This window comes from Paraburkholderia sartisoli (genome assembly GCF_900107685.1).
GTDB lineage: Bacteria > Pseudomonadota > Gammaproteobacteria > Burkholderiales > Burkholderiaceae > Paraburkholderia > Paraburkholderia sartisoli.
In genome coordinates this window covers 1,433,868-1,491,538 of record NZ_FNRQ01000001.1, presented here as the reverse complement: position 1 = coordinate 1,491,538, position 57,671 = coordinate 1,433,868, and the positions used below count along the sequence as shown (strand labels likewise).

Annotated in this window: 49 protein-coding genes and 6 tRNA genes (2 of these 55 cut by a window edge); 22 read left to right on the top strand and 33 right to left on the bottom strand. The window is 64.2% G+C overall.

Going from position 1 to position 57,671, the window contains the following annotated elements; all coding sequences use genetic code 11:
* From BLV45_RS06765 to BLV45_RS28135, 3 genes are all read left to right on the top strand, one after another.
* A protein-coding gene (locus BLV45_RS06765; protein WP_090530657.1) for a [protein-PII] uridylyltransferase crosses the window boundary here: on the top strand, positions 1–351 show its final stretch. The gene continues 2,226 nt to the left of window position 1, outside the view; the window shows 351 of its 2,577 coding nt (coding positions 2,227–2,577); the start codon falls outside the window, past its left edge; its stop codon occupies positions 349–351.
* Between the two features lie 355 nt (positions 352–706).
* Complete coding sequence (locus BLV45_RS28140; protein ID WP_322788602.1) at positions 707–1,348, top strand: hypothetical protein; 642 nt, start codon at positions 707–709, stop codon at positions 1,346–1,348.
* Positions 1,345–2,244 carry a pseudouridine synthase gene (locus tag BLV45_RS28135; protein ID WP_322788601.1) on the top strand — a complete coding sequence of 300 codons (900 nt, stop codon included), beginning with the start codon at positions 1,345–1,347 and terminating at the stop codon, positions 2,242–2,244. Before BLV45_RS28140 ends, BLV45_RS28135 begins: the two co-directional genes overlap by 4 nt.
* Positions 2,245–2,377: 133 nt before the next feature.
* Here the strand turns inward: BLV45_RS28135 and def are convergent, their stop codons facing one another.
* Positions 2,378–2,911: a peptide deformylase gene (gene def, locus BLV45_RS06755; protein ID WP_090530651.1), complete on the bottom strand. Its 534-nt coding sequence runs from the start codon at positions 2,909–2,911 to the stop codon at positions 2,378–2,380.
* Positions 2,908–4,959 (bottom strand): NAD-dependent DNA ligase LigA, encoded by a 2,052-nt coding sequence (gene ligA, locus BLV45_RS06750; protein WP_090530648.1) that lies wholly within the window; start codon positions 4,957–4,959, stop codon positions 2,908–2,910. The genes def and ligA overlap by 4 nt, the downstream gene beginning before the upstream one ends.
* Positions 4,960–5,193: 234 nt before the next feature.
* Between ligA and BLV45_RS06745 the strand changes: the two genes are divergently transcribed.
* The gene (locus tag BLV45_RS06745) at positions 5,194–6,036 is read left to right on the top strand and encodes a hypothetical protein (protein WP_245753128.1); all 843 of its coding nucleotides are present in this window, start codon (positions 5,194–5,196) and stop codon (positions 6,034–6,036) included.
* A 91-nt stretch (positions 6,037–6,127) separates the two neighbouring features.
* Here BLV45_RS06745 and BLV45_RS06740 read toward each other — a convergent pair whose 3' ends face one another.
* The 3 genes from BLV45_RS06740 to BLV45_RS06730 all read right to left on the bottom strand — a co-directional run bounded on the left by BLV45_RS06740 (position 6,128) and on the right by BLV45_RS06730 (position 12,137).
* Positions 6,128–7,384, bottom strand: a complete 1,257-nt coding sequence (locus BLV45_RS06740; protein WP_090530643.1) for a cell division protein ZipA C-terminal FtsZ-binding domain-containing protein — start codon at positions 7,382–7,384, stop codon at positions 6,128–6,130.
* A gap of 117 nt (positions 7,385–7,501) precedes the next feature.
* A complete protein-coding gene (smc, locus tag BLV45_RS06735; protein WP_090531240.1) occupies positions 7,502–11,023 on the bottom strand; it encodes a chromosome segregation protein SMC in 3,522 nt (1,173 codons plus the stop codon).
* A gap of 148 nt (positions 11,024–11,171) precedes the next feature.
* Positions 11,172–12,137: a DMT family transporter gene (locus tag BLV45_RS06730; protein ID WP_090530640.1), complete on the bottom strand. Its 966-nt coding sequence runs from the start codon at positions 12,135–12,137 to the stop codon at positions 11,172–11,174.
* Positions 12,138–12,460: 323 nt separating this feature from the next.
* Between BLV45_RS06730 and dapC the strand changes: the two genes are divergently transcribed.
* From dapC to cls, 6 genes are all read left to right on the top strand, one after another.
* Positions 12,461–13,678: a succinyldiaminopimelate transaminase gene (gene dapC, locus BLV45_RS06725; RefSeq protein WP_090530636.1), complete on the top strand. Its 1,218-nt coding sequence runs from the start codon at positions 12,461–12,463 to the stop codon at positions 13,676–13,678.
* A 70-nt stretch (positions 13,679–13,748) separates the two neighbouring features.
* Positions 13,749–14,576 (top strand): 2,3,4,5-tetrahydropyridine-2,6-dicarboxylate N-succinyltransferase, encoded by an 828-nt coding sequence (gene dapD, locus BLV45_RS06720; RefSeq protein ID WP_090530633.1) that lies wholly within the window; start codon positions 13,749–13,751, stop codon positions 14,574–14,576.
* Positions 14,576–14,941: an ArsC family reductase gene (locus tag BLV45_RS06715; RefSeq protein WP_090530630.1), complete on the top strand. Its 366-nt coding sequence runs from the start codon at positions 14,576–14,578 to the stop codon at positions 14,939–14,941. Before dapD ends, BLV45_RS06715 begins: the two co-directional genes overlap by 1 nt.
* 98 nt (positions 14,942–15,039) lie before the next feature.
* Positions 15,040–16,179 carry a succinyl-diaminopimelate desuccinylase gene (gene dapE, locus BLV45_RS06710; RefSeq protein ID WP_090530627.1) on the top strand — a complete coding sequence of 380 codons (1,140 nt, stop codon included), beginning with the start codon at positions 15,040–15,042 and terminating at the stop codon, positions 16,177–16,179.
* A gap of 12 nt (positions 16,180–16,191) precedes the next feature.
* A complete protein-coding gene (gene prmB / locus BLV45_RS06705; RefSeq protein ID WP_090530623.1) occupies positions 16,192–17,076 on the top strand; it encodes a 50S ribosomal protein L3 N(5)-glutamine methyltransferase in 885 nt (294 codons plus the stop codon).
* A gap of 168 nt (positions 17,077–17,244) precedes the next feature.
* Positions 17,245–18,693 (top strand): cardiolipin synthase, encoded by a 1,449-nt coding sequence (gene cls, locus BLV45_RS06700; RefSeq protein ID WP_090530620.1) that lies wholly within the window; start codon positions 17,245–17,247, stop codon positions 18,691–18,693.
* A gap of 78 nt (positions 18,694–18,771) precedes the next feature.
* Here the strand turns inward: cls and BLV45_RS06695 are convergent, their stop codons facing one another.
* Positions 18,772–19,251: a glutathione peroxidase gene (locus tag BLV45_RS06695; RefSeq protein ID WP_090530617.1), complete on the bottom strand. Its 480-nt coding sequence runs from the start codon at positions 19,249–19,251 to the stop codon at positions 18,772–18,774.
* Positions 19,252–19,373: 122 nt separating this feature from the next.
* On the opposite strand from BLV45_RS06695, the gene BLV45_RS06690 reads away from it, so the two are divergent.
* Both BLV45_RS06690 and BLV45_RS06685 read left to right on the top strand, forming a co-directional pair.
* Entirely contained in the window at positions 19,374–21,314 is a 1,941-nt protein-coding gene (locus BLV45_RS06690) for an ATP-binding cassette domain-containing protein (protein WP_090530614.1), read from the top strand.
* 62 nt (positions 21,315–21,376) lie between these two features.
* Positions 21,377–22,414, top strand: coding sequence for a CaiB/BaiF CoA transferase family protein (locus BLV45_RS06685; RefSeq protein ID WP_090530610.1), 1,038 nt, complete (start codon positions 21,377–21,379; stop codon positions 22,412–22,414).
* A 45-nt stretch (positions 22,415–22,459) separates the two neighbouring features.
* Here BLV45_RS06685 and BLV45_RS06680 read toward each other — a convergent pair whose 3' ends face one another.
* From BLV45_RS06680 to alr, 3 genes are all read right to left on the bottom strand, one after another.
* Positions 22,460–22,726 carry a DUF2866 domain-containing protein gene (locus BLV45_RS06680; RefSeq protein WP_090530607.1) on the bottom strand — a complete coding sequence of 89 codons (267 nt, stop codon included), beginning with the start codon at positions 22,724–22,726 and terminating at the stop codon, positions 22,460–22,462.
* Between the two features lie 152 nt (positions 22,727–22,878).
* Positions 22,879–24,255 carry a DNA repair protein RadA gene (gene radA, locus BLV45_RS06675; protein WP_090530605.1) on the bottom strand — a complete coding sequence of 459 codons (1,377 nt, stop codon included), beginning with the start codon at positions 24,253–24,255 and terminating at the stop codon, positions 22,879–22,881.
* A gap of 45 nt (positions 24,256–24,300) precedes the next feature.
* On the bottom strand, positions 24,301–25,371 hold the full coding sequence (gene alr, locus BLV45_RS06670; RefSeq protein WP_090530602.1) for an alanine racemase: 1,071 nt from the start codon (positions 25,369–25,371) through the stop codon (positions 24,301–24,303).
* Between the two features lie 218 nt (positions 25,372–25,589).
* Between alr and lplT the strand changes: the two genes are divergently transcribed.
* Both lplT and thiD read left to right on the top strand, forming a co-directional pair.
* A complete protein-coding gene (lplT, locus tag BLV45_RS06665) occupies positions 25,590–26,897 on the top strand; it encodes a lysophospholipid transporter LplT (protein WP_090530599.1) in 1,308 nt (435 codons plus the stop codon).
* A 70-nt stretch (positions 26,898–26,967) separates the two neighbouring features.
* The gene (gene thiD / locus BLV45_RS06660) at positions 26,968–27,774 is read left to right on the top strand and encodes a bifunctional hydroxymethylpyrimidine kinase/phosphomethylpyrimidine kinase (RefSeq protein ID WP_090530596.1); all 807 of its coding nucleotides are present in this window, start codon (positions 26,968–26,970) and stop codon (positions 27,772–27,774) included.
* Positions 27,775–27,856: 82 nt separating this feature from the next.
* Here thiD and BLV45_RS06655 read toward each other — a convergent pair whose 3' ends face one another.
* The 4 genes from BLV45_RS06655 to tsaB are packed head-to-tail and all read right to left on the bottom strand — an operon-like array spanning position 27,857 to position 31,062.
* A complete protein-coding gene (locus BLV45_RS06655; protein WP_090531237.1) occupies positions 27,857–28,852 on the bottom strand; it encodes a DUF1853 family protein in 996 nt (331 codons plus the stop codon).
* Positions 28,852–29,769 (bottom strand): uracil-DNA glycosylase, encoded by a 918-nt coding sequence (locus BLV45_RS06650; RefSeq protein ID WP_090530594.1) that lies wholly within the window; start codon positions 29,767–29,769, stop codon positions 28,852–28,854. The genes BLV45_RS06655 and BLV45_RS06650 overlap by 1 nt, the downstream gene beginning before the upstream one ends.
* Positions 29,756–30,250 carry a ribosomal protein S18-alanine N-acetyltransferase gene (rimI, locus tag BLV45_RS06645; protein ID WP_090530591.1) on the bottom strand — a complete coding sequence of 165 codons (495 nt, stop codon included), beginning with the start codon at positions 30,248–30,250 and terminating at the stop codon, positions 29,756–29,758. Before rimI ends, BLV45_RS06650 begins: the two co-directional genes overlap by 14 nt.
* Positions 30,247–31,062: a tRNA (adenosine(37)-N6)-threonylcarbamoyltransferase complex dimerization subunit type 1 TsaB gene (gene tsaB / locus BLV45_RS06640; protein WP_090530588.1), complete on the bottom strand. Its 816-nt coding sequence runs from the start codon at positions 31,060–31,062 to the stop codon at positions 30,247–30,249. Before tsaB ends, rimI begins: the two co-directional genes overlap by 4 nt.
* A 188-nt stretch (positions 31,063–31,250) precedes the next feature.
* On the opposite strand from tsaB, the gene BLV45_RS06635 reads away from it, so the two are divergent.
* The 3 genes from BLV45_RS06635 (at position 31,251) to aceA (ending at position 35,273) form a co-directional block, all read left to right on the top strand.
* A complete protein-coding gene (locus tag BLV45_RS06635; protein ID WP_090530585.1) occupies positions 31,251–31,529 on the top strand; it encodes an acyl-CoA-binding protein in 279 nt (92 codons plus the stop codon).
* A 425-nt stretch (positions 31,530–31,954) separates the two neighbouring features.
* Entirely contained in the window at positions 31,955–33,523 is a 1,569-nt protein-coding gene (locus tag BLV45_RS06630; RefSeq protein ID WP_090530583.1) for a DEAD/DEAH box helicase, read from the top strand.
* 445 nt (positions 33,524–33,968) lie between these two features.
* Positions 33,969–35,273, top strand: coding sequence for an isocitrate lyase (aceA, locus tag BLV45_RS06625; protein WP_090530580.1), 1,305 nt, complete (start codon positions 33,969–33,971; stop codon positions 35,271–35,273).
* Positions 35,274–35,514: 241 nt separating this feature from the next.
* Here the strand turns inward: aceA and BLV45_RS06620 are convergent, their stop codons facing one another.
* Together BLV45_RS06620 and BLV45_RS06615 are read right to left on the bottom strand one after the other, a co-directional pair.
* Positions 35,515–35,949, bottom strand: coding sequence for a universal stress protein (locus BLV45_RS06620; protein ID WP_090530577.1), 435 nt, complete (start codon positions 35,947–35,949; stop codon positions 35,515–35,517).
* Between the two features lie 175 nt (positions 35,950–36,124).
* The gene (locus BLV45_RS06615; RefSeq protein WP_090530574.1) at positions 36,125–37,027 is read right to left on the bottom strand and encodes a LysR family transcriptional regulator; all 903 of its coding nucleotides are present in this window, start codon (positions 37,025–37,027) and stop codon (positions 36,125–36,127) included.
* A 151-nt stretch (positions 37,028–37,178) separates the two neighbouring features.
* On the opposite strand from BLV45_RS06615, the gene BLV45_RS06610 reads away from it, so the two are divergent.
* Entirely contained in the window at positions 37,179–37,964 is a 786-nt protein-coding gene (locus BLV45_RS06610; RefSeq protein ID WP_090530570.1) for a haloacid dehalogenase type II, read from the top strand.
* A 70-nt stretch (positions 37,965–38,034) separates the two neighbouring features.
* Positions 38,035–39,639 (top strand): malate synthase A, encoded by a 1,605-nt coding sequence (aceB, locus tag BLV45_RS06605; RefSeq protein ID WP_090530567.1) that lies wholly within the window; start codon positions 38,035–38,037, stop codon positions 39,637–39,639.
* 271 nt (positions 39,640–39,910) lie between these two features.
* Here aceB and BLV45_RS06600 read toward each other — a convergent pair whose 3' ends face one another.
* Positions 39,911–40,312: a gamma-glutamylcyclotransferase family protein gene (locus tag BLV45_RS06600; protein WP_090530563.1), complete on the bottom strand. Its 402-nt coding sequence runs from the start codon at positions 40,310–40,312 to the stop codon at positions 39,911–39,913.
* Positions 40,313–40,328: 16 nt separating this feature from the next.
* Positions 40,329–40,823, bottom strand: a complete 495-nt coding sequence (rraA, locus tag BLV45_RS06595) for a ribonuclease E activity regulator RraA (RefSeq protein WP_090530561.1) — start codon at positions 40,821–40,823, stop codon at positions 40,329–40,331.
* Between the two features lie 164 nt (positions 40,824–40,987).
* Between rraA and BLV45_RS06590 the strand changes: the two genes are divergently transcribed.
* Positions 40,988–41,881 carry an AraC family transcriptional regulator gene (locus tag BLV45_RS06590; RefSeq protein ID WP_176954078.1) on the top strand — a complete coding sequence of 298 codons (894 nt, stop codon included), beginning with the start codon at positions 40,988–40,990 and terminating at the stop codon, positions 41,879–41,881.
* Positions 41,882–41,908: 27 nt separating this feature from the next.
* On the opposite strand, the gene BLV45_RS06585 is transcribed toward BLV45_RS06590, so the two are convergent.
* The 7 genes from BLV45_RS06585 to gltX form a co-directional block, all read right to left on the bottom strand.
* Positions 41,909–42,376 (bottom strand): GNAT family N-acetyltransferase, encoded by a 468-nt coding sequence (locus BLV45_RS06585; RefSeq protein WP_090530555.1) that lies wholly within the window; start codon positions 42,374–42,376, stop codon positions 41,909–41,911.
* Positions 42,377–42,628: 252 nt separating this feature from the next.
* Positions 42,629–42,705: transfer RNA gene (locus BLV45_RS06580), tRNA-Asp, on the bottom strand.
* Between the two features lie 81 nt (positions 42,706–42,786).
* Positions 42,787–42,862 (bottom strand) — tRNA-Glu (locus BLV45_RS06575).
* Positions 42,863–42,922: 60 nt separating this feature from the next.
* Positions 42,923–42,999, bottom strand: a tRNA-Asp gene (locus BLV45_RS06570).
* A gap of 77 nt (positions 43,000–43,076) precedes the next feature.
* Positions 43,077–43,152 (bottom strand) — tRNA-Glu (locus tag BLV45_RS06565).
* 141 nt (positions 43,153–43,293) lie between these two features.
* Positions 43,294–43,369: transfer RNA gene (locus tag BLV45_RS06560), tRNA-Ala, on the bottom strand.
* Between the two features lie 127 nt (positions 43,370–43,496).
* Positions 43,497–44,906, bottom strand: a complete 1,410-nt coding sequence (gltX, locus tag BLV45_RS06555; RefSeq protein WP_090530551.1) for a glutamate--tRNA ligase — start codon at positions 44,904–44,906, stop codon at positions 43,497–43,499.
* Positions 44,907–45,385: 479 nt separating this feature from the next.
* Here gltX and BLV45_RS06550 point away from each other — a divergent pair, with 479 nt between their 5' ends.
* Positions 45,386–46,417, top strand: coding sequence for a patatin-like phospholipase family protein (locus BLV45_RS06550; RefSeq protein ID WP_407670976.1), 1,032 nt, complete (start codon positions 45,386–45,388; stop codon positions 46,415–46,417).
* 141 nt (positions 46,418–46,558) lie between these two features.
* Here the strand turns inward: BLV45_RS06550 and BLV45_RS06545 are convergent, their stop codons facing one another.
* The 5 genes from BLV45_RS06545 to BLV45_RS06525 form a co-directional block, all read right to left on the bottom strand.
* A complete protein-coding gene (locus BLV45_RS06545) occupies positions 46,559–47,227 on the bottom strand; it encodes a C40 family peptidase (RefSeq protein ID WP_090530545.1) in 669 nt (222 codons plus the stop codon).
* Positions 47,228–47,352: 125 nt separating this feature from the next.
* Positions 47,353–48,984, bottom strand: coding sequence for an ABC transporter ATP-binding protein (locus BLV45_RS06540; protein ID WP_090530543.1), 1,632 nt, complete (start codon positions 48,982–48,984; stop codon positions 47,353–47,355).
* Entirely contained in the window at positions 48,981–50,075 is a 1,095-nt protein-coding gene (locus BLV45_RS06535; RefSeq protein ID WP_090530540.1) for an ABC transporter permease, read from the bottom strand. Before BLV45_RS06535 ends, BLV45_RS06540 begins: the two co-directional genes overlap by 4 nt.
* Before the next feature lies 1 nt (position 50,076).
* Complete coding sequence (locus BLV45_RS06530; RefSeq protein ID WP_090530538.1) at positions 50,077–51,114, bottom strand: microcin C ABC transporter permease YejB; 1,038 nt, start codon at positions 51,112–51,114, stop codon at positions 50,077–50,079.
* A gap of 85 nt (positions 51,115–51,199) precedes the next feature.
* The gene (locus BLV45_RS06525; RefSeq protein ID WP_407670963.1) at positions 51,200–53,137 is read right to left on the bottom strand and encodes an extracellular solute-binding protein; all 1,938 of its coding nucleotides are present in this window, start codon (positions 53,135–53,137) and stop codon (positions 51,200–51,202) included.
* 202 nt (positions 53,138–53,339) lie between these two features.
* On the opposite strand from BLV45_RS06525, the gene fabI reads away from it, so the two are divergent.
* On the top strand, positions 53,340–54,131 hold the full coding sequence (gene fabI, locus BLV45_RS06520) for an enoyl-ACP reductase FabI (protein WP_090530536.1): 792 nt from the start codon (positions 53,340–53,342) through the stop codon (positions 54,129–54,131).
* A gap of 127 nt (positions 54,132–54,258) precedes the next feature.
* Here the strand turns inward: fabI and BLV45_RS06515 are convergent, their stop codons facing one another.
* From BLV45_RS06515 to tilS, 4 genes are all read right to left on the bottom strand, one after another.
* A complete protein-coding gene (locus BLV45_RS06515; RefSeq protein WP_090531230.1) occupies positions 54,259–54,612 on the bottom strand; it encodes a hypothetical protein in 354 nt (117 codons plus the stop codon).
* A gap of 294 nt (positions 54,613–54,906) precedes the next feature.
* Positions 54,907–55,000 (bottom strand) — tRNA-Ser (locus BLV45_RS06510).
* A 208-nt stretch (positions 55,001–55,208) separates the two neighbouring features.
* A complete protein-coding gene (locus BLV45_RS06505; RefSeq protein ID WP_090530532.1) occupies positions 55,209–56,459 on the bottom strand; it encodes an aspartate kinase in 1,251 nt (416 codons plus the stop codon).
* Between the two features lie 381 nt (positions 56,460–56,840).
* Positions 56,841–57,671: the 3' portion of a tRNA lysidine(34) synthetase TilS gene (tilS, locus tag BLV45_RS06500; protein WP_090530529.1), read on the bottom strand. The gene runs 597 nt beyond the window's last position; 831 of the gene's 1,428 nt are visible here — the last part of the coding sequence; the start codon falls outside the window, past its right edge; it ends in the stop codon at positions 56,841–56,843.

Sequence of the window (57,671 nt, the reverse complement as noted above, 5' to 3'; positions counted from 1 at the left end):
GAGCAGCAACTGTGCGCCCGTCTGTCGGGCGAGGGTCCGTTGCTGCCAGAACCGTCGAAGGGACGCCTTTCGCGTCTGTCGCGGACTTTCCCTGTTACGCCGCGTGTCGATCTTCGGGCCGACGAGCGCGGCCAGTACTACATCCTGTCCGTGTCGGCGAACGACCGGCCAGGCCTTCTTTATTCGATCGCGCGCGTGCTGGCGGAACATCGGGTTGGCGTCCATGCGGCGCGGATCAATACCCTTGGCGAACGTGTCGAGGACGTGTTCCTGCTGGACGGCCACGGCCTCTCGGACAACCGCCTGCAAATTCAGGTCGAGACCGAACTGCTGCGCGCGATCGCAGTGTGAGATTTCATGCGAGTCAAACTGACAGCCAGGCACCCGCGGCCGGCAAGTGCCGACCGGGCTCCCGTTCGTTCGGGAAGCACCGCGGCGCGTAGTAAACCCAGGCCGGCCGGACCCAGGCCGACGTCGATGCCGGGCAACAAACGCAATAGCGACGACGCGGGGGCAGGCGCGCGCCGCGACGGCGCGTCTTCCGGGGGCGCGGCAAAGCGCTCTTTTGCCGGCGCGGGCCCTGCCGGCGGCAAACGCGGGCCGGGCACCGGCGGGCGTCCGTCGACGGGACCGCGGCCAGCACGGCCGGAAGGCGCGTCGACGCGCGAACGGTCGGGCGGCGGTGAGCGGAATGAGCGCCGCGTTAGTGGCGACCGGCCGCCGCGTCGCGATGGTCCGGGTAGCGTGGCGCCGCGTCGGGCTGAAGGTGACCGTCCGGCTCGTTCGTTCGAAGGCAACCGCGATCGTAGCGACCGTCCGCCGCGTCGCGCGGAAGGTGAGCGTGCGCCGAGGCGTTTCGAAGGCGAACGCGATCGCAGCGATCGTCCGCCACGTCGTGCGGAAGGTGAACGTACTGGCGGCGAGCGCGCACCGCGACGTCTCGACAGTGAACGCGAACCGCGTCGCGCCGAAGGTGAACGCGACAGAACCGATCGACCACCACGCCGTGCGAAAGGCGAACGCACCGGCGGCGAACGCGCACCGCGTCGTTTCGACGGCGAGCGCGCACCTCGTGCGCCGCGCGAAGAAGGCGCACGCCGGCCGTACGGTGCAGCGGCACGCCCCGCGGACACAGGCGCCCGTGGCGACCGCCCACCGCGACGGGAGCGTGACGATACACGCGAACGCACCAACACCGCCCGTCCCCGCTTCGGGGCCGACCGGAGTGCGCCCGGCGCGCGACGTGACGCCGAACGTCCTGCCCGTACCGGCAGCACCGGGCGTCCTGCATTCACGAAGGATCGCAGCGCGGGCGAACGCGGCGAGCGGACGTTTGCGAAACCTGTGAAGAGCACCCATGCGGACCAAACCGGGCGCCCCGCGCGTAAGGAACAACCCGCGCGGCGCCCGGCAACCGGCGAGGCCAAACCTGCACGTACAGCCGAAGCTCGCGAGCCCACGTCCGACCATCACCACAACGATCAACCTGGCTCGCTGCGGCTGTCGAAACGGATGTCGGAACTCGGCCTGTGTTCGCGGCGCGAAGCGGACGAATGGATCGAAAAGGGCTGGGTGATCGTGGATGGCGTGCGGATCGACACGCTCGGCACGAAGGTGCGTCCGGAGCAACAGATCGAAATCGACCCGGCGGCCCGGGCCGAGCAGGCCAAACAGGTCACGATCCTGCTGCACAAGCCAGTTGGCTTTGTGTCCGGCCAGGCCGAGGACGGCTATCTGCCGGCCGTCACGCTCATCACGCCCGAGAATCACTGGGAAGGCGACCGCTCGGGAATCCGCTTCTCGGGTATGCAACTGCGTGCGCTGGCACCGGCGGGGCGTCTCGACATCGATTCCACCGGCCTGCTGGTCCTGACGCAGGATGGTCGCGTCGCGCGGCAACTGATCGGCGAAAACTCGGATATCGACAAGGAATACCTGGTCCGCGTGACTTACGGCGACGAGACAACCGACATCGACCAGCGTTTCCCGCCGGAGAGCCTCGCGAAATTGCGACACGGCCTGTCACTTGACGACGTGCCGCTCAAACCCGCCATGGTGAGCTGGCAGAACGGCGAGCAACTGCGCTTTGTGTTGCGCGAAGGCAAGAAACGCCAGATCCGTCGCATGTGCGAACTGGTCGGACTGAACGTCGTCGGACTGAAGCGCGTTCGAATGGGCCGCGTTCAGCTCGGCGCGTTGCCCCAGGGACAATGGCGTTATCTGGACGTCGAAGAATCGTTCTGAGGTACGAGCGCCACAAAAAGACGTAACGGTGTCAGCCTGGACCGGAACGCAAAAACGCCCGCATCCGCGGGCGTTTCCATTGCGGCGCACGAACGGTCGCGCATGACACGGCGAACGGCTAACGCTTAACGGCTCAATCGTCGCTGCCCGGATCGAGCCCAGGAAACAGCACTTCGGTGAAGCCGAACTTCGAGAAGTCGTTGATCCGCATCGGATAGAGCTTGCCGATCAGGTGATCACACTCATGTTGAACCACGCGGGCATGAAACCCTTCCGCCACACGATCAATCGGTTTGCCAAACTGGTCGAAACCCTGATACCGGATCATCGAAAACCGGCTCACGGCACCGCGCAATCCCGGCACTGACAGACAACCTTCCCAGCCCTCCTCCATATCCTGCGACACCGGCGCGATGGTCGGGTTGATGAGCACCGTCTCCGGCACGGAGGGTGCATCCGGATAACGTTCGTTATGCCCGAATCCGAAGATCACGACCTGCAGGTCGACGCCGATCTGCGGCGCGGCCAGCCCCGCGCCGTTCGCGTCGTGCATCGTGTCGAACATATCCTTCACGAGATCATGCAGATCGGGCGTATCGAAACGATCGACCGATGCGGCGATGCGTAGAAGACGCGGATCGCCCATCTTCAGGATTTCACGAATCATGTCGGGTGCCCCTCCAGAAGCTTGCGCATACCTTCTTCGTCGAGTACGGGAATGCCGAGTTCCTCGGCCTTCGCGAGCTTGCTGCCCGCTTCCGCGCCAGCGACCACGTAGTCAGTTTTTTTCGACACTGAACCGGCCACTTTAGCGCCGGCCGCTTCCAGCATTTCCTTCGCGTCGTCACGCGCCAGCGTCGGCAGCGTGCCTGTGAGTACGACGGTCTTGCCCGCCAGCACACCCTGCGGCGCTTTCGGCGCGGGTGGCCCTTCCGGCCACGTCACGCGGCCCGGGGCCCGTAACTGCTCGATCACCGTGCGATTGTGCTCTTCAGCGAAGAACTGATGAAGCGCTTCGGCGACAACCGGCCCGACGTCGTTGACTTCAAGCAGTTCGTCGACCGACGCGTTCATGATCGGATCAAGCGAGCCAAAATGCTTTGCCAGATCCTTTGCAGTCGATTCGCCGACGTGCCGGATACCCAGCGCATAGATGAAGCGGGCGAGCGTGGTGTGCCTGGCTTTTTCCAGCGAATCCAGCAGGTTTTGTGCGGACTTGTCCGCGAAACGGTCTAGCGCGGCAAGCGTCGAGAATCCGAGGTTGAACAGATCGGCAGGCGTGCGAACCAGATTCTGTTCGACCAGCTGATCGATGATCTTTTCCCCCAGGCCGTCGATATCGAGCGCACGGCGTTGCGCGAAGTGCCACAGCGCCTGCTTGCGCTGCGCGGGACAAAAAAGCCCACCGCTACACCGTGCGATCACTTCGTCCGGCAGACGCTCGATCGCGGAGCCGCAGACCGGACACTGCGTCGGCATCACGAACTCGCGCGCGTCGGCGGGACGCCGGTCGAGCAACGCGCTCACCACTTCGGGAATGACGTCGCCCGCGCGGCGCACGATGACCGTATCGCCGATCCGGATGTCCTTGCGACGCACTTCGTCTTCGTTATGCAGCGTCGCATTCGTCACGGTCGCGCCGCCGACGAACACGGGCTCCAGCCGGGCGACCGGCGTGATCGCGCCCGTGCGCCCGACCTGAACATCGATCGCGAGAAGCTTCGTAAGCGCTTCCTGCGCCGGGAACTTGTGCGCAAGCGCGAAGCGCGGCGCGCGCGACACGAAACCGAGCCGGTCCTGCTCGTCGCGATTGTTGACCTTGTACACGACGCCATCGATGTCGTACGGCAGGGCATCCCGCTTTTCGCCGACAGTATGGAAGAATGCCAGCAGCCCGTCCACGCCCTTCACCACGGCCCGCTCCGGGTTCACCGGCAGACCCAGTTCGCCATACCAGTCGAGCAGCGCGCTGTGCGTTACCGGCATCTCCGCACCCTCGAGCACGCCGATGCCATATGCGAAGAACGACAGCGGACGTTGCGCGGTGATTTTCGGATCGAGCTGGCGCAGGCTGCCGGCCGCGGCGTTGCGCGGATTCGCGAACTCGCGCTGTTCCGCTTCGCGCTGCCGTGAGTTCAGGCGTTCGAAGTCGCGGCGAAACATCAGCACTTCGCCGCGAACGTCCAGCACCCCGGGTACGCGCTTGCCCTTTAGCGTGAGTGGAATCGAGCGGACCGTCCGGATGTTTTCGGTCACGTCCTCGCCCGTTTCGCCGTCGCCGCGCGTGGACGCCTGCACGAAGCGGCCGTCGACATAGCGCAGCGAAATGGCGAGCCCATCGAACTTGAGTTCGCACGCGTAGTCGACCGGTGCCACGCCCAGCGTATCGGACACACGTTTGTCGAACGCGGCAATGTCTTCGTCAGCGAAACCGTTGTTCAGCGAGAGCATCGGCATCGAATGCACGACCGGCTCAAAGCCACGTGCGACCTCGCCACCGACACGCTGTGTCGGCGAATCGGGCGTGACCAGGTCCGGATGTTCGGACTCGACCTGCTGCAACGCCTTGAAAAGCCGGTCGTATTCGGCGTCCGGCAGGTCCGGCTGGTCGAGCACGTAGTACGCATGGTTCGCGCGTTCAAGTTCGGCGCGCAGCCATGCGGCCCGCTCGGCCGGCGACGTGACTGCAGGATCAGGGACGGAAGTTCGGGCCATGCTATGGACGGGTTCTCAGAAGAATCTCAGACGCCAGATTATCGCAGGAAGAGCCGGTCGTGGCATCGTCCGAACGGCCAGCTTTGTGCATCTGCAGCAGTCACCCCCTCTTCTTCCTGGCCGGCTGGCTAACGTGCATCGCAGCACGTTGACAGGGGCACGACCGGATGCGAACCTGGCGGCTGCAGCAATATCTCGCGCCACACGTCTGGCGCATCGGTTGCAGGAGAATTCATGCCATTTTTTCACTTGCGCGCCAGCCACGTGCCGTACATGGCGAGGCTGTTGCGGATGCTCTGTGCGATGCTCGTGGCGGTACATACGTTACCGGCCCTTGCTCGCGAGCAGGTCGTGAGCGTACCCCTTCCGGGCGGACAATCGATCGTCTATCTGCTCACCCAGAAAGAGGACAGCAAACCCGCGTGGGTACTCGTCATGATACCTGGCGGCGACGGCAGGCTGAACCTCAGACAGAAGGCAGACGGCGAGATCACAATGCGCGAGAAGAACAACTTTCTGGTTCGCGCACGTGGCTTGATCGTCGATGACCGCTTCGCGACGGCAATCGTGGACTCGCCCTCCGATCTGCCCGACGGCTATACCGACCGTTTCCGCGCATCGTCACGTCACACGCAGGACATCGCGCAGATCGCCGCCGACCTGAAGCGTCGCTTTCCCGCTGCGAACCTCGTCCTCGTCGGCACGAGCCGGGGTACGATTTCGACGGCATTCGCCGGGCGAGACCTTGCCAGCACATGGCAAGCGGTCGTCCATACATCGACGCTCAGCAGCCCTTCGCGCGGTCAGGCGCTGCCGCTCGCCGGTTTCGACTACAACGCGATCCATGCACGCCAGCTATTCGTGCATCACGTCGACGACGCGTGCTTTCTCTGCTCGTTCGACGCGGCAAAACGCATTGCCAGCGGCCACGACTTCATCGCCGTGAGCGGCGGCAACGCGAGCGGCAACCCCTGCAAGGCGATGGCGCATCACGGCTTTAATGACCAGGACGCATCCGTCGTCGCAGCAATCAAGGCGTGGATCGAAGGCGCGAAATGGCCGAAGGAGGTGAACTGAAACGGATCGACTGTCGGGCCGCTGCCGCGCAACCCGTCGAGGGTGTTGCGCGGCAGGGTGATGAAACGCGGGCGAGGCGGAAGTGACAGGCTTACTGGCTGAAGAGACGGCGCGTCGCCGGCGAACCCGCCGGGATGCCGGCCTGTTCGAGGCGCGCATACAGCGTCATCAACTGCTTCTCGATGGCGAGGAGCGCGCTTTCCGGCAACGGCCGGCGTTGATCGTCGACGACCCGCGCACCAATGCGCTCGGACAACGACTTCGCGTAATCGCACATCAGACGGAACGGCAGGATGTCCTCGTCGGCCACCGGCACGTCGAGCACCAGCGTGATCATCTGGCCGCCCTTGTACGTGAGGTCGTCGCGCAGGAAATTCGTGTCACCGAACTGGAGCATGAACACCGGACTCTGCTTCGAATCGAGCTTGACGAAACGCGTGCCGTCGCGCGAGAGCAGCAGACCGTCCTGCGAAGCCACGGCCTGCACGTAGTTCGCGGACCACGGTGCGCCGTCGGACATCACGTTGATCGACAGCTGGGCGTCGCATTGCGCGGCGAAACCGTCGAGTTCACGCGCCATCGCGACCGTTTCGAGCATGTCGGGGAATTCGGGAGAGGCGTCGATCGCGTCCGCGAACTGCTGCACGCCCGTCACGAACTCGGAAAACTCCAGTTCGTTCAACGGGCCGCTGCGATTCGCGAGTTGCGCCGCCGCGCGCAGTTCTTCGTAACGTGTACCGTTCTGCAGCAACTCCCACGCGCCGCCGCCTTCAGGCTTACCTTCGATGTGAACCGGCTTGCTGCCCGCGCGCCGCAGGCGCTGGGCCAGCGGAATGACCTTGTCGCCGGCAACGGGGCCGGCCGGCCGGATCGGCACGATGCAGTCGATGCGACGATCCACGATAGCCGGCGGCGCCGAGGAAATCGTCGTGGCCGCAGGCAGAATCGGCTCGACCGGTTCCTGGTCAACCGCGCCGCCCCGGGTCGCGGAAGCACGGGTTTCATCCTGCTCGGGAAAACCGTTCGGTGTCGTCGTTTCGGCCTGGATGTCGACAGGCGTGTCGAGTGGCGCGACGCCCGCTCCGCCGAAACTCGGCTCGACGCGCGATGCCGAAGCGGCATCCGCCGGATCACCGAGCGAGGGCTCGCGGCGTGTGGCCGGCCGCGCGGGTTCGATGAACGGGCTCTGTTCTTCTTCGTGGTCGCGTACGGACGTCTCGGCGGTTTCAGTGGGCATGGGGCGCGGCATACGGCGGCGCACCTTCGCGCCCTGCCACGCGTTGTAGACCACCACTCCCCCGACCACCACGGCGCCGGCGCCGATCAAACCGAGTGTCAACTCGTCCATGCATGCTCCATCAGCAATTCTTTTGTCTGCGATGCAGCCAGCCGCGCCTGCCTCGCGCGGCCAGGCGCCGCTGCGTGGCATGCAGGCGCGCGCCGTCTGCTCGATTCATTCTTCGGGTCAAGCGATATTCTGTGCGAAGCCCGCGGCCGTTTCCATATCGACCGCGACGATCCGCGACACGCCCTGCTCCTGCATGGTCACGCCAATCAGTTGCTGCGCCATTTCCATCGCAATCTTGTTGTGCGAGATAAAGAGGAACTGCGTCTTGGTGGACATCGCGCGCACGAGGTTCGCGAAACGTTCGGTGTTCGCATCGTCGAGCGGCGCATCCACTTCGTCCAGCAGACAGAACGGAGCCGGGTTCAGCTGGAACATCGCGAACACGAGCGCCGTCGCCGTCAGTGCCTTTTCACCGCCCGAGAGCAGATGGATGGTCGAATTCTTCTTGCCCGGCGGTTGCGCCATCACCTGCACGCCGGCGTCGAGAATTTCGTCGCCGGTCATGATGAGCTTTGCCTGACCGCCGCCGAAAAGACGCGGGAACAGTTCGCCGAAATGCCGGTTGACCTCGTCGAACGTGCCCTGCAGCAACGTGCGGGTTTCCTGGTCGATCTTGCGGATCGCGTCTTCGAGCGTTTCGATGGCGTTGTTCAGGTCCGCCGACTGCGCGTCGAGGAACGTCTTGCGCTCGCTGGCGGCCTTCAGTTCGTCGAGCGCCGCCATGTTCACCGGCCCAAGCGCCGCGATGGCGTTGTTCAGGCGCGTGACTTCGCCCTGCAGATACGACGGCTTCATGTCCGGCGTGAGCTTTGCCTGCAACTCGGCCTCGTCCACGCCCGCGGCGGCGAGCTGTTCGACGAACTGTTCGCCGTTCAGGCGCGCCGCCTGTTCCTTCAACTGCAGTTCGGTGATGCGGTCGCGCAGCGGTTGCAGCGCGCGTTCGGCGGTGAGACGGGTTTCGTCGGCCGCACGCAGCTTCGCGGTCAGGTCGTCGAGTTCGAGACGGGCGGCGTGCAGCAGCTCTTCTTTCGCCGCGCGCAATTCAAGCGCGTCCTGCAGGCCGGTGTGCGCGGTCTGCTCGTTGATCGTTTCGAGTTCGGCACGCGCGTCTTCCAGCGAAGCGGCGACGCGTTCGCTCTGTTCGTGCGCCACCTGGATGCTGCGCTTGAGTTCGTCGATCCGGTTCGCCATGTTGCGCGCGGCGAAGCGCGCGTCGGTGGCGGCGCGGTCGAGATCGCGCGACTGCGCACGTGCCGCGGTCAGTTCTTCATCGAGCGCCTCGAACGCGAGCTGGTTATCTTCGAATCGTGCCTGCAGTTCGGCGAGCTGCGCGTCGTGACGTTCGAAATTCGCTTCCGATTCGCCACGCAACGCGCGCTGTTCCTCGATCTGCGCGGTGATCTCTTCCAGTTCCTCGCGGATCTGCGTGCTGCGCTGCGTGTAGCGCTCGTGCGCCTGCGTGAGCTTGAGCACGTCCATCTGCAGCGCATGCACGCGCTGTGTCGCGCGCTCGGCCTGCGAGCGCACGTCCGAGAGCGTCTGCGATGCCTGCGTGTGCGCGGCTTCGGCGCGGATCGCGGCAGCCTTCGCCTCGTCGGCGAGAAGCGCCTGGGCGCGCACCTGGCGCGTCAGGTTCTCGATTTCCTGCTGACGGGCCAGCATGCCGGCCTGTTCGGAATCGGCCGCGTACAGCTGCACGCCGACACGCGTCACGACGTGCCCGGCCTTCACGACAAACGCACCGCCAGCCGGCAGTTGCGAACGCATGGCGAGCGCCTGCGCGAGATCGTCGGCGACGAACGCCTGGCCGAGCCAGTCGGTGAGGACCGCGCGCAACCCGGCGTCGTCGATGCGCACGAGCGAGAGCAGCGGGCGCAGCGTCGACGGCGGCGTGTCGCCCGGCTGTCCGGCGGCCGGCGGTGCGTAGAACGCGAGCTTCGCGGGCGGCGCGTCCGTGGCGAATGCCTTGACCCAGTCGAGATTCGAGACTTCGAGTGCGGCAAGGCGTTCGCGCAGCACCGATTCGAGCGCGGTTTCCCAGCCTGCCTCGACGTGCAGCTTCTTCCACAGACGCGGCAGCGCGCCCAGTTCGTGCCTGTCGAGCCACGGCTGGATCTTGCCTTCGGTCTGTACGTTTTCCTGCAACTGCTTGAGCGCGGCAAGCCGTGCTTCGAGCTGGTGGATCTGCGCGCTCTCCGCCTGCACGCGTTCCTGCGCGACGCGACGTTCGCCATCCAGACGCGGCAGCGTTTCCTGCGCATCGGCGTGACGCGCCTGGGCTTCGCTCAGGATTTCCTCGTGCTCGGCGAGCTGCATGCGCTGCTCTTCGAGCTGCGCTTCGTCCGGCGCGTCGAGACCGCCCGATTCCTGCTTCAGCCGCTCGTGACGCTGCTGCAACTGCTGCAACTGCTGGTCGGCGTTGCGTTGATGCGCCGCTTCGAGCTTGAGCGCCTGTTCGGTCTGCGCGATGCCGCCGCGCTCTTCGTTCAGCTGCGTCTGCGCATCGCGCCAGCGGGCTTCGAGCGCCGGCATGGCGTCGTGTTTCGCAGCCGCTTCGTCTTCGACCATGGCGGCCTTTTCTTCCGCGACGGCCAGTTGTTCTTCCGCGTCCTCGAGGTCGCCCTGCGCCTTTTGCGCCTGCGACTGCCACTGCTCACGCTGCGCGGTCAGCGCGGCGATCTGCGCCTGCACGCGGTTGCGCGACTCGACGATGAAGCGGATTTCCGCTTCGAGGCGGCTCACCTCGGCGTTCGCTTCGTAGAGCGCGCCCTGGGCGCCCTGCATCGCGTCGCTCGCCGAATAGTGCGCGACCCGCAGCGTTTCCAGCTGTGCCTCGACTTCACGCAGCTTCGCGGTGTGCGCTTCCAGATCGATCTGGGCCTGTTCGATCGCGCGCTGCTGGCGTTCCTGCTCGCCGCCAGCCTCGTTCTTGCGCAACAGCCACAGCAGACGCTGCTTCTCTTCGCCGTCGGCCTGCAGTTCCTTGAACTTCGTCGCGACCACCGCCTGCGCCTCGAGCTTTTCGAGGTTCGCGCCGAGTTCGCGCACGATGTCCTCGACGCGCGTCAGGTTCTCGCGCGTGTCGTGCAGACGGCTCTCCGTCTCGCGGCGGCGCTCCTTGTACTTCGACACGCCCGCGGCTTCCTCGAGGAACACGCGCAGCTCTTCCGGCTTCGCCTCGATGATCCGCGCGATCATGCCCTGCCCGATGATCGCATACGCGCGCGGACCGAGGCCGGTACCGAGGAAGATGTCCTGGATATCGCGCCGGCGGGCCGGCAGGTTGTTGATGTAGTAGCTCGACGTGCCGTCGCGCGTCAGCACGCGCTTGACGGCGATCTCGGCATACTGGCCCCACTGGCCGGCCGCACGGCCGTCGGCATTGTCGAAGATCAGTTCGACGCTCGCGCGGCTGCCCGGCTTGCGCGCCGTCGAGCCGTTGAAGATGACGTCCTGCATCGATTCGCCGCGCAGCTCGGAAGCGCGCGATTCGCCGAGCACCCAGCGCACGGCATCGATGATGTTGGATTTGCCGCAACCATTCGGACCCACCACGCCGACGAGCTGGCCTGGAACCTGGAAATGCGTGGGGTCGACGAAAGACTTGAAGCCAGCGAGTTTGATCGAGGTCAGACGCACGGCGATATCGCTGATTGAAAAGGGAAAATTGAATCGGACCGCGCTGCTCCCGGGCACCATCGGCAAACTTCGCCGGAAGGCGCGCGGCACCACCGCGGTACTCGGGCCGGCGGCACGCGGTCAAGCGCGCCCCGACAGGCAGGGGCAATCATACCATCGCGCGTTCCCGATCCTTACGGTCAGGATCGGTGTGCGTGCCGACGGGCGGTCTGGCCTTCGTGCGATGCACCCAGCTCGACAACGCGGACGCCAGCACGATGCACGCGCCGCCCGCCCATTCGCGCGGCCCGGGCGTCTCGCCGGCGAAGAGCCATGCGGACAGCGCCGTGATCACGATCTCGAACAGCATGATGATCGACGCACGGTTGGCCGGCACGCGCGAGAGCCCGTATTGCACGAGCATGTTGTTGGTGCCGAGCACGAACCCGAGGCCCGCCACGAGCAACGCAGCGGTCGCAAGATGCGAGCCTGCCGGCGGCGCCGGCATTGCCTCGAAAAACGACGCGAACGAACTGAAGATCGCCGCGCCGCCGAAGATCGTCGCCGTGCGCATTTCGGGCTTCATGTCGGGCAGCACGCGGCTTGCCTTCAGAATCAGCACGTTGCTCATCGCGAAGCCCATGCCGCCCGCCAGCCCCGCCCATTCGGCCAGGTTGCCCGGCACCGGAATGCCGAGCTGCGGCGACCACAGCATCATCATCGCGCCCGCGAGCGACAGCGCGGCAAGCGCCGCGCCCGACCACGTCAGCCGCTCGTGCAGGATGAAGTGCGCGAAGAGCGCGGTCCACGCAGGCGTGAGGTAGAAGAGCAGCAGCACGCGCATCACTTCGCCGTGAATGGAACCCCACACGAAGCCGAGGTTTGTCACGCCGGCGGCCAGTGCCAGCGCCGGCAGCAGCCAGTGCCACTGGACAGTCGCGATCGCGCGACGACGCAGCAGCAACACGAAGAGACACCCGGCGCCGCTCGTCAGCGCGCTCGCCGCCGTGCCGGTCACGCCCAGCGCGGCGAGCATGCGCAGCGGATACCAGATCAGGCCCCAGACCGACGCGCCCAGCATGATCGCGAGCGTCGGCCAGCCGGTCGACCAGCTATTGCGCAGCCCGTTATTCATCGCGCGGCACCTTCCATTGCGCCACCCGCGGCCCTGAAACGGCCGGCTGCGTTGCGTCGCACCGCCGTTCGCCCTGCCGCCACGGGTTTCGCCCTTCGTCTTTGTCTGTGTCTGTGTCTGTTACTGCCTGCATCCCGCCTCCTGTCTGGCGTGTCCAACGGGGCGCGCGCCTTCCGCTGGTCGCCGCGCGTGCCGGGCCCCAAGGCCCTTCTGCACGCTATAATCCAATGCTCGCCGCCGGTCGTCCGATCCCGTATTCAGGGTGTCGCCGCGCGCCGCCTTCATCTGTGTTTGTCCGTCTTCGACCAGGCTCGATCCGCCCAGTGAACCCGCTACTCGACTCCCTCCAGCCCTATCCATTCGAAAAGCTGCGCGCGCTTTTCCAGGACATCACGCCGCCCGCCGGTCTCGCGCACATCAGCTTTGGCATCGGCGAGCCGAAACATCCGACGCCCGCGCTGATCCGCGACGCCGTCGTCGCATCGCTCGGCGGCCTCGCTTCGTATCCGGCGACGCTCGGCGCGCCGGCGCTGCGCGAGTCGATCGCCCGCTGGGTCACCCGGCGCTACAACCTGCCCGCGCTCGACCCGCTGACGCAGGTGCTGCCCGTCGCGGGCTCGCGCGAGGCACTTTTCGCGCTCGCGCAGACGGTGATCGATCCGTCGAAAAAGACCGGTGGCGAGCCTGCGATCGTACTCTGTCCCAACCCGTTCTATCAAATCTACGAAGGCGCGGCGTTGCTGGCCGGCGCCCAGCCGTACTTCGCCAACAGCGACCCGGCGCGCAACTTTGCCTGCGACTACGCGGCCATTCCCGAAGCGGTCTGGGCGCGCACGCAACTGTTGTACGTGTGCTCGCCGGGCAATCCGACGGGCGCCGTGCTCACGCTCGACGACTGGCGCGAACTGTTCGCGCTGTCGGACCAGTATGGTTTCGTGATCGCGTCCGACGAATGCTATTCCGAGATCTATTTCGACGAAGCGAAGCCGCCGCTCGGCGGCCTCGAAGCGGCGCACCGGCTCGGTCGCGGCTTCGAGCGGCTCGTCATGCTCTCGAGCCTGTCCAAGCGTTCGAACGTGCCCGGCATGCGCTCGGGTTTCGTCGCGGGCGACGCGGCCATCCTGAAGCAGTTCCTGCTGTACCGCACGTACCACGGCGCCGCGCTCTCGACCGTCTACCAGAGCGCCAGCATCGCCGCGTGGAACGACGAGGCGCACGTGCGCGAGAACCGCGCGAAGTACGTGCAGAAGTTCTCCACCGTGACGCCGATGCTCGCCGACGTGCTCGATGTACGCCTGCCGGACGCCGCGTTCTACCTGTGGGCCGACGTGTCGCGCACTGGCCTTTCGGATACCGGTTTCGCCCAGCGCCTGTACGCCGACTATAATGTGACGGTTCTGCCCGGATCGTTCCTCGCCCGCACCGCGCAAGGCACGAACCCCGGCCGCGATTTCGTGCGCCTCGCGCTCGTCGCCGGTGTCGACGAATGCACAGAAGGCACGCAGCGGATCGTCGACTTTTGCCGTGTACTGGCGCGCTGACGCGCCGTGAACCGCTTCCAGCCGGCTACCGCCCTCTTCACCCGCTTTCCACTCTTCAGAAACCACGAACATGTCGCAACAACTTCAGCAGATCATCGATAACGCCTGGGAAAACCGCGCCGGGCTGTCGCCGAAGGCCGCGCCCGCCGAAGTGCGTGACGCCGTCACGCATGCCATCGAGCAGCTCGACAAGGGCGTGCTGCGCGTCGCCGAAAAGAAGGATGGCGACTGGACCGTCAACCAGTGGCTGAAGAAAGCCGTGCTGCTGTCGTTCCGTCTGGAAGACAACGTGCCGCAACCGGCCGGCGGATACTCGCAGTTCTACGACAAGGTGCCGTCGAAGTTCGCGAACTACACCGCCGAGGATTTCGCGGCGGGCGGCTTTCGTGTCGTGCCGCCCGCCATCGCGCGCCGCGGCTCGTTCATCGCGAAGAACGTGGTGCTGATGCCGTCGTACGTGAACATCGGCGCATACGTCGATGAAGGCACGATGGTCGACACGTGGGCAACCGTCGGCTCGTGCGCGCAGATCGGCAAGAACGTCCACCTTTCGGGTGGCGTCGGCATCGGCGGCGTGCTGGAGCCGCTGCAGGCCAACCCGGTCGTCATCGAGGACAACTGCTTCATCGGCGCGCGCTCGGAAGTCGTCGAAGGCGTGATCGTCGAGGAAAACTCGGTGATCTCGATGGGCGTGTATCTCGGCCAGAGCACGAAGATTTACGACCGCGAAACCGGTGAAGTCACATATGGCCGCATTCCGGCGGGCTCGGTGGTCGTCGCGGGCAACCTGCCCTCGAAGGACGGTTCGCACAGCCTGTATTGCGCGGTCATCGTCAAGAAGGTCGACGCGAAAACGCGCGCGAAGGTCGGCCTCAACGAGCTGCTGCGAGGCGATTGATGGCTCGCGCCAACAAGACCGTCGTCTACGGCATCCCGAACTGCGACACCGTGAAGAAGGCCCGCGTGTGGCTCGAGGAACACGGCGTCGAGTTCGAGTTTCACGACTTCAAGAAGGCGGGCGTCACCGCGCCGCTCGTGCAGGACTGGCTGAAGGACGTGTCGCTCGACGCACTCCTGAACCGTCGCGGCACGACGTGGCGCGCGCTGTCCGACAGCATGAAGGCCGCCGCGGATACCGAAGCGGGTGCGATTGCGTTGATGATTCACAAGCCGTCGGTGATCAAGCGGCCCGTGGTGGTCGTGAACGGCCGGGTCAAGACGCTCGGTTTTTCCGCGGAGCAGTACGAATCGCTCTTTGCCTGAACGTTCGCGCGGTGGCGCACTTGGCGTCGTCGCATTGAAAACAGGCTGTTGCCGGCGTGTACGCCGGCATTTTTTCATCCCAGGTGGTTAGTTCCAACATGTCCGGCACGCTTGCCCTTACTGAACAACTGATCGCGCGCGCATCCGTCACGCCCGATGACCAGCATTGCCAGAACCTGCTCATCGAGCGTCTCTCGGCCATCGGCTTTGAATGCGAGACGATCGAATCGCACGGCGTCACGAACCTGTGGGCCGTGAAACGCGGTGTCGACGGCACCGCGGGCAAGCTGCTCGCGTTCGCCGGCCACACGGACGTCGTGCCGACCGGCCCGCTGGAACACTGGACGTCGCTGCCATTCGAGCCGACGCATCGCGACGGCAAGCTGTACGGCCGCGGCGCCGCCGACATGAAAACGTCGATCGCCGGCTTCGTGGTGGCGAGCGAGGAATTCGTCGCGGCGCATCCCGAACATCGCGGCTCGATCGCCTTCCTCATCACGAGCGACGAGGAAGGCCCGGCCACCGACGGCACGATCAAGGTCGTCGAAGCGTTGCAGGCGCGCGGCGAGCGGCTCGACTACTGCATCGTCGGCGAGCCGACGTCGAGCGAAACGCTCGGCGACATGGTCAAGAACGGCCGGCGCGGCTCGATGTCCGGCAATCTCGTCGTGAAGGGCGTGCAGGGTCACATCGCATATCCGCATCTCGCGAAAAACCCGGTTCATCTGCTGGCGCCCGCGCTCGCGGAACTGGTCGCCGAACGCTGGGACGACGGCAACGAGTACTTCCCGCCCACCACGTGGCAGGTGTCGAACATTCATGGCGGCACGGGCGCGAGCAACGTGATTCCGGGCCACGCCGACGTGCTGTTCAACTTCCGTTTCTCGACGGCGAGCACGGTGGAAGGATTGCAGGCCCGCGTGCATGCCATTCTCGACAGGCACGGGCTCGAATACGACCTGAAGTGGAGCGTGAGCGGGCTGCCGTTTCTCACGCCGCGCGGCGATCTGTCGAACGCGCTCGGCCGCGCCATCAAGGACGAAACCGGCGTCACCGCCGAGCTCTCGACGACCGGGGGCACGTCGGATGGCCGGTTCATCGCGCGCATCTGCAATCAGGTGGTCGAATTCGGGCCGCCGAACGGCAGCATCCACAAGATCGACGAACACATCGAAGTCGCCTTCGTCGAGCCGCTCAAGAACGTGTATCGCCGCGTGCTCGAACAACTGATCGCCTGACCCGAGACCCCCATGACCCTCCCGTTCTCCACCGTGCGCGACCTGCTGCGTTTCGCGGTCAGCCGTTTCAACCAGGCCGGGCTGTCGTTCGGACACGGCTCGGCAAACGCCTACGACGAAGCCGCGTATCTGATCCTGCACTCGCTGCATCTGCCGCTCGATCTGCTCGACCCGTTCCTCGACGCGAAGCTGACCTCGCCGGAGATCGAAACGATCCTGCGCGTGATCGAACGGCGTGCCGTCGAGCGCGTGCCCGCCGCGTACATCACGCAGGAAGCGTGGATGCACGGCTTTCGCTTTCACGTCGACGAACGGGTCATCGTGCCGCGCTCGTTTATCGGCGAGCTGCTGCAGGATGGCCTGCAACCGTACGTCAACGACCCCGAGCAGGTCGGCGCGGTTCTCGAACTGTGTACCGGGTCGGCGAGCCTCGCGATTCTGGCCGCTTACGCGTTCCCGAACGCGGACATCGACGCAGTCGACCTGTCTGCTCCGGCGCTCGAAGTCGCGACGAAGAACGTGCAGGAATACGAACTCGACGACCGCATCGCACTGTTCGAGGGTGACCTCTTCGCACCGCTGCCCGAGCGCCGCTACGACGTGATCATCACGAATCCGCCGTACGTGAACGCGGAATCGATGGCGTCGCTGCCGGCCGAGTACAAACATGAACCGGAAATGGCGCTTGCGGGCGGCGCCGACGGCATGGACATCGTGCGTCGCATCATCACCGGGGCGCGCAACTGGCTCACCGAGGAAGGCGTGCTCGTCGTCGAAATCGGCAACGAGCGGGCGAACGTCGAAGCGGCGTTTGGCGGCCTCGACCTCGTCTGGCTGTCGACGAGCGCCGGCGACGACAACGTGTTCCTGATCCAGGCTTCCGACCTTCCGTCCTGAGGTTTTTCAGCAGATCCGCAGCAACGTCACGCGCCACGTATCGCGCGCGGCAGACCTGAATCAATGCGGATGCAACGAACCCGACCGGCCGCCAGCCGGGTTCGGTAAGATGGCGGAATTGCCCTCGACGCCCCACCCGGGGCGCCCCTGGGAATATTCCGGACGCTTATGCAATTCGACGTGCTTCAAGTCGGCAGTCTGATCGCGCTCGCCCACCTGCTGGGCGTGATCGCCGCCTGCCACGCCATCCTCTATACCCGTACCTCGCAAGGCGCGATCGCCTGGGCCGTGTCGCTCGTGGCGATGCCGTATTTCACGCTCGTGCCGTACCTGTTTCTCGGGCGCAGCAAGTTTCGCGGCTACGCGGATGCGCGCCGGCTGGAAAACGAATCGCTGCGCACGCTCGCGCATCCGCAGCAATGGGACGCACTGGATTCATCCGGTGGACGCCCAACCGACGAACTCGGCCAGCGCGTCATCCGTTCGCTCACGCGTCTTGGCAGCATGCCGTTCCTGCCAGGCAACCAGGTGCGCACGCTCGTGAACGGCGAAGCGACGTTCGCGGCGATTTTCGAAGCCATCGAGGCGGCGCAAAAATACGTGATCGTCCAGTTCTTCATCGTGCGCGCGGACGCGCTGGGTGAAATGCTGAAAGACGCCCTGCTCGCGAAAGCGGCGCAAGGCGTGCGCATCTACTTTCTCTATGACAGCATCGGCAGTTTCGACCTGCCGCACCGGTATACGTCGGCGCTGCGCGCCGGTGGCGTCGAGGTGCATCCTTTCGCCACGAACCGCAAGTTCGTCAACCGCTTCCAGGTCAATTTCCGCAATCACCGGAAGATCGTCGTGGTCGACGGCGAGTGCGCGTTTGTCGGCGGCCACAACGTGGGCGTGGAGTATCTCGGCAGCCATCCGCCGCTGTCGCCCTGGCGCGACACGCATATCGAAGTGCGCGGGCCCGCTGTTGCAAGCATCCAGTTCGTGTTTGTCGAAGACTGGTACTGGGCGACGCAGCAGGTCCCCGAATTCGACACACCCGCCGTCGATACCGCCGCCCCCGCCAGTGAAGGCATGCATTGCATTGTCATCCCAAGCGGGCCGGCCGACAGACAGGAAACCTGTTCGCTCTTTTTCGTGGAAGCGATCAACGCCGCGCACGAGCGCATCTGGATCACCACGCCATATCTGATCCCTGACGAAGCCGTGTTCGCCGCGCTGCGGCTCGCGGTCATGCGCGGCGTGGATGTGCGGATCCTGATTCCGTGCCGGCGCGACCATATCGTGGTCTTCGAAGCTTCGAAGCTGTACGCCTACGACGCCGTGCGGGCCGGCGTGCGCATCTTCCGCTACCGTCCGGGCTTTCTGCACCAGAAGGTCGTGCTGATCGACAGCGTCGCGGCGGCAGTGGGCAGCGCGAACCTGGATAACCGCTCGTTCAGGTTGAACTTCGAGATCATGGTGCTGACCGTCGACCGCGGCTTCGCCGCTGAAGTCGAAGCGATGCTGAAGCGCGACTTCGAGGAGGCGTTCGAGATCAATCGGGACGAATTCTGGAAGGCTCCTGCATGGCGGCGAGTCGCGATGCACGTGGCGAGACTGTTCTCGCCGGTTCTGTAGCGTTGCGCGGTTTCCCGCCGGTGTGTCGTCGGAATTCAACGCTCAACACCTCGTGCGGCAGCGAAACCGCCGGTGAAACTAAAGCGCCTTCTCGATATCGTCGGTGATCGATTCGGGTTTCGTCAGCGGCGCGTAGCGTTTCAGCACTGTACCGTCGCGCCCGATCAGGAATTTGGTGAAATTCCACTTGATGGCCTCGAGCCCGAGGACGCCCGGTGCTTCACCGGTCAGATGTTTGTAAAGCGGATGCGCATCCGCGCCGTTCACGTCGATCTTGTCGAACATCTGGAACGACACGCCGTAGTTCTTTTCACAAAAGCTGCCGATCTGCGCGGCGTCGCCCGGCTCCTGTTTGCCGAACTGGTTGCACGGAAAGCCGAGCACCTCGAACCCACGCGACGCGTAGTCGTCCTGCAGTTTCTGCAGCCCCGCGTATTGCGGCGTGAACCCGCACTGGCTGGCCGTATTGACGATCAGCAGCACCTTGCCCTGATAGCGATCCAGCCCGATTGTGTCGCCACCCAGCGTGCGCGCGGAAAACGTGTAGATCGAAGTCATGTACTTTCCCCGGAAAACATTCAGTCTAAGCTAAATGGCCTCGCGCGACATCTGGCCGGATGGCCGATGCCTTCATTTTCTCGCGCAGTCTAGAATAGCGGTTTTTCCCCGCCGGCCATCCTGTGATTCGCTTCAACCAGTTCACCCTCGCGCGCGGCACCAAGCCGCTTTTCGAACAGACCTCGTTCACGCTCAATCCCGGCGAGAAAGCCGGGCTCGTGGGTGCGAACGGCGCGGGCAAATCCACGCTCTTTGCCGTGCTGCGCGGCGAACTGCATGCGGACGGCGGCGATTTCGCGATGCCGCCCTCGTGGCAGATCGCGCACGTCGCCCAGGAAACGCCCGCCGCGGACAAAACCGCCCTCGCCTGGACGCTCGATGGCGACGCGGCGCTGCGGGCAATCGAAGCACGCATCGCGGCGGCTTCGGCTGCCCATGACGGCGCCGCCGAAGGCGAAGCGCACGCGGCGTTCGCCGACGCCGACGGTTACACCGCGCCCGCCCGTGCGGAAGCGCTGCTGCTGGGTCTCGGCTTCACGCTCGAACAGACGCGCGAGCAGGTCGGCAGCTTCTCGGGCGGCTGGCGCATGCGGCTGAACCTCGCGCAGGCGTTGATGTGCCGCTCCGACCTGCTGCTCCTCGACGAACCCACGAACCACCTGGACCTCGACGCGATCGTCTGGCTCGAAGACTGGCTGCACCGTTACCCGGGCACGCTGATCGTGATTTCGCACGATCGCGAGTTTCTGGATTCCGTGTGCAACGTCACGCTGCATCTGGAGCAGCAGCAGATCAAGCGTTACGGCGGCAATTACTCGCAGTTCGAAGTCCTGCGGGCACAGCAGCTCGCGCTGCAGCAAAGCGCGTATGAAAAGCAGCAGAAAACGGTCGAGCATCTGCAAAGCTACATCGACCGTTTCAAGGCGCAGGCCACCAAGGCCCGCCAGGCGCAAAGCCGGGTGAAGGCGCTCGAACGCATGGAGCTGATCGCGCCCGCGCATGCGTCGTCGCCGTTCACGTTCGAGTTTCGCACGCCCGATTCGGCGCCGAATCCGATGATGGTGATGGAGGATGTTCGTTGCGGTTACCGCACCGAAGAGCACATCGAGATTCCGATCGTCCAGCACGTGACGCTGTCGATCCAGAACGGGCAGCGCATTGGCCTGCTGGGCGCGAACGGCCAGGGCAAGTCGACGCTGATCAAGACGCTCGCCGGCACGCTCGAGGCGCTCGGCGGACATGTGCGCGAGGGCAAGGGGCTGCGTATCGGCTACTTCGCGCAGCACCAGCTGGAAACGCTGCGGCCCGACGATTCGCCGCTGCAACATCTGGCCCGGCTCGCGCCCGATACGCGCGAACAGGAACTGCGCGATTTTCTGGGTGGTTTCAACTTTTCCGGCGACATGGCCACCGCCGCCATCACGCCGTTTTCGGGCGGCGAGAAAGCGCGGCTCGCGCTCGCGCTGATCATCTGGCAAAAACCCAACCTGCTGCTGCTCGACGAACCGACCAACCACCTGGATCTCGAAACGCGTCACGCGCTCACCATGGCGCTCGCGCAGTTCGAGGGCACGCTGATCCTCGTGTCGCACGACCGGCACCTGTTACGCGCGACGACCGACCAGTTCATGCTCGTCGCGAAACACCGCCTGCAGCCGTTCGACGGCGATCTGGACGACTATCGCGACTGGCTCCTGCAACACGCCGCCGACCAGCGCGCCGCCGCCAAAGCCAGCAACGGCGCTGGCGGCGTTGAATCCGGCGCGGATGCGGCCGTGAACCGCAAGGAGCAGCGGCGTCTCGAAGCGGAAACGCGGCAGAAGCTTTCGCACCTGAAAAAGCCGCTGCAGTCGCGCATTACGAAGATCGAAAAGGAAATGGATATGCTGAATACGGAGAAAGCGACGCTCGACGCGTTCGTCGCCGATCCGTCCAGCTATGAGCCTGAGCGTAAAACGCAGCTGACGGATGCCATCCGTCGTCAGGCGGAAGTCACCACACGCCTCGAAACGCTCGAAGCCGAATGGCTCGAAAAGCACGAGGAACTTGAACAAATCGGCTAGCGGCGCCCGAACCGGGCCGCGCCGGCATCGATGAGAGGTTGGCCTTGTCGTCTCCCCCTGCATTGAAAGGCTTGCGCGTACTCGATCTGACGCGCCTCTTGCCCGGCCCCGTGGCAACGCTGCGGCTTGCCGAACTGGGCGCCGACGTCCTCAAGATCGAAGCGCCCGGCGCGGGCGACTACACGCGCACGATGATGCAAAGCACCGCCGACCGGCTCGCGGGCCGGCCCGGTGCGTTCTATCGCATCGTCAATCGCGGCAAGCGCGAGACGCGTCTCGACCTGAAATCGGAAGCGGGCCGCAACGTGCTGCGCGCGCTCGCGCGTGAAGCGGACGTGCTCGTCGAAAGTTTCCGGCCGGGCGTGATGGACAGGCTCGGCGTCGGCTACGACCTGTTGCGCGTGGAAAATCCGAAGCTCGTTTACTGTGCGATCACGGGCTACGGCTCCGACGGCCCGTTCTCGACCTTCGCCGGACACGACCTGAATTACATCGCGTACGCGGGCGTGCTCGACCAGCTTGCCGCCCGCGACGGCACGCCGATCGTGCCGAACTTCCAGATCGCCGACCTGCTGGGCGGTGCGCTGTCCGCCGTCACGCAGATGCTCGCGGCGCTCTGGCACGTCGCACGCGGCGGCAACGGCCGGTGTATCGACGTGTCGATGACCCACGCGTCGCACGCCAATAACATCATCGCGCAGGTCGCGCTCGCCAACGAAGGCGAAGGCTCGCGCGCGGGCGGCGGTCTGCTGAACGGCGGCGTGCCCTGCTACAACCTGTACCGCACGCGCGACGACCGCTGGCTCGCCATCGGCGCGCTCGAACTGAAATTCTGGGAAATCCTGTGTACGGCGCTCGGCCGCGAGGAGTGGGCGGAGCGGCACTGGAGTCTCGGTCAGGCGATCGGCGGCCCCGATGCGCTCGCATTGACGCAGGAACTGGCCGCGATCATCGCCGGCCAGACGCTGGAAGACTGGATTGCGCTACTGGAGCCGCTCGACTGCTGCGCCTCGCCCGTGCTGACGCCCGCGGAAGCGGCGCGCCATCCGCTCTTCAATCCGGCCTTCGCGATGCAGCAGGACAGCGCCGACGATCTTTGACGCCCCGCAGACCGGGAAACGTAGCTAACGCCCGCGCGCCCGCGCCTAGCGACGTGGCAAGGTCTGCCGTGGCTCGCGCTCGTCGTCGATCAGGACGTGCTTGCGACCTTCAACGTGATGCTCGATGGTGGCGCGCACTTCGTCAGCGGTCACGTCTTCCGCCACGACGCGCCGCGAAATCTGTCCGGTCGTATCGACCCATTCGACGATGCGGCAACCGCGACCGCCCCAGGGTTGCCGGATCGGCTCCGACACGCGGCAGCCGCGCAGGTGTACGAGACGCTCCGCCGACGATTCATGAGTCTGTTTCAAGACGCGTTCCTTTTCCGCCCATGACGGACTGCTAATCGGGGCAGAATAAGGAAAACCCGTGTCCTTCGGGTTACAGCCGGTGTAGAGACCTTTACCGCTGATTACCCGGAAAAAGTGCCCGATCCGCCGGCGCGCCGATCGCAAGAAATGGCTCAGTCCAGCTCACGAACCTGGTCGATCGCCTGCTCGATCCGTTCGACGGCGATCACGCGCAAGCCTTCGACCGGCTGTTTCGGCGCGTTCGCCTTCGGAATCACGGCGATCGAAAACCCCAGTTTGGCGGCTTCCTTCAGCCGGTCCTGGCCACGCGGCGACGGCCGGATTTCGCCTGCCAGGCCGACTTCGCCGAATACGAACAGGCCCTTTGGCAGCGGCTTGTTGCGCAGCGACGACTGGATCGCGAGCAGCACCGCGAGATCGGCGGCCGGCTCGGTGATCTTCACGCCGCCCACGGCGTTCAGAAACACGTCCTGGTCGAAGCACGCGATGCCCGCGTGCTTGTGCAGCACGGCCAGCAGCAGCGCCAGGCGGTTTTGCTCGAGCCCGACCGCCAGCCGGCGCGGATTCGGCACATGCGCGGTATCCACCAGCGCCTGGATTTCGACCAGCAGCGGCCGCGAGCCCTCCTGCGTGACGAGCACACACGAACCCGGCACCGTCTGCTCATGCTGCGAGAGGAACAGCGCGGAAGGGTTCGACACACCGCGCAAGCCGCGCTCGGTCATCGCGAACACGCCCAGCTCGTTGACCGCGCCGAAGCGGTTCTTGAACGCCCGCACGAGACGAAACGACGAATGCGTGTCGCCCTCGAAATACAGCACGGTATCGACGATATGTTCGAGCACGCGCGGGCCGGCCAGATTGCCTTCCTTCGTCACGTGCCCGACCATGATGATCGCCGTGCCCGACTGCTTGGCGACACGCGTGAGTTGCGCCGCGCACTCGCGGACCTGGGCGACGGAGCCCGGCGCCGAAGTCAGCGCATCGGAATAGATCGTCTGGATCGAATCGATGACGGCCACGTCGGGCCGTTCGGCCTCGATCGTCGCCTGGATTCGCTCCAGCTGGATTTCGGCGAGAAGCTTGAGCTCGCTCGCCTTCGATTGCGGATCGAGCAGCGAAAGGCGTTGCGCGCGCAGTGCGATCTGCGCCGCGGATTCTTCGCCGCTCACGTAGAGCGCGCGTCGTTCGCTGGCGATTTCGCCGAGCGACTGCAGCAGCAGCGTCGATTTGCCGATGCCCGGATCGCCACCGATCAGCACCACGCCACCCGCGACGAGGCCGCCGCCCAGCACACGGTCGAATTCGCTGACGCCGGTCGAAAACCGCGGCACATCGGCGGCTTCGATATCGGCGAGACGCTGAACCGGCGCGTTTTTCGCGAGCGACTGGAAGCGGTTCGTCGAGGCCTGTTCCGCGACGGTTTCCACCAGTGTGTTCCACGCGCCACACGCCGGACACTGCCCCTGCCATTTAGGCGCCTGCCCGCCACACTCGGTGCAGGTGTACAACGTCTTCTGTTTAGCCACGCGCCTTCCTGTTACTGCGTCTTTCTGTCTGATATGTCGGAAAAGTCATTCGGCGCGTACCGGCACGCGCTGCGCGACGGCGCACATCAGTTCATAACCGATCGTGCCGCAGGCGCGCGCGACGTCGTCGATCGGCAGCGCCGTCCCCCACAGTTCGACGCGCGAGCCGACACCCGCTGTCGGGCATGGCGTGAGGTCGACGGTGATCATGTCCATCGACACGCGCCCGACAAGCCGTGTCAGCACGCCGTCGACGATCACCGGCGTGCCCTCGGGCGCCGTGCGCGAATAGCCGTCCGCGTAACCGCAGGCCACCACGCCGATGCGCATCGGCCCGCGCGCGGCGAACGTCGAACCATAGCCGACCGTCTCGCCTTCAGAGACCATCTGCGTCGCGATCAGCTCGGAAGCGAGCGTCATGGCGGGCTGCAGCCCCGTGCCTTCGATTGCGGCCGTGACGCCCGACGGCGACGCGCCGTACAGGATGATGCCGGGCCGCACCCAGTCGAAGTGCGCCTCCGGGTGCCACAGCGTGGCCGCGGAGTTCGCGAGGCTGCGCGCGCCGGCAATGCCTTCCGCGCCGCGCTCGAACGCTTCCATCTGATACGCGATGCCACGATCGCCGTCCGCATCCGAAAAGTGGGTCATCAGCGTGATCTGGCCGACACCCTGACAGGCCCGCGCGCGTTCCCACGCGGCCCGGTAGCGCTCCGGCGTATAGCCGAGCCGGTTCATGCCGCTATTCATCTTGAGCTGGATATTCACCGGCTTCGACAGCCGCGCCATTTCCAGCATCCGCATCTGTTCATCGGAATGCACCGCCGTGGTGAGGCTGTAGCGGTCGATAAGGTCGATATCCGTCGGACGGAAAAAGCCTTCGAGCAGAAGAATCGGGCCGGCCCAACCCAGTTCGCGCAACTTCACGGCCTCTTCGAGGTCGAGCAATCCAAAGCCGTCCGTGGCGCGCAGGCCCGGAAACACGCGCGCGAGCCCGTGTCCGTATGCGTTGGCCTTGACGACGGCCCAGATACGGGACTTCGGCGCATAGCGGCGGACAACGGCAAGATTGTTGGCGAGAGCGGAGGTATGGATGGTGGCTGAGAGCGGACGCGGCATGGGATATTTTCGTAAAGACGCTTGCGAATCAGGAGCTTACACGGCGTTTTCAGCGCGCCGGGGGCCGCCAGACGGTGCGATCGAGGATTCTGCTAGTCTGAATGCGCCTATTTTCATGATATAAAGCCGTGCGCACAACCCATTTCGAACGGCATAAGCCCGGACACATTGCACACGGCCGGGGCGGACGGACCGCAGCGAGGACAGCATCGCATCAGATGAAAAAAGGTTTTTACACCATCATGGCCGCGCAGTTTTTTTCGTCGCTGGCTGACAATGCGCTCCTGATTGCTGCTATTGCGCTGCTGAAAGACCTTCACGCTCCAAACTGGATGACGCCGCTGCTCAAGCTGTTCTTTGTGCTGTCGTACGTCGTCCTTGCTGCCTTCGTCGGCGCCTTCGCCGATTCGCGACCCAAGGGTCGCGTGATGTTCGTCACGAACACCATCAAGGTGCTCGGCTGCCTCACGATGCTGATCGGCGCGCATCCACTGATTGCCTACGGCATCGTGGGCTTCGGCGCCGCGGCTTACTCGCCGGCCAAGTACGGCATCCTCACCGAACTGCTGCCGCCCGAGCGGCTCGTCGCCGCGAACGGCTGGATCGAAGGCACGACCGTCGGGTCGATCATCCTCGGCACGGTGCTGGGCGGCGCGCTGATCAATCCGCACATCGCCGCGCCGATCCTCAGGCACCACATTCCCACGATCAACACACCCGCCGAAGCCGCGATGCTCGTGATCATGGTGTTCTACGTGGTCGCCGCGCTCTTCAATCTGCGCATTCCCGACACCGGCGCGCGCTATCCGAAACAGGAACGCGGCCCGGTCAAGCTCGTCACCGATTTCGCCGACTGCTTTCTCGTGCTGTGGCGCGACAAGCTCGGCCAGATTTCGCTCGCGGTCACGACGCTCTTCTGGGGCGCGGGCGCGACGCTGCAGTTCATCGTGCTGAAGTGGGCGGAAGTGTCGCTCGGCATGTCGCTCTCGGAAGCCGCGATCCTGCAGGCCGTCGTGGCTGTCGGCGTGGCGGCGGGCGCGATGATCGCGGCCGGCAAGGTACCGCTCAAGAAGTCGCTTTCGGTGCTGCCGGTCGGCATCATGATGGGCGTCGCCGTGATGCTGATGGCGTTCTATACGAAGTCGATATTTCCGGCGCACTGGGGCATCTATTTCGGCCGGATGCACGTGCCGGGCTATCTGCTGATTGCGTATCTCTTCCTGATGATCGTCGGCGCGCTCTCGGGCTTTTTCGTCGTGCCGATGAACGCGCTCCTGCAGCATCGTGGGCACGTGCTGCTGTCGGCCGGCCACTCGATCGCCGTGCAGAACTTCAACGAGAACCTGTCAGTGCTCGTGATGCTGTGCCTGTACGCCGTGCTGGTGTGGCTCGACGTACCGGTGTCGGCGGTGATCGTGCTGTTCGGCACCTTCGTCTGCGTGATGATGTGGTTCGTGATGCGGCGTCACCAGGCGAACCAGCGCACGTTCGACTCGGTTGCGCTGATCGGCGAAGTCAAACACTGACGGCAGGCACGCCTGCCGGACGCACGATCCGGCCACCCATGTCCTTCTTCTTTTCCGCACGCTGCTTCCCATGACTCAAGCCATTCCCCACGTCCTGACGATCGCCGGCTCCGATTCGGGCGGCGGCGCGGGCATCCAGGCCGACCTCAAGGCGTTTTCCGCGCTCGGTGCGTATGGCGCAAGCGTCATCACCGCGCTGACCGCGCAGAACACGCGCGGCGTGACGGCGATCCATACACCCGATCCGGCGTTTATCACCGCGCAACTCGACGCCGTGTTCGACGACATCCGTATCGATGCCGTCAAGATCGGCATGCTGGCCAACGCCGGGATCGCGCGTGCGGTCGCCGGGGCGTTGCGCCGTTACCGTCCAGCGCACGTCGTGCTCGACACCGTGATGATCTCGAAGAGCAATCACGCGCTGCTGGCGCCCGATGCCGTCGCGGCGGTGCGCGACGAACTGCTGCCGCTCGCCACCCTGCTCACGCCGAACCTGCCGGAAGCAGCCGCGCTGCTGGGCGAAGCCGCCGCCACCGACGAAGCGGCGATGATCCGTCAGGGCGAAGCGCTGCGCGCGCTTGGCGCGCGCGCGGTGCTGATGAAAGGCGGCCACCTCGTCTCCGCGGACAGCCCCGACTGGCTGATTCAGGAAAGCGGCACGCTGCGTCTCGGCGGCCCGCGCGTGCCGGTGAAAAATACCCACGGAACGGGCTGCACACTGTCGTCGGCGATCGCGGCGCTGATTCCGCAACGAAGCGATCTGGCGAGCGCGGTCGCGGACGCGAAGCTGTATCTGACCGGCGCGCTCGAACAGAGCGACCGGCTGGACGTCGGTAGCGGCGTCGGGCCGGTGCATCATTTTTATCGCTGGTGGTAAGGACGATTGCTGATCGTGCCTGCGTTATTCGCGGTCACTCGGGTGCAATGCGGATAGCCATCGCCGGTTCCGGCAAGCACGGTCACTGACGCGCAAACGCCTGCCCGCGTCGCGGCCAGTCATCGGGCACGATGAAGCCGCGCGACTGTTCGATCCACCGGCCTGCTTCATCGCATACGAACGACGCCACCATCGTCGGCCCCGTCTGTCGTTCGAGCTGATTGAGCAGCGTGGCGGCATCCACGAACACGGTTTCCGGAGATGGCTCGCTTGCGTCGCTTGCCTCATAACGCCGGGGCGCCAGCCATTCGAGACGCGGCAGCACCTTCCACGTCGCGGCCTGAGTCGCCGAAAATGCCGGCCAGTCCGGGCGGGTCGTCCACCAGCCGCGCGCGTGCGCCGGATCGATCTGCGGCGCGTCCTGCAGCGCACCCGTTTCGCTCCCGGTCGCGCCATAGAACAGCCAGCCCTTGAGGAACATCGCCGGCTCCCATGGGCCGCGATGCCCGAGCGTCGCGAATTCTTCGCGCGCGCTGAGCGGCAGTTGATGATCGAGGAGATGCGACAGCTTCAGATCGAAGCGGTCCTGCAGATTCGGGCCGACATAGTCGGCCAGTTGCGCGCGACCGGCACCGGCGTGCAGATAGCACTTCACGGCCAGTTCCCAATGCAGGCGCCGGCCGCTTGCCGTCTCCACCAGGAAATCACACTCGCCAAGCGTCACGCCCGCGCGCCGTAACGCGACGTTCGCGGCGACGAGCCGCGCGGCCGGGCCATGCTGAAGAAACCACCCGAGCAGACACTCGGCGTAACGGCCTAACCGCGTGATCCGCGACGCGGCGATATGCCGATGCAAACCGTCCGGACTGGCATCGAGCGCATGCAGCCAGGCAATGGTCGCCGCTTCTTCGGCTGGCGTTTCAAAGAGACGCGCGAGCACGCCCGCAGGCGGTTGCGCGCGCAGCAGATCCGGGCTGAACAGCAGCCACGCAAGATCACGGACGACGGCGTCGCGCAGCAGGTCGAATGGCGCGAGAGGCGCTGCGGCATCCGCCACCGGCCCGGGCGCGGCGTTCATCAACGGGGCGGCGCGCCGGCCGTCTTCTGCCACGTATCGCGCGCGAGACACAGGTCGGCCCAGGCTTTCGCCTTGTCCGGCAGACTGCGCAACAGATACGCCGGGTGATACGTGACGATGACGGGCACGCCTTCGTATTCATGCACGCGACCGCGCAGCGACGAGATGCTGGCCTGGGTTTTCAGCAGGCTCTGCGCGGCAAAGCGGCCGAGCGCGACGATCACCTTCGGCTTCACGAGCGACACCTGGCGCTGGAGATACGGCTCGCAGCGCGCGACTTCGTCGGGTTCGGGATTGCGGTTGCCGGGCGGGCGGCACTTGATCACGTTCGCGATGTACACGTTCGTGTCGCGCGCGAGCGTCAGCGAACGCAGCATGTTGTCGAGCAGCTTGCCCGCCTGGCCGACGAACGGTTCGCCGAGACGGTCTTCGTTCTCACCGGGCGCTTCGCCGATCAGCATCCAGTCGGCATTGCGGTCGCCGACGCCAAAGACCGTGTTCGTCCGCTTCTCACACAGACGGCAACGCTCGCATGCGGTGACGCGCGCGCTGAGCGCATCCCAGTCGAGCGTGGCGACGTCGGTGCCGGTGTCTGCCCGCGCATCGGCGACGATGCGGTTTGTCCGGGTGTGCGCCGGAGGTTCGACGGATACCTCGTCGAGCCATGCCGGTTCGTCCGCGCCCGCGGGCGGTTGCTGAATGCGGGCGTTCATGCCGGCTTCGCGCGGCGACGCAGCCTGTAGCGAAGACGTGGCTCCCGCCGCATCGGCGGCTTCGATCGCACTTGTCTTGCCGGCGTTGCTGGCCGCGCCAGCGGCATCGGCCGATGCGGTCGTTTCGACGGACGGCCGCATGCCGCGGCGCACCCACATCGGCGCGAGGCCGAGTTCTTCCAGCGCGGATTCAGAGAACGCCATCTGCGCCCTCCCCTGCAAACGAATAACGCATCACGATGGCGTCCTCCCGGCTGCGATGTCGCGCCGGATAATAGTTCTTGCGCCGTCCAATCGACGAAAACCCGAAATGTTCATATAGACGGATCGCGCGGTGATTCGAAGGCCGGACTTCCAGCAGCAGGCCATCGAGTTTCTCGGCGCGCGTGATGCGCACCGCTTCGCGCAGCAACGTGAGACCCGCGCCCGCGCCTTGCGAAGCAGGCGTCACGCACAGGTTCAGCAGATGCATTTCGTCGACCACTGGCATCAGCACGCAATAGCCGATCAGCGCGCCCGTGACGTGGCGCAGGCAGATCCCAAAATAGCCGTTGCGCAGCGAGTCCGCGAAATTGCCGCGACTCCACGGAAACTCATATCCGAGTTTCTCGATGGCCGCGACCTCGTCCAGATCGCCCTCTGTCATCGGCGATACGTAGCGGTCGGCGAGCAGCACGCCGCTCATCGCTGGCCCTCACGCAAAACGGTCTGCGCGACCGGTGCATGTCCCGCCGCCTGCGCGGCCTTTGCGGCCATGCGTTCGGCAGTGGTCTGCGCAACCTTGTCGCGAATGTACTCGGGCGCGGCCTGATCCGCCGGCACCGTGCGGCCCGCGCGGAACGCCCGCAGCGCGACCATCGCGACCGGCATCGCGTGCGGCACGGCTTCGCGATCGATCGCGCGCGCGCGCGACGCCGCCACGAGCCGCTCGCCGAACGCCGCGGCCGCGTTGCCTGCCAGCGTGAACGGCGCCTCGGGAACCGGCGTGTTGCCGGGCGCATCGAGCGACGCCGGATGGACCGCGCGCCACTCGTGCTGCGCGTCGTCCCATGCGTAATCCGCCCAGTAGACTTCGTCCATGCGCGCGTCGAGCGCGGCCAGCACGCGGTTCGCCGACGGATCGCGCAGCCGCGCGCTTTCGGCGCACGCGAGCAGCGTGCTGACCGGCACGACCGGAATATCGAGGCCGAACGCGAGCCCCTGGGCGACGCCCGTCGCGGTCCGCAGACCCGTGAACGAGCCGGGGCCCGCGCCGAATGCGATGGCGTCGCAGTCGGCGAGCGCGAGACCGGCTTCGTCGAAGAGTTCGCGGATTGCAGGCAAGAGGCGCGTGCTGGAGACGGCGCCCGTCGCTTCATGTCGCACCCAGACGCGCGAGGAAGCAGCGGCAGGGTCGACGGGCGACGCACCGGTATCCGCATCGGAACCGGCGGACAAAAGCGCGACCGAGCAGAATTCGGTCGATGTATCGAGGGCAAGCAGGACGATTCGGGTCATGACCGCTATTGTAATGCGGCGCCCCGCGTTGCCGGAGGCGAACCGCACCGACACCCCCGGGCGTTGCCAGCGGTATTGGCATCGCCGCCCGCGCCGGCGTCGCGCGGTCTGGAAGAATCGCTCCAGCCCGATGCACCGCCATGCTTGTTATGATCGCCAGCCAACCTCGACACGCATGGAGAACAAGGATGAGCGACACAAACAACGTTAATACGCTGTTCGCGCAGGCCCAGGAAGATGTGAAGCAACTGCCGGAGCGTCCGGGCAACCTGACGCTGCTGCGTCTGTACGCCCTCTTCAAGCAGGCCACCGAAGGCGACGTCCGCGGCGACAAGCCGGGCTTCACCGATATCGTCGGCAAATACAAGTACGACGCATGGACCGCCCTCAAGGGCACACCGCAGGACACCGCAAAGCAGCAATATGTCGAACTGGTCGAATCGCTGAAGAGCGGCGCTTCGGCCTGACCTGACGCAACCTGTCCGCCCGTCAAGACCACGAACGCAGCCCGCTTCACCGGTCATCGGCCATTTACGGGATAGTGGCGCAGTGCAGCAAAACCCGATATAATGCGCCTGCGCTTCACTGCTTTGCCCGGTTTTCTTTCCGGCGCGCGGCTGCGCAGCGCCTCGTAGCGTTTTGCTCCAATCCAGTTTAGAACCTGTCCCCTCCTGCCAGCAGGCCCTCATTTCGGGCCGTCAAGTACCAGGCTGGCGACAATGCCAATATCGGCTTGTCGCATCCGATACAGCTTCTAACGAAAAGCTCGCCTTCATTGTTGCGAGCTGCCCCCGTTTTTCGATTTGCTCGCTGCTTCTTTGCTCGCTGAATCCGACGACTTGGGTATGCCGATTGGCGCCGACGTTTCACTTCCCGTGTTTCAAGGATTCTCATGACTTCGAGCAATACTCCCAGCCCGTTGAACGCCATCGCCGATCAAGCCCTCGGTCTCGACACCCCTGCTGCCGCCTCGCAAGATGTCGCGACCGCAGCCGTGGTGGCCGACGCCGCCGCGCCGAGCGGCCCGACGTTCGCGTCGCTCGGCCTTTCGGCGGATGTCGTCTCCGCTCTGACGGCCGCGGGCTATTCGGCACCGACGCCGGTTCAGCAGCGCGCGATTCCCGCCGCCATCGCCGGCCGCGACCTGATGGTGTCGAGCCCGACCGGTTCCGGCAAGACCGCGGCGTTCATGCTGCCCGCAATCGAGCGTTTCTCGCAGCTGCAAAAGGCCCAGGCCGCCCAGCCGCGGGAACCGCGCCCGGCCGACGGCGATCGCCGCACGCGCCGCCCGCAGCCCGTCGCCCGCCCGACGATGCTGGTCCTGACGCCGACGCGCGAACTCGCGATGCAGGTCACGACCGCTGCATCCACGTACGGCAAGCATCTGAAGCGCCTGCGCACCGTCAGCATTCTCGGCGGCGTCGCATATGGTCAACAGCTGATGCTGCTGGCCAAAAACCCTGAAATTCTCGTCGCCACGCCGGGTCGTCTGATTGATCACCTGGAACGCGGCCGTATCGACCTGTCGCAACTGCAGATCCTCGTCCTCGACGAAGCGGACCGCATGCTCGACATGGGCTTCATCGAAGACATCGAAACGATCGTCGCCTCCACGCCGGCCACGCGTCAGACGATGCTGTTCTCGGCCACGCTCGACGGCAAGATCGGCGCGCTGACGGGCCGTCTGCTGAAGGATCCGGAGCGCATCGAAATCGTCCAGCGCATGGAACAGCGCACCAACATCGCGCAGACCGTGCATTACGTCGACGACCGCGATCACAAGGATCGTCTGCTCGACCATCTGCTGCGTGACGCCGGCCTTGACCAGGCCATCGTGTTCACGGCGACGAAAAACGAAGCCGACCAGCTCGCTGGCCGTCTCGCCGACGCCGGTTTCGAATCGGCCGCCCTGCACGGCGATCTGCCGCAAGGCGCGCGCAACCGCACGATCAAGGCACTGCGCGAGCGCCGTGTGCGCGTGCTCGTGGCCACCGACGTCGCGGCACGCGGCATCGACATCCCGGGCATCACGCACGTGTTCAACTACGATCTGCCGAAGTTCGCGGAAGACTACGTACACCGTATCGGCCGTACCGGCCGTGCCGGCCGCTCGGGTATCGCCGTGAGCCTCGTGCATCACGCCGAACAGGGCGCGTTGAAGCGCATCGAACGTTTCGTGCGTACGCCGCTCGCGGTCAACGTTGTCGAAGGTTTCGAGCCGCGCAAATCGGCACCGTCGGGCACCGGTCGTCCGGGCTTTGGCGGCCGTGGCCGTCCGGGTGGCGGCAACGGTGGTGGCGGTCGTCGCTTCGGTAGCGGCGGCGGCAAGCCGGCCGGCAATGGCGGCGGCGCTCGCACGGGCGGCGGCTGGGCAGGCAAGTCGGCCGACGGCGGCTCGCGTGACGGTGGCTACGGCGCCCGTCGCAGCGACGGTCCGCGTACCGCGCGTCGCGGCAGCTAAGCCCTCGGGCATGCGATCGGGTCAGCGTTTAAAGCGGGCCCGACAGCGACGCTACATCACCTCGAACGGCTCCATGCCGCGTGAGGTTTCAGAAAAACCGGTGCTCAGGCACCGGTTTTTTTTCGCCCATCCATCGCCGCCCACGACATTTCACAATGTGGAAAAATTTTTTGCGTCGTAAAAAATCGTGCTGCGTGGCACAACCACTGCTGTTGCAACATGGGAAATTGTATTTCTTATTGTGAAATTAAAATCGTAAATATTTGATTTATATAAACTAAAAATATCAAACAAAGCTTCAACGGCGCCTGTTGCGACTACCTCGATTTGCCTAGACTCTTATATAAGACTTCACGACGCGGAGCAGCCGAAAAGGTCTGAAATCCGCTTCGCTGGAAACGCAGATCAACCGATCCACCTGTTTGGGCAATTAGAGGAGCACACCATGTCACGTCAACAACAGAGTCAGCAACTCCAACAACAATGGGAAACCGATCCGCGCTGGAAGGGCATCAAGCGATCGTATTCCGCTGAAGACGTGGTGCGTCTGCGCGGCTCGGTGCCGGTCGAGCACACGCTCGCGAAGCGCGGCGCCGAAAAGCTGTGGGAATCGATCCATAACGAGCCGTTCGTCAACGCACTCGGCGCGCTGACCGGCAATCAGGCCATGCAGCAGGTCAAGGCCGGCCTGAAGGCCATCTATCTGTCGGGCTGGCAGGTGGCCGGCGACGCGAATGTCGCAGGCGAAATGTATCCCGACCAGTCGCTGTATCCGGCGAATTCGGTGCCGCTCGTCGTGAAGCGCATCAACAATACGCTCACGCGTGCCGACCAGATCCAGTGGTCCGAAGGCAAGAACCCGGGCGACGAAGGCTATATCGACTACTTCGCGCCGATCGTGGCGGACGCTGAAGCCGGTTTCGGCGGCGTGCTGAACGCGTTCGAACTGATGAAGTCGATGATCGAGGCCGGCGCCGCGGGCGTCCACTTCGAAGACCAGCTGGCTTCGGTGAAGAAATGCGGCCACATGGGCGGCAAGGTGCTCGTGCCGACGCGCGAAAACATCGCGAAGCTGACGGCAGCGCGTCTCGCGGCCGATGTGTCGGGCACGCCGACGATCCTGCTGGCCCGCACGGACGCGGAAGCGGCTGACCTCGTGACGTCGGACATCGACGACAACGACAAGCCGTTCCTGACCGGCGAGCGCACCGTCGAAGGCTTCTACCGCACGAAGCCGGGTATCGGGCAGGCTATCTCGCGCGGCCTCGCCTACGCGCCGTACGCCGACATGATCTGGTGCGAAACCGGCAAGCCGGATCTCGAATTCGCGAAGAAATTCGCCGAGGCGATCCACAAGCAGTTCCCGGGCAAGCTGCTGTCGTACAACTGTTCGCCGTCGTTCAACTGGAAGAAGAACCTCGACGACGCGACGATCGCCAAGTTCCAGAAGGAACTCGGTGCGATGGGCTATAAGTTCCAGTTCATCACGCTCGCCGGCTTCCACGCGCTGAACTATTCGATGTTCAACCTCGCGCACGGCTATGCCCGCACGCAGATGAGCGCGTTCGTCGAAATGCAGCAGGCCGAATTCGCGGCAGCCGAAAAGGGCTTCACCGCCGTGAAGCACCAGCGCGAAGTCGGCACCGGCTACTTCGACGCCGTGACGCAGACGGTCGAGCGCGACGCGTCGACGACCGCCCTGCACGGCTCGACGGAAGACGAGCAGTTCTTCGACAAGAAGGTCGCCTGAACGCCGTTTGACGACGGCGTGAGCGGCACGACAGGCAACACAGGGAGGAGCGGCCCCGCAGAGGGCCGGCACCAGAGGCGTCACGGCCGCCGGTCAGAAGCCGGCGGCTGGCATGACACCTGAGATGCGTTCCGGTGCGGCATCACCGTGCGAAGAACGGACAAGACGCGCGCTGGCTATCCGCCGGCGCGTTTTTCCTCAGGCGTATTCGTGGTACGCCACGTCCTGGCGCCAGCGGCGCTTATCGGTAGACGATCACCGGGATTCGGGTATGCGTCAGGACCCGCTGGGTCTCGCTGCCGATCAGCAGGCTGCCGAGCCCGCGCCGCCCGTGCGACGCCATGAAAATCACGTCGCAACCACCCCGCTCCGCCGCCTCGATGATCCCGAGATACGGCGACGGATGAACGCTCGTTTCGCTCGAGCAGGCAACGCCCGCGTCGAGCGCTGCCTGCTCGACTTCCTGCAGGTGCAGGCGCGCTTCGCGTTCGCTGCGCTCCTGAAAATCGACCGGCGGCTCGATCACCACCTCGGAGAACGGCGAGTAGGGATATTGCGGCAGACATGCGTAGGCCGTCACACGCGCACCGACGGATTTCGCGAGGTCGATTGCACCGTCGATGGCCATTCTGGATAGCTCTGAACCATCAGTCGGAACCAGGATGTGCTTGAACATCGTGTCCTCCGTCGTCAGCTGCGGCGTTTCTTCAGGTCCGCTGGATGCGGGCGCGTATGTGGACAGCGGGCAATACGCGGCGTCCCGAATCGATTGTAGTGCGCAAGAATCCGCTGCACGGCCCGCGTGCGGGTCTGTCCGCATATCGGAAACCCGAGCGGGCCGGGGCTGTGCGCTAACCCCAGTAGCCTGGATGACTATACGTATGTTTCAGGAAATCGAGAAAAAGCCGGACCCGCAACGGCAAATGTCGACGCTGTGGAAACACCGCGTGGATGCCGATGGGCGGCGCCGCGAATGCGTCGAGCACCGTGACGAGGCGTCCGGCCGCGATATCCGTGCCGACTTCCCACCACGAGCGCCACGCGAGACCGTAGCCCTCGAGACACCATTCGTGCAGCACCGCGCCGTCCGAGCACTCCATCGTGCCGGAGACCCTGATCGTCACGATTTTTTCGTCCTGCTGGAACGTCCAGCCGCGCTGCTGGTTCGCGCTCGCGCCGAGCGCGAGGCAGTTGTGGCCGGCGAGCGCGGCGAGCGTTTCCGGCGCGCCGCGCCGCGCGAGATAGGCGGGCGAAGCCACCACCACGCGCCGGTTGTCGCCGAGGCGCAGCGACACCAGCGACGAATCGGGCAGCTCGCCAAGCCGCACCGCGCAGTCGAACCCCTCGTTGACCAGGTCGACCATCCGGTCCGACAGATCGAGCGTGATCGACACGTCGGGATGCGCGACCGTGAACGCCGGCACGAGCGGTGCGACGTGACGCCGCCCGAAACCGGCCGGCGCCGACACGCGCAGATGCCCGCTCGCCTTGACGCCGCCCGCCGACACGCTCGACTCGGCGTTCTGCATGTCGTGGATGATGCGCTGACAGTCTTCGAGAAACGCGGAACCTTCGAACGTCAGCGTGATTTTCCGCGTCGTGCGCACGAGCAGTTTCACGCCGAGCCGTTCTTCGAGCGCATCGATCCGGCGTCCGATGATGGCAGGCGCGACGCCCTCGGCCTGGGCAGCCGCGGACAGGCTGCCGCGTGCCGCGACGGCGACGAACGTTTCGATCTGCTTGAAGCGGTCCATGGCGGATGGGACGCGTCGGTGGACGCGGGTAATGGTGTCGAACGCCAGATTAGGTATATGAAAGTAAAAGATCAAGTGATGTTTACCGTCTTTCTATCTACGGGACATCACTAATAGAATTCGTCTTGACCTCTGACTGGAGCGCACGGCAATGTCGGCCACAACGACACTCTTCCCCAAGGCAGTTATTTTCGACGCGTACGGCACGCTTTTCGACGTGCATTCGGTCGTCGCTGCCGCGGAGCAGATGTTCCCCGGCCACGGCGATGCGCTCTCGCTCCTGTGGCGTCAGAAGCAGATCGAATACACGCAGTTGCGCACGCTGTCGGACGTCGGCGGTACACGCTACGAACCGTTCTGGACCATCACACTCGACGCGCTGCGTTTTTCCGCCCGCAAACTCGGCCTTACGCTCAACACGGCGGCGGAAAAGCGCTTGATGGACGAGTACGCGTGCCTTTCCGCGTTCCCTGACGCGGTCCCTGTGCTGCGTCAGTTGCGCGCGCCTCAGGCTGGCGCCGATGTCGCGGCCGGCGCGCGCATCGGGCTCGCGATCCTGTCCAACGGCAACCCGCAGATGCTCGATATCGCCGTCAAGAGCGCCGGGATGGCCGGCCTTTTCGATCACGTGCTGTCAGTCGACGCCGTGCGCGCCTACAAACCCGCGCCGGCCGCCTACGCGCTCGGCACGGCCGCTTTCGGCGCAACGCCGCGCGAGATCGTATTCGTGTCGTCGAACGGCTGGGACGTGGCCGGTGCGACGTGGTTCGGCTACACCACGTTCTGGATCAACCGCGCTCGCAATCCCGCCGAGGAACTCGGCGTGAGCCCGCATGGCACCGGCACAAGCCTTGCCGATCTGCCCGCGTTTCTGGCCACCCTGCTGCCGCCCGATAAAAGCCCAGGCCGCGCGCGCCCCAGTAAAGGCGCCACGTGAACTGGACAGTTTGAACGAGCATGAAGCACCTCATCGCATTTCCGTAATCTGACCGACCAAGGGAGAAACCATGACGAATCAATCGTCGTTGTCGTTGCAACTGCCACAGGGCATGCGTATCACCGCTGAAATCAAGCCGGGCTTCGAATCGATTCTCACGCCCGCCGCACTGGAGCTCGTCGCGAACCTGCATCGCGTATTCGAGCCGCGTCGCCAGCAACTGCTGAAGGCGCGCGCCGAGCGCACGAAACGTCTCGACGCCGGCGAGCGCCCCGACTTCCTCGCTGAAACGAAGTCCATCCGCGACAGCGACTGGAAGGTCGCGCCGCTGCCGAAGGATCTCCAATGCCGTCGCGTCGAGATCACGGGGCCGGTGGAACGCAAGATGATCATCAACGCGCTGAATTCGGGCGCGGATTCGTACATGACGGACTTCGAGGATTCGAACGCGCCGAGCTGGGACAACCTGATCACCGGGCATCTGAACCTGAAAGACGCCGTGCGCCGTGAGATTTCGCTCGAACAGAACGGCAAGTCGTACCGCCTCAACGACAAGGTCGCGACGCTGATCGTGCGTCCGCGTGGCTGGCATCTCGACGAAAAGCACGTGACGGTCGACGGGCAGCGCGTGTCTGGCGGCATCTTCGATTTCGCGCTCTTTCTGTTCCACAACGCGAAGGAACTGGTGAAGCGCGGCTCGGGCCCGTACTTTTACCTCCCGAAGCTCGAGAGCCATCTCGAAGCGCGCCTGTGGAACGACATCTTCGTCGCGGCGCAGGAAGCGGTGGGCATCGCGCGCGGCACGATTCGCGCGACCGTGCTGATCGAGACGATTCTCGCGGCCTTCGAAATGGACGAAATCCTGTACGAGCTTCGCGAACACAGCTCGGGCCTCAACGCAGGCCGTTGGGACTACATCTTCTCGGCGATCAAGAAATTCAAGAACGACAAGGACTTCTGCCTTGCCGACCGCTCGCAGATCACGATGACCGTGCCGTTCATGCGCGCCTATGCGTTGCAGCTGCTCAAGACGTGCCATCGCCGCAACGCACCTGCGATCGGCGGCATGAGCGCGCTGATCCCGATCAAGAACGACCCGGCGGCCAACGACAAGGCAATGGGCGGTGTGCGCTCCGACAAGGCGCGTGATGCCGGCGATGGTTACGACGGCGGCTGGGTTGCGCACCCGGGTCTCGTACCGGTCGCGATGGAAGAGTTCGTCAGGGTGCTGGGCGACAGGCCCAACCAGATCGACAGGCAGCGCGAAGACGTGCAGGTCACCGCGAAAGACCTGACCGACTTCCGTCCGGAAGCCCCCATCACGGAAGCGGGCCTGCGCAACAACATCAACGTCGGCATCCACTATCTCGGTTCGTGGCTTGCGGGCAATGGCTGCGTGCCGATCCACAACCTGATGGAAGATGCGGCAACCGCCGAGATCTCCCGCTCGCAGGTGTGGCAATGGATCCGTTCGCCGAAGGGCAAGCTCGACGACGATCGCAAGGTCACCGCCGCGATGGTGCGCGATCTGACGAAGCAGGAACTCGACAAGGTGAAGGCCGCCGTCGGCGGCGATACGAAGCCCTATGAGCGCGCCGCGGAAATCTTCGAAGAGATGTCGACATCGGAAAACTTCACCGAGTTTCTGACCTTGCCGTTGTACGAAGAGATCTGATACCGCGTTTGTGTCAATCCGGGCCGGTTTGAACGGCTTGCTGAAGCGCTGGCGCGGCTCGGGTCTGGCACGTGGGCATCATCGTGATGTGACGGCTCAATGGGTCTCGGCCCATTGAGCCGTTTCGTTCTGGGTGGTGGGTGCGACGGTGCATTGGCCACGCTGATCGCAGTGACCGGGTTCACACCGGAGAGCGCATCAACACCCGTCGCGGTTCTAGTGAAAAAACGCGCCCGCATGGCACGGCATGCCGTGCAGCCCCTGCATCCCGTCATCTCCCGCGGCGATGCGCAACCCAGTCGCCCGAGGCGATCTCCTTCAACCCGAGCACGGCCTCTTTCGCGACGGGATAAAAGCGGCACGCAACCGCAGTCCCATCGACGTCGAGCGTGACGTCGCGTCCCTGGAATAAACCCTCGACGCCGGGATACACCTCCTCGATTTCGTCGAGCACCGCGACAAGTGCATCTTCGATTGCATAGACATCGCCTTTGACCGGCACGCCGTGCCCGTCCACGACGAGTCCAGGATAGTTACCGAAGTCGTATAGCCGGCCCTTCACGACCGCGGTGCCAAGCAGCGTTGGCGCCGCGATATCGTGGCGCGCAGCAGCGGAGCTGATGTCGTTGACTTCCCCCGCCCTGAGCGTGCCGTAGACAAACACGTTCTGCATGACCTTCCCCTCCCGGTCAGTTCAACGGCGCGGCCGCAACCAGCACGCCATCGATGTCGACATAGACCCATTCACCCGCACGCACGACCGATCCGGGCATGCGCACCGGAATGTCGCGCTCGCCGCCTCCGCGTTTCTGGCTGCGCTGGGGATGGGTCGCCAGCGCGGCGATGCCGATATTGCATTCGTTCAACTCGAGCGTATCGCGCACGCAGCCGTTCACCACGATGCCGGCCCAGCCATTCTTCTCCGCGATCTGGCCAAGATTGCCCCCGACGAGCGCGCAACGCCGGCTGCCGCCACCATCGACGACCAGCACGCGGCCGTTCCCGTTTTCCTCGAGCGTGGTGCGCACCAGCGTGTTGTCCTCGAAGAGCTTCAGCGTCACGGCCTCGCCGGCAAACGAACCCGCGCGCCCCCACAACCGGAACACGGGATCGAGCACGCGAAGCGTGCCCGCGGCCAGCTTGTCCTCATTGGCATCGCACAGGTCTGCGGTCGCAAAGATCATCGCTTGCTCCAGGGGAAATAAATGGGATGACATGCATTATGCCTCGCACGAATTTCCGGCGGCCCTCTGCCGGATGGCTAACGTCGCGCGACTCGTCGTCCGGCTGCGCGCAACGCCCCTACAATGGCGTCATCCTTCGTATGAAGTTGCGGCCCTGCCCTGTCATGAACCAGCCCATTGCCATGCCGGAATCGACGCGCGTCGATTTCGCCGACATTCCGCCGGAATTCGCGCCCACACCAACGCACCCCATCCGCGTCCGGTCGCGGCCGATGCCAGCCGGCGTGCGCATCGCGCGTCACACGCACGCATGGGCGCAGGTCGCGTACGCGTCGCGAGGCGTATTGCGGATGACGACGTCGGGCACGACATGGATGGTTCCGCCATCGCGTGCAATCTGGGTGCCGCCGCATGTCACACACGAAGTCATCATTGTCGAGGATGCGTTTTTGAGGACGCTGTATGTGAACGAATCGGTCGTGCCCGCGGGGCTCGACACATGTCGCGTCGTCGAAGTCTCCGGATTGCTGCGCGAAGTGATTGCCGCGCTCGATACGCCAGGTCTTTCGGTGGCACGCGAACAGTTGCTTGGCTCACTGGCACTCGACGAACTGACGCGCTCGCAGCCGTTACCACTCTCCGTGCCCATGCCCACCGAGAAGCGCCTGCGCGCACTGTGCGAAGCTGTCATCGCCGATCCGGCCAACGCGGATTCACTCGAGGGCTGGGCGTCGGGCGTGGGCGCCAGCACGCGGACCATCGCGCGTCTGTTTCGCCAGGAACTGGGAGTCAGTTTTTCGCAGTGGCGTCAGCAGGCTATTCTCGCGCGGGCGATTCCGCTGCTGAGCCAGGGCCGGCCGCTTTCGCTCGTCGCGCAGGAGCTGGGCTATCAAAGCCAGAGTGCGTTTTCGGCGATGTTCCGGCGCGCGTTCGGCGAAAGCCCGCGCGCCTTCATCGAACGCGGCATCGAACATCGCGACGGCCGGCATGAAGAAAATGAAGACGAAAGCAGCCTGTTCGTCGATGAACTGGATGCCCATCGTGGCCAGCTGAAATAGCCGCAATGCGTGAAAGCCAGAGAGGTGTCAGACGCGCCGCGCCATGTGGCGGATCGCCCCGAGTTGCGCGAGGCGCGGCCCCGCGGGACGGTACCCCATGCGGTGGTAGAGACGGGCCGCGGGGTTATCGACGAAAACACGCAGTTGCAATTCCCGCAGCCCGCGCGCGCGCGCCCACCGGTGCGACATGTTCAGCATGTAGGTCCCGGCGCCTTGCCGGCGATGTCCTTCGGCGATCTGCACGTCGCGGATATGCAGCGAATCGCCTTCTTCGGTGACTCGCAGCACGCCGATTCCATGTCCATCCAGTTCGAGAATGAAGTTTTCCGACTCCCGCCAGCTGGCAAGAAACAGATCGCCGCGCCACACCAGATGGTGGCGCCTGTAATAACCGCCCATGTTGTTGCGCGTAAGCGCCTCGGCGAACTCGAAGTCATCCATGCTGGCTTCGCGCAACAGGAAAGCGGGCGACAAGGCTTCGGTCGGGTCGAGCATGGCGCAGCGGACGGGATGATGACCGCACAAAGGTAAGACAGGCGGCGGGCGCTGGCAAGGGGCGGTTTGCCCGAGACAGCGGGCAAGACCGCGTACGGGCGGCGCGGACGTGAAGGTCGTGAAGGTTGTGAATGAAGATGGCAAGCGGAAACGACTCAGGCCACCCTTCAATAACGACGGCCGGAGCGCCTCGAGATTCGACGGCGAGAAAGAAAAAAGCCCGCTGAAACTCAGCGGGCTTTTTTCTTGATCTGGCGGAGCGGACGGGACTCGAACCCGCGACCCCCGGCGTGACAGGCCGGTATTCTAACCAACTGAACTACCGCTCCAGCTTGTTTGCACCGTGGCTTGCGAGCGTTGGTTATCTCTCTCAAGCTGCATCGCCGGCTTGCTGTGGCGCTGCTGATGTCTGGCGTCCCCTAGGGGATTCGAACCCCTGTACTCACCGTGAAAGGGTGATGTCCTAGGCCTCTAGACGAAGGGGACAATGTACGCTTACACCTTTAATGAAAAAGCCCGCTCAAGTACACCTGAACGGGCTTTATCTGGCGGAGTGGACGGGACTCGAACCCGCGACCCCCGGCGTGACAGGCCGGTATTCTAACCAACTGAACTACCACTCCATTTACTGCATGCCCGCGAGCGATAGTTAACTCTCTGCAAGCGACATCGCTTTCGACAACCAAGCGACGCTGATATCTGGCGTCCCCTAGGGGATTCGAACCCCTGTACTCACCGTGAAAGGGTGATGTCCTAGGCCTCTAGACGAAGGGGACATAATCTTTTCAGATTCTGTCTTGTTCTCGCTGCTAATTACCGCCAACAGCAAAGAACGATATTCTAACTGCCACACTGCTGTTTGTGAAGTCTTTTTTGCTACAACCACCGCACTCGCGGAAGACTTCATTCTGCTCTGATGGTGGAGGTAAGCGGGATCGAACCGCTGACCTCTTGCATGCCATGCAAGCGCTCTCCCAGCTGAGCTATACCCCCTTGCAGAACAGAAGCGAGATTGTAGATAGCGAATCTCGTTTTGTAAATACCCTTTGAGTCACCGCATGCGACTTTTTTCAAGGCCGCATGCCTACGCATTCGCGCGCGCGGGATCACAACCGATCGCTCAGGCAAGCGCCTTTTCAATGCGGCTCACGACGACCTCACGACCGAACAGCATCAACACGCTGTCGATCGATGGCGTGTGCGTCGTGCCCGCCACGAGCAGCCGCACCGGCATCGCGAGTTGCGGCATCTTCAGTTTGTGTGCGCCGAGCGTCGCCTTCAACGTGGCAGCGATGCTTTCCTTCGTCCACTCCGCGCTCTTCAATGCGGCAGCGAGATCGGCCAGCGCAGGACGCACGGCATCGGTGACGTGCTGCGCCACCGCTTCGGGTTCCGGAGCCGGTACGCGGTAGAACATCGCGGCGTTCTCCGCGATCTCCTTCACGGTCGAGGCACGGTCTTTCAGCAAGCCCACGACAGCCGTCAGATCGGCACCCGCGGCAAGCGTTGCGTCGTCGATACCGAGTTCGCCGAAGAACGGCTTCGCGAGGCCCGCGAGACGCGCGTTGCCGGCTTCCTTGATGTAGTGCGCGTTCAGCCAGTTGAGCTTGTCGTGGTCGTATTGCGCCGGCGACTTGCCGAGATGCTCGAGGTCGAACCATTCGACGAACTGGTCGCGCGAAAAAATTTCCGCGTCGCCGTGCGACCAGCCAAGACGCGCGAGATAGTTGAGCACGGCCTCGGGCAGATAACCGGCGTCGCGATAGCCCATCACGCTCATCGCGCCGTGGCGCTTGCTCATCTTTTCGCCCTCTTCGTTGAGCACGGTCGGCAGGTGCGCGTAGACCGGCGGCTCGGCGCCGAGCGCGCGCAGGATGTTGATCTGACGCGGCGTGTTGTTCACGTGATCGTCGCCGCGAATCACGTGCGTGATGCGCATGTCGATATCGTCGACGACCACGCAGAAGTTGTACGTCGGCGTGCCGTCCGGACGCGCGATCACGAGGTCGTCCAGTTCTTCGTTCGAGATTTCGATGCGCCCCTTCACGGCGTCTTCCCAGGCGACGGTGCCCGTCAACGGATTGCGGAAGCGCAGCACCGGCTCGACGCCGGCCGGCGGCACCGGCAGGACCTTGCCAGGCTCAGGGCGCCACGTGCCGTCGTAACGCGGCTTCTCGCCCGCGACACGCTGACGCTCGCGCAGCGCGTCGAGTTCTTCCGTCGACATGTAGCACGGGTACACGAGATCCTTCTCGACCATCTGCTTCAGGACCTCGCGATAACGGTCCATGCGCTGCATCTGGTAGAACGGGCCTTCGTCGTAATCGAGACCGAGCCAGTTCATTCCATCGAGGATCGCGTCGACGGATGCCGACGTCGAACGTTCGAGATCGGTGTCCTCGATCCGCAGCACGAACGCGCCCTTCATCTTGCGGGCGAACGCCCACGGATACAGCGCTGAGCGGATGTTCCCCAGATGGATGAAGCCAGTGGGACTCGGTGCGAAACGGGTACGGACGGGTGTGGTCATGTGCGGTTACTCGAAGGCAGGCGCCGGCGCGCGGACATCATCGCGATGGCGCGCGAAAGCGGAACGCGTCCATGCGGCGCATGCGGCGTGCTACGCGGCGCGTGGACTCGAATGGCAGATGCAAGACCGCGATTATACCTGCCGGTTGCCGTCGCCCGTGCCGCGCCGGGCGCGGGCGCGAGGGGCTTCTGGAAGGCGTCTGCAGTAACCCTCTTGCATGGAGCCTGAGTAGCACGCTAAAGCGCGAACTCTGGTCGAATGGAAAGAGGCGCGGGACCTTTCAACGGACCCATTTCAGGAGGCGTTCCATGGTGACGCTCGCGACGCGCTCCAGGACACGTCCGGCGACGCGCATCGCGACGCATTCGTAAAACGGCTCGCGCCGCGTCTCGCGACCTGTTCCGCGCGGGCGGTTTTCCCATGCCGTTACCGCGCGGTGACGGTGCTTTGCTTTATGATGTGCGCGCGCTGCGGTTCCGATTGCGGCGCGGTGCGATCGCCCGAGGCGATCGCGTAGGAACGAATGCCGCGTCCTGTCGCTGGAGAAATCGTTGAAGCCGTCATCCCCCCGTCTGAGCCGCCGCAGTTTTTCACTCGCTGCCGCGTCCGCCGTCCTTTCCGCGTGTACGACCCCGTCGGGCACGTCCAATACCGCCGGCAGCAAGTCGGGCGCCACTGCATCGACGGACAACCCGCCGCCGTCCATCGACAAACCGCCCCGGCCGCTTCGTGTCGCCATTGCCCTTGGCGGCGGCGCGGCGCGCGGCTTCGCCCATATCGGCGTGATCAAGGCGCTCGAGGCACGCAACGTCCAGATCGACCTCGTGTGCGGCACGAGCGCGGGCTCGGTGGTCGGCGCGCTGTACGCTTCGGGCATGACCGGCATTGACATGAACCGGCTCGCGCTGAAGATGGACGAAGCGTCGATCAGCGACTGGGCGATGCCCTTTCGCACACGCGGTTTCCTGCAGGGCGTGGCGCTCCAGAACTACCTGAACACGACGCTCAACAATCGCCCGATCGAAAAGATGGCGAAGCCGCTTGGCATCGTCGCGACCGATCTGAAAACCGGTCAGCCGATCCTGTTTCGACGCGGCAACACCGGTATCGCGGTGCGCGCGTCGTGCAGCGTGCCGTCGGTGTTCGAGCCGGTGAAGATCGGTGGGCACGAATACGTGGACGGCGGTCTCGTCAGCCCGGTGCCGGCCTCGTTTGCACGCCGGATGGGGGCGGATTTCGTGATCTCAGTCGATATCTCCGCGCGCCCCGAAACGGCGCTCACGGCAAGCTCGTTCGACGTGCTGATGCAGACGTTCACGATCATGAGCCAGACGATCAAGACCTACGAACTCGACAAATATGCCGATTTCGTGATCCGCCCGAATCTCGCCGCGATGAACAGCAGCGACTTCAGCCAGCGCAACGCCGCGATCCTTGCCGGCGAGGAAGCCGTCGCGAAGATCATGCCGGAACTCCAGCGCAAACTCGCAGCCGAACGGCCCGTTGTCTGACGGTTACCCGGCTGGGCTGCGCGCTGCGCCTCCGGTACGCCGTCGCCCCAATCGCCACAGACAGCGCCAGACGCAAAAAAGCCCGCATTCTTTCGAAGCGGGCTTTTTCATGCGTGCAACGCGCGGAACCGGTTATGCCGGTCAGTTACCGCCGATGGTCGCCTTCACACGCGTACGCAAATCCTGCTGTTCCGGGAACGATGTCTCGATACGACGGGCGCCGGTGAAACGTTTTTCCCAGTAGCCGTCATCCAGGTCGTCGACGCGGATCGTGCTGCCCGTGGACGGCGAATGCACGAACTTGTTGTCACCGATATAGATGCCGACATGGGAAGCCGCGCGGCGCATCGTGTTGAAGAATACGAGATCGCCCGGCTTCAATTCGCTCATGCGAACCTTTTCGCCGACATGGCTCATTTCCTCGGCGCGACGCGGAAGCGCCATGCCCAGCGTGTCCTGGAACACGTAGCGCACGAACCCACTGCAATCGAGACCGGAATCCGGTGTGTTGCCGCCCCAGCGGTAGCGCACGCCAATCATGTTGAGCGCGCCCACCACGACATCGCCAGCCTTCCCGGCCATGCCGGAAAGAAACGACCGCGCGCCTCTATCGCTGGACGATGAGGCGCTCTGGTTTTGCGAACCCGGAGTGGAGAGTGCATTCGATCCATCCTGGATCGAAAATGTGGCGTTCTGGTTAATACTGCTTACTTCGTCGGCGAACGCGCCGGGAGCTGCAGCCATCATGACGCCGATAAACATCCCGGCGACGACGCGCGTGCAAGCCTGGGTTAAAGATCGGTGCTGCATCGGTCGGTATTTTTTGCCTAAAAATCAGTGGGATACGGAAAGTTTTGTCGATACTAGCCAGTAAGTATTTATCTGTCAAAACAAATAGAAAAATACAATCGCGAGACGCCCCCAATTGGTGAATGTTAGGTAGCGAACGAAGCTTTCAGCAGCTTTCGTGTGTAAGGATGACTTGGGGCAGCAAAAATTTTCTCCACATCCCCAGACTCGACGATAGAACCGTTCTGCATCACCGCGACCCGATGTGCCATCGCGCCGATCACGGCGAGGTCGTGACTGATGAATACGAAACCGAGGTTGTATTTCTGCTGCAAACCGGCGAGAAGCTTGAGTACCTGCTGCTGGATCGAGACGTCGAGCGCGCTGGTCGGCTCGTCGAGCACGAGGAGGCGCGGCTCCAGCACCAGCGCCCGTGCGATGGCGATCCGCTGCCGCTGCCCGCCGGAGAATTCATGGGGATAGCGCTGCAATACCGTCCGGTCGAGGCCGACTTCGCGCAGCACGGAGATCACCTTCTCGCGACGCCCCTGCGCCCCCAGTTGCGGCCGGTGCAGCGCCAGACCCTCGCCAACGATCCGCTCGATCGTCTGGCGCGGCGAAAGTGAACTGAACGGATCCTGAAAGACCACCTGCATGTTCGAGCGCAGCGCGGTCTGTTCGCGCCCCCGCCAGGCCGCGAGCGCCCTGCCCTGGAAATCGATTTCGCCCGAGACCGTGCGTTGCAGGCCGAGTAGCGCCATCGCGAGGGTAGATTTTCCCGATCCCGATTCGCCAACGATGCCGAGTGTCTCCCCTTGCCTCACCGACACATCCGCGTCCGCCACCGCGCGAAAGCGTCCTGAGCGGAACCAGCCGCTCATGCCCGGCAGCTTCGTGCGGAAATCGACCGAGACATGGCGTGCCTCGAGGATGACCGGCGCAATCGGCATCACCGGCATCACGGTCCGCTCCGGGCGACTCTGCAGCAGACGTTGTGTGTACGGATGCTGCGGCGATGCGAAGAGCTGCTCGACCGGTCCGCTTTCGACGAGCACGCCCTTCTCCATCACCGCCACGCGTTGTGCGAAATGCCGGACGAGATTCAGGTCGTGCGTGATCAGCAGCACGGCCATGCCGCGCTTCTGCGCTTCGTCGCGCTGGAGTTCGAGCAGCAATTCGACGATCTGCGCGCGAATCGTGACATCGAGCGCCGTGGTCGGCTCGTCGGCGAGCAGCAGACGCGGCCGGCATGACAGCGCCATCGCGATCATCGCGCGCTGGCGCTGGCCGCCCGACAGCTGATGCGGATAGCTGTTGACGCGCTTCTCCGGCTCGGCGATGCCCGTACGCGCGAGCAGCGCGACTGTCCGCTTGCGCGCTTCGAGCGGCGACACGCCGTCGTGGATCACGATCGTCTCGGCAATCTGGTCGCCGATCGTGTAAAGCGGATTGAGCGCCGTCATCGGCTCCTGAAAGATCATCGCGATGTCGGAGCCGCGCAGACCGCGCATTTCACGCTCGCTCTTCGTCAGAAGTTCTTCGCCATTGAAACGGATCGAGCCGCTCACCTGCGCGTCGCTCAGGAGCCGCAGGATCGACAGCGCGGTCACGCTCTTGCCCGAACCCGATTCGCCGACGAGCGCCACCCGTTCGCCGCGCTCGATGGCCAGCGTCACGTCGTTGACCGCGACCGTGTCGCCGAACGTCACATGCAGACGGTCGAGCGCAAGCAGCGGCCCCGCGAACGGCGGTTTTGTGGATGCGTTCGCGCCGCTCACTGGTTGCCTCCCGCGCGCATTGCATCGGAGATGCGGGTGTCGAGCGCGTTGCGCAACGCATCTCCCATGAACGTAAGCAGCAGCAGCGTGGCGACGAGCACGCTGAACGTCGACAGCGAGATCCACCACGCGTCGAGATTGGCCTTGCCCTGCGCGAGCAGCTCACCCAGACTCGGCGTCGGCGACGGCACGCCGAGGCCGAGAAAATCGAGGCTTGTGAGCGCGAGAATCGAGCCGCTCATCCGGAACGGCAGGAACGTGATAACCGGCGTGAGACTGTTCGGCAGCACATGACGCCAGATGATCTGCCAGTTCGAAAGACCCATCGCCCGCGCCGCGCGCACGTAATCCTGCTGGCGATTGCGCAGAAACTCCGCGCGCACGTAGTCCGACAGGCCGATCCAGCCGAACAGCGACAGCAGCACGATCAACAGGATGAAGCCCGGCTCGAAAATCGACGCGAAGATGATCAGCAGATAGAGCTCGGGCATCGCGCTCCAGATCTCGATGAGACGCTGGCCGATGATATCCGTCCTGCCGCCGAAATACCCCTGTATCGCGCCCGTGAAGATGCCGATCACGGTGCCGATAAACGTCAGCACCAGCGCGAATTCCACCGACACGCGAAACCCGTACAGCAATCGCGCGAACAGATCGCGGCCGCGGTCATCGGTGCCAAGCCAGTTGTCGCGTGAAGGCGGTGCGGGATTGGGCACCTTCGAGAAATAGTTGAGCGTGTCGTAGTAATACGGATTCGGCGGATAGATCGCAAAATTACCGGGCGCGTCGAAGCGATGCCTGATGTACGGATCGAGATAGTCAGCAGGCGTCGGGAAGTCGCCACCGAACGTGGTTTCCGGATACGTTTCGAAGAGCGGAAAGTACAGGTGGCCCTCGTAACGTGCGACGAGCGGCTTGTCGTTCGACCACAGCGGCCCGGCGAGACTCGCCGCGAACGCTGCGATGAAGATGATCAGACTCCAGTAACCGAGACGCTGCTGCCTGAAACGCGTCCAGACGCGTCGCGCCGGCGATGGCGACACCAGCGCGCGAACCGTCTCGTTACGGGTATGTGGAACGGCCTGGCTCAAGTCAGCGCTCCAGTTGTTCGAATTGAATGCGGGGATCGACCCAGACGTAGCACAGGTCGGAAATCAGCTTGGTCGCAAGACCGATCAGCGTGAACAGATAGAGCGTGCCGAGCACGACCGGATAGTCGCGGCGCACCACCGATTCGTACGACAGCAGACCGAGACCGTCGAGTGAAAACAGCGTCTCGATCAGCAGGCTACCCGTGAAGAACGCGCCGATGAACGCGCCAGGAAAGCCAACGATCAACGGCAGCAGTGCATTGCGAAACACGTGCTTCCACAACACGCGCCGCTCCGACAGACCCTTCGCGCGCGCGGTCAGCACGTATTGCTTGCGGATTTCGTCGAGAAAGGCGTTCTTCGTCAGCATCGTGACGACAGCGAAGCTGCCGATCACCGAGGCGAAAATCGGCAACGTGATGTGCCACAGGTAATCGAGGATCTTGCCGCCGATACTCAGTTGCGCCCAGTTATCCGAGGTGAGGTTGCGCAGCGGAAAGAGCTGCAGGAACGAGCCGCCGCCAAACAGCACGAGGAGCAGCACACCGAGCACGAATCCGGGAATCGCGTAGCCGACCAGCACCAGCAGGCTCGTCGCGACGTCGAAGCGCGAGCCGTTTCGCACCGCCTTCGCGATACCGAGCGGCACGGAGATGAGATAGGTCAGGAAGAACGTCCAGAGACCAATGCTGATCGACACCGGCAGCTTCGACACGATCAGCGACCACACGCTTTGATGGTGAAAATAGCTTTGCCCGAGATCAAAGCGCGCAAAGCGTTTGAGCATCAGCACGTAGCGCTCGAGCGGGGGTTTGTCGAAACCGTAGAGCGCCTTGAGTTGCGCGATCTGCTGGGCGTCGACGCCCGAGTGCGCACGCAGGCCAAACGACGGGCCCTGCTCCGCGCCCTTGCGCAGATCGTGGACCGCCTGCTCGACCGGGCCGCCCGGCACGAACTGGATCACGGCGAACGTCAGCGTCAACACGCCGAGCAGCGTCGGGATCATCAACAGCAGACGTTTGAGGATGTAGCTCCACATGGGCGAGCGTCCAGGGTGTGGGTCCAGAGCAATTGAAGGCGTGCGGCGACACCAGAAGATAACTGCGAACGCGCGATGCGTGGCGTCAGGGCTTCGGCTCGAACCACCACGTCGACGTAATCCAGTCGTTTGCCGAATAGTACAGCGGCAACGTCTTCGGCCATGCCATGCCGCGACGGAACGCAACGCGGTGTGTCGCGCTGTACCAGTGCGGCACCACATAGTAACCATGCATCAGCACGCGGTCGAGCGCGTGGGTTGCGTCGACGAGCTGCTCGCGCGTCTGCGCCTGGATCAGCGCGCTCAGGATCGAATCGACGACCGGCGACTTCAGGCCGATATAGTTGCCCGAGCCCGGATCATCCGCGGCCTTGCTGCCGAAGCGGTCGATCTCCTCGGAGCCCGGCACCTGCACGTCGGGATAACGGATCGTGGTGGCGTCGAAATCGAATGCGTCCAGCCGCTTCTGGTACAGCGCGAAATCAACGACACGAAAACGCGCGACGATGCCAAGCTTGCCGAGATTGCGCACGAACGTCGCCGTGATCGGCTCCATCGCCGCGGCCGAGCCTGAATCGTCGAGAATCTCGAACTCGAATGGCTCGCCCTTTGCGTTACGCAACGCGCCATCGCGATAGGTCCAGCCCGCCTCGGTCAGCAGCGCGCGCGCCTGCAACAGGTTGGCACGCAGCGAGCCGGGCGGATCGGTATCGGGTTGCTTCGGCGGCGGTCCGAAAACCGCCGGGTCGAGTTTCGCGCGCCACGGGTTCAGCAACGCGAGTTCGCCGGCAGAAGGAAGCCCGGTCGCCTGCAGATCGGTGTTCGCGAAAAAGCTGTCGATCCGCTTGTACTGGTTATAAAAAAGCTGCCGGTTAAGCCATTGAAAGTCGAGCGCGAGATCGAGCGCCTTGCGCACGCGGACATCCTGAAAGAGCGGCCGGCGCTGGTTCAGGATAAAGCCCTGCATACCCGTGCCGTTGTGCTGCACGAATTCACGCTTGATCAGCTCGCCACTGTCGAACTTCTTGCCGACGTCGCGACGCACCCAGCTGCGCGCGACGTATTCGACGAACGCGTCGTACTCGCCGGCCTTGAACGCTTCGCGGCGCGCGATTTCATCGGAGTACAGCTTGTACGTGATGCGCTCGAAGTTGAACATGCCGACGCGCACCGGTAACGTCGCGCCCCAGTAGTTCGGATCGCGGCGATAGGTGATATTGCGGCCGTTGTCGTAGCGCTCGATCACATACGGACCGCTGCCGATGGGCTCCTCGAACGCAATCTGGTCGAACGCGACGTGGCTGCCGTCCGGCTTCGCCCCCCACTTGCGCGAGAAGACCGGCACGCCGCCCGCGATCAGCGGCAACTCGCGATTGCGTTGACGGAACTCGAAGCGGATCGTCTTCGGATCGACCACCACCGCGCGCGTGATCTCCGCGAAATACGCGGCGAACTGCGGCGCGGCCTTCGGGCTTTTCAACGTGTCGAACGAGTATTTGACGTCGTCGGCCGTGACCGGGTCGCCGTTCGAAAAGTGCGCGCGCGGGTTGATGTGAAAGGTCGTCGACAGGCCGTCGGGCGCAATGCTGATGTCGTCGGCGAGCAGGCCATATGCGGACGCGACTTCGTCGGAGCTGCCCGTCGTCAGGCTTTCGAACATCACGCCGAGACCCGGCGCCGCGTTGCCCCGCAACGTGAACGGATTGAATTTGTCGAAACTCGTTAGGCGGTCCGGATTCGCGAGCACCAGCGTGCCGCCGCGCGGCGCCGACGGATTCACGTAATCGAAGTGCCTGAAATTCGCGGGATATTTCGGCTCGCCGTACTGCGCGATCGCATAGACCGCCTGTGCCGGCTGCGCGGCCAGCAACGCAACAATACCGACTGCCACGGCCACCGCACATGCGAGCGCCGAACGTGAAATCGCCATGACGCCAGCGCGCGAGAACGCGTACAACACGGCATGCCATCCAGCACGAAACGGATGCGGCCATTGCGAGCCAGTTGGCAAGCCAGTCGTCATAGGGGCCTTATTGGTCAGGGGGCAGTTGCAATGTGAGAGAATTCTACCCAATAAACCCGCGCGATCCGAACGTCTGGCCACATCATGGCCATCTGGCCAGGGCGGGGCCCGGTTCGATCCAGCTTCAACGCACATCGAATCCGGCCCAACCCGGCGAGGCAAGGCCGAACGTCACGGCGCGCAGACTTCATCTGGAGATTTCATGGGCTTTCTCGCTGGTAAACGAATCCTGCTGACCGGCCTGCTGTCGAACCGTTCCATTGCATACGGTATCGCGCAGGCCTGCAAACGCGAAGGCGCCGAACTCGCCTTCACGTATGTCGGCGAGCGCTTCAAGGATCGCATCACCGAATTCGCCGCCGAATTCGGCAGCAACCTGATCTTCCCGTGCGACGTCGCGGACGACGCACAGATCGACGCCCTCTTCGTCTCGCTGAAGGAACACTGGGACAGCCTCGACGGCCTCGTCCACTCGATCGGTTTCGCGCCGCGCGAAGCGATCGCCGGCGACTTCCTCGACGGCATGACGCGCGAGAACTTCCGCATCGCGCACGACATCTCCGCGTACAGCTTCCCCGCGCTCGCGAAGGCCGCGCTGCCGATGCTGTCGAACGATGCGGCGCTGCTCACGCTCAGCTACCTCGGCGCTGAAAAGGCGATTCCGAACTACAACACGATGGGTCTGGCAAAGGCGTCACTCGAAGCGAGCGTGCGCTATCTGGCGGTCTCGCTCGGCGGCAAGGGCATTCGCGTGAACGGCATTTCGGCCGGCCCGATCAAGACACTGGCGGCAAGCGGCATCAAGGGCTTCGGCAAGATTCTCGAATTCGTCGAGAACAACGCGCCGCTCAAGCGCAATGTGACGATCGAACAGGTGGGCAACACCGCGGCGTTCCTGCTCTCCGATCTCGCCGGCGGCGTGACCGCTGAAATCGTCCACGTCGATAGCGGCTTTAGCGAAGTCGTCGGCGGCATGGCGGGTGTCGCTGAATAACGCCGCGCACGCTAGTCAACTGCATCTGAAGGCGAAGCGCATCCGGTGTCATCGCGCTGATCGAAGAAGCAAAGAAAAAGCCGCCCGTTGGGGCGGCTTTCCGTTCCACGTCGGTATCACGACGCGCTTAGCGCCAGCCGTTGTGGCGACCGTTGTCGTGATGACCGTGGTTATAGTCACGGCCCTGGGGGTGATGACGATACCAGTCATCGCGCGCCCAATAGCGGCGGCCGTCGTAGTAACGGTCACCGTGCCAGCCGATCACGATCGCCGGAGCGCCGTACACGGGAGCGCCATATACCGGCGCAGGCTGATAGACGACAGGCGGCGGAGGCGGCGGCGCATAGACCGGCGCCGGCGCAATGTAGACAGGAGCCGGAATGCCGATATTGACACCCACGCTCACGCCTGCCATCGCAACGCCTGACGCCCCGACCGCCAGTGCACCGATCAACAACGAAACAACACGAGCCGACTTCATGTATTCACCTTTGGCGAGTTGATTTTGTTGGCCGGAATATAACTGAAGGTGGCGATCCGCGTATTTCAACTTTGTAATAACTGATGCACAACCTCGCATCCAGGGCGGCTCCGTAACGAGTGGTTACACGCCGGGCAGATTTGAAAAGGTTTCGCGCGCCCGAAGAATGGGGTGGTGATTCATGCGGCCACGCCACTTGGCGGACGCGCCGCGATCGCCTTTGGGTCCGGGTTACTCGGCAGAAAAACAAAAACCCCGTAAGTTCGAGAACTTACGGGGTTTTGCCGCCATGGCTGGCGGAGACGGAGGGATTCGAACCCTCGATCCAGGTTTTGGCCCAGATGCTCCCTTAGCAGGGGAGTGCCTTCGACCTCTCGGCCACGTCTCCCAAACTTTCGCTCGCGCAGGGAGTCAGCGCGACGAAGCCAAGATAATAGCGGGTTCACGCAACATGGTCAATTTCCAGGACACATTTTTTGTGCCAGTTCGTCATTGACGCGTGAATTCATCTCGAACTCACTCACGCGCATGCGCCCGCCATGCAATCGAAGGCAATGCGGCGTGCCCTGAACGAGCCGCCGCACATCGTTACATCGTTACGCCTGATCGAGTTCAAATGCCTTGTGCAGCGCGCGCACGGCGAGCTCCATGTACTTCTCGTCGATGAGCACCGAGATCTTGATTTCCGACGTCGAGATCATCTGGATGTTGATGCCCTCTTCCGACAGCGTGCGGAACATCGTGCTCGCGATACCGACGTGCGAACGCATGCCGACACCGACCACCGAGATCTTCGATACCTTCGGATCGCCCAGCACCTGCTCGGCGTTCACGTGGCTCTTCACCTGGCCCGTGAGAATGTCCATTGCGTGCTGATAATCGCCACGGCCGACCGTGAACGTGAACGCCGTCTTGCCATCGACGCTCTGGTTCTGGATGATCATGTCGACGTCGATATTCGCGTCCGCCACCGGGCCGAGGATCTGATACGCGATGCCCGGCTTGTCGGGTACACCCATCACGGCGATACGGGCCTCGTCGCGCTGGAACGCGATTCCCGAGATGACTGCTTTTTCCATGGTTTCGTCTTCTTCAAAGGTAATCAGGGTGCCCGAGCTCATTTCCGTTTCGAGAGGGATCATCGGATCCGTCAGGCTCGACAGCACACGCGTCTTCACCTGATATTTGCCGGCGAATTCCACCGAGCGGATCTGCAGCACCTTCGAGCCGAGGCTGGCCATTTCCAGCATCTCCTCGAACGTCACGCGATCGAGGCGGCGCGCCTCTTCGACCACGCGCGGGTCGGTCGTGTAGACGCCGTCGACGTCGGTATAGATCAGGCACTCGTCGGCTTTCAGCGCCGCGGCCACCGCGACCGCCGACGTATCCGAGCCGCCGCGGCCGAGCGTCGTGATGTGGCCGTCCGGATCGATGCCCTGGAAGCCCGTGATCACGACGACCTTGCCGGCGTCGAGATCGCGCAGCACGCGTTCGCCGTCGATATCGCTGATGCGCGCCTTCGTGAACGCGCTATCGGTTTTCACCGGCACTTGCCAGCCGGTGTAGCTGACCGCGTCGACGCCTGCTTCGTGCAGCGCGATCGACAGCAGACCGACACTGACCTGCTCGCCAGTAGCCGCGATCATGTCGAGTTCGCGCGGGCTCGGCTGGGCGGAAATTTCTTTCGCGAGACCGATCAGACGGTTCGTTTCGCCGGACATCGCCGACGGCACGACGACCATCTTGTGGCCGGCCTTTTGCCATTTGGCGACGCGCTTCGCGACGTTCTTGATGCGCTCGACCGAGCCCATCGAAGTACCGCCGTATTTATGTACGATGAGTGCCATTGTCGTTCTGAACTGAAGTGGTGACCGCGCTGGGCGCGCTGGAGACGACCGCACAACAGACAACGACAGGAATGACGATGGAGTGTGGCGGCGTAAATGCAGCGCGCGTGCAGCATGCGCGGGGTTTGCCCTTTATGTGCGCATTATTTGCGCTTATTTGCCCGTAACGGGAAGGTTGCGAGCGGGGGTGTGGCTGGCAACCGGTCCGGACATGACCGGGATTACGATAAAAACACGGCAAAATCACGCCGGGCAAACAGGTTAACGTACCTGATCGGGCGAAAAAAGACAAGCCAGAATCCGGTAAAAACGGCCTTCAAACGCTTGTACACAAGGGCTTTCGCACTTTTTCGGGACATTTTTCCGCGGCTCTGCAAGCGCTCAGGTGATCAGCACATCCGGACGCCAGTCGAGGCGGAAATAGCGTGACGCGTTGGCCTCGGCTTCATCGGCGGCGATGATGGCCGTCTCCCGGTTGACGCCGATGAGCGGCACGAAGAGCAGCGCGTCGCCGCTGAAAACGAGCGGCACATCGCGCTTCCATGACGGCACGCCGCGCTCCTGGAACAGGTTTTTCAGCGTCCGGCTCGATCCGTTCGCGTCCACACGCATGCGCTCGCCGCCCGCTCGCGCACGCGCCGACAGCAGCGCACGCGTGAGCAGCGGCTCGGCGATCGCGTCGGGGTCGTCCGCTTCGACTTCGGCGAACACGAACGTGCCGCGCCACTGCGGCAAACGCCAGATCGATTCGCCGCGCCACGTCAGTTCGCTCACGGGCCGTGTGCCGATCGCGGTTTCATCGGCGGGTTCGGCGCTGTCGCCCGCTTCCCAGAAAATGTCGTCCCGATAGTTGCGCAGGCTCTGACCCGCGTGGTCGACCCGCATGCCGTGATCGCGCGTGACGTCGCGAAGCTGGCGCAGCGCGTCGGCGAGGCGCGCGGTCGACGCCGCCGGCAGGCCAAGCGTGCGCATCCAGTAACGCAGGAGATTGACGGCGCGTTCGTCGTCGAGCGCGAGCAACGCGTCACGCGACAATGCGCGCGCATCATCACGGGCGGCCACCTGCATATCGATGCGCGCAAGCTCGTCGAGCAGACGCTGGGCGGCGGCGGCATGCGTCGCGGTACGCGAGAGCGCGTCGCGAAAACCCGGAAAATGGACGGCCAGTTGCGGCAACACTTCGTGACGCAGCGCGTTGCGTGCGTAACGCGT

Excerpts from the sequence above, each read along its gene's own strand:
- BLV45_RS06745 (WP_245753128.1), top strand. The coding sequence starts at position 5,194 with ATGCCATTTTTTCACTTGCGCGCCAGCCACGTGCCGTACATGGCGAGG.
- rimI (WP_090530591.1), bottom strand. The coding sequence starts at position 30,250 with ATGAGCGGCGTGCTGCTCGCCGACCGCTACGTATCGCCGATGACAGAG.
- BLV45_RS06545 (WP_090530545.1), bottom strand. The coding sequence starts at position 47,227 with ATGCAGCACCGATCTTTAACCCAGGCTTGCACGCGCGTCGTCGCCGGG.
- gltX (WP_090530551.1), bottom strand. The coding sequence starts at position 44,906 with ATGACCACACCCGTCCGTACCCGTTTCGCACCGAGTCCCACTGGCTTC.
- tsaB (WP_090530588.1), bottom strand. The coding sequence starts at position 31,062 with ATGACCCGAATCGTCCTGCTTGCCCTCGATACATCGACCGAATTCTGC.
- BLV45_RS06730 (WP_090530640.1), bottom strand. The coding sequence starts at position 12,137 with ATGAATAACGGGCTGCGCAATAGCTGGTCGACCGGCTGGCCGACGCTC.
- thiD (WP_090530596.1), top strand. The coding sequence starts at position 26,968 with ATGACTCAAGCCATTCCCCACGTCCTGACGATCGCCGGCTCCGATTCG.
- ligA (WP_090530648.1), bottom strand. The coding sequence starts at position 4,959 with ATGGCCCGAACTTCCGTCCCTGATCCTGCAGTCACGTCGCCGGCCGAG.
- BLV45_RS06610 (WP_090530570.1), top strand. The coding sequence starts at position 37,179 with ATGTCGGCCACAACGACACTCTTCCCCAAGGCAGTTATTTTCGACGCG.
- BLV45_RS06615 (WP_090530574.1), bottom strand. The coding sequence starts at position 37,027 with ATGGACCGCTTCAAGCAGATCGAAACGTTCGTCGCCGTCGCGGCACGC.
- BLV45_RS06655 (WP_090531237.1), bottom strand. The coding sequence starts at position 28,852 with ATGAACGCCGCGCCCGGGCCGGTGGCGGATGCCGCAGCGCCTCTCGCG.
- BLV45_RS06585 (WP_090530555.1), bottom strand. The coding sequence starts at position 42,376 with ATGCTCGACCCGACCGAAGCCTTGTCGCCCGCTTTCCTGTTGCGCGAA.
- BLV45_RS06505 (WP_090530532.1), bottom strand. The coding sequence starts at position 56,459 with ATGGCACTCATCGTACATAAATACGGCGGTACTTCGATGGGCTCGGTC.
- alr (WP_090530602.1), bottom strand. The coding sequence starts at position 25,371 with ATGCCGCGTCCGCTCTCAGCCACCATCCATACCTCCGCTCTCGCCAAC.
- BLV45_RS06525 (WP_407670963.1), bottom strand. The coding sequence starts at position 53,137 with ATGACGACTGGCTTGCCAACTGGCTCGCAATGGCCGCATCCGTTTCGT.
- aceB (WP_090530567.1), top strand. The coding sequence starts at position 38,035 with ATGACGAATCAATCGTCGTTGTCGTTGCAACTGCCACAGGGCATGCGT.
- aceA (WP_090530580.1), top strand. The coding sequence starts at position 33,969 with ATGTCACGTCAACAACAGAGTCAGCAACTCCAACAACAATGGGAAACC.
- BLV45_RS06590 (WP_176954078.1), top strand. The coding sequence starts at position 40,988 with ATGAACCAGCCCATTGCCATGCCGGAATCGACGCGCGTCGATTTCGCC.
- BLV45_RS06600 (WP_090530563.1), bottom strand. The coding sequence starts at position 40,312 with ATGCAGAACGTGTTTGTCTACGGCACGCTCAGGGCGGGGGAAGTCAAC.
- BLV45_RS06630 (WP_090530583.1), top strand. The coding sequence starts at position 31,955 with ATGACTTCGAGCAATACTCCCAGCCCGTTGAACGCCATCGCCGATCAA.
- lplT (WP_090530599.1), top strand. The coding sequence starts at position 25,590 with ATGAAAAAAGGTTTTTACACCATCATGGCCGCGCAGTTTTTTTCGTCG.
- def (WP_090530651.1), bottom strand. The coding sequence starts at position 2,911 with ATGATTCGTGAAATCCTGAAGATGGGCGATCCGCGTCTTCTACGCATC.
- cls (WP_090530620.1), top strand. The coding sequence starts at position 17,245 with ATGCAATTCGACGTGCTTCAAGTCGGCAGTCTGATCGCGCTCGCCCAC.
- BLV45_RS06650 (WP_090530594.1), bottom strand. The coding sequence starts at position 29,769 with ATGGCGTTCTCTGAATCCGCGCTGGAAGAACTCGGCCTCGCGCCGATG.
- fabI (WP_090530536.1), top strand. The coding sequence starts at position 53,340 with ATGGGCTTTCTCGCTGGTAAACGAATCCTGCTGACCGGCCTGCTGTCG.
- BLV45_RS06635 (WP_090530585.1), top strand. The coding sequence starts at position 31,251 with ATGAGCGACACAAACAACGTTAATACGCTGTTCGCGCAGGCCCAGGAA.
- BLV45_RS06740 (WP_090530643.1), bottom strand. The coding sequence starts at position 7,384 with ATGGACGAGTTGACACTCGGTTTGATCGGCGCCGGCGCCGTGGTGGTC.
- dapD (WP_090530633.1), top strand. The coding sequence starts at position 13,749 with ATGTCGCAACAACTTCAGCAGATCATCGATAACGCCTGGGAAAACCGC.
- prmB (WP_090530623.1), top strand. The coding sequence starts at position 16,192 with ATGACCCTCCCGTTCTCCACCGTGCGCGACCTGCTGCGTTTCGCGGTC.
- BLV45_RS06715 (WP_090530630.1), top strand. The coding sequence starts at position 14,576 with ATGGCTCGCGCCAACAAGACCGTCGTCTACGGCATCCCGAACTGCGAC.
- BLV45_RS06620 (WP_090530577.1), bottom strand. The coding sequence starts at position 35,949 with ATGTTCAAGCACATCCTGGTTCCGACTGATGGTTCAGAGCTATCCAGA.
- dapE (WP_090530627.1), top strand. The coding sequence starts at position 15,040 with ATGTCCGGCACGCTTGCCCTTACTGAACAACTGATCGCGCGCGCATCC.
- BLV45_RS06515 (WP_090531230.1), bottom strand. The coding sequence starts at position 54,612 with ATGAAGTCGGCTCGTGTTGTTTCGTTGTTGATCGGTGCACTGGCGGTC.
- BLV45_RS06695 (WP_090530617.1), bottom strand. The coding sequence starts at position 19,251 with ATGACTTCGATCTACACGTTTTCCGCGCGCACGCTGGGTGGCGACACA.
- rraA (WP_090530561.1), bottom strand. The coding sequence starts at position 40,823 with ATGATCTTTGCGACCGCAGACCTGTGCGATGCCAATGAGGACAAGCTG.
- BLV45_RS06530 (WP_090530538.1), bottom strand. The coding sequence starts at position 51,114 with ATGTGGAGCTACATCCTCAAACGTCTGCTGTTGATGATCCCGACGCTG.